Source organism: Rhizorhabdus antheiae, assembly GCF_049889055.1.
Lineage (GTDB): Bacteria > Pseudomonadota > Alphaproteobacteria > Sphingomonadales > Sphingomonadaceae > Rhizorhabdus.
This window is the reverse complement of record NZ_JBLTWO010000011.1, coordinates 54,390-110,404: the sequence shown is the minus strand read 5'-3', so window position 1 is coordinate 110,404 and position 56,015 is coordinate 54,390. Positions and strand designations below refer to the sequence as shown.

The window sequence follows — 56,015 nt, the reverse complement described above, 5'->3', positions numbered from 1 at the left end:
CGTAGGTGTTTAGCTGGCCGACACGCTTCTCATCCAACGGTCGCTGAATGCCGAGGTAACGTTCGAAATCACGCTCGTCGCGTAATACTCTTCGAACATCAAAATAAGTAATCTTCTGCAACTGCTTATGCGGAATCGCTCCAACAAAGATGTCGCCAATCGGCTGGCGGGCTCGGATGCATGGAAAATCGAACGTGATTGCGTCAGGATCTACGGGCAGATCAGCAGTCATTTCTGCGCCTCCCAATCAGCCGCGAACGATCTTTCCTGCTCCGACATGGTCCGCGCAATGCTATCAAAGCCATTGCGATATGACATGGCGCAAAAGAGGATCAGCGTAGAGAGACAGAAAGTGAACCATGATAAACTGATAACACCATCATAGTTGATCAACTTCGATATCTCGCTCGACTGGAAAAATGGGTTTCGTAAAACTAAAAAGGCGAAGCTCGAAACGAGGCAAATCGCGACACAGGCGAAAATAAATCCTGCGCCGTAAGGGAATTTAATCGAGTATCTTAGCAGACGATTTCCAGCGCCTCCCACAGGTGATTTTTCACCGTAGTTCTTAGATATGATGTAGCCGAGAGGCCCAACGAGCGCGGTAGAAAACAAAAACAACTCGCCGGTTCTGATCGCATCGTATCCCGTGACGGGCTTGAGAAAAAATACACCGCTGAGCAATGGCAGAAACCACAGTGGCATCGTTGAGAAGAGGGTCGCGAGAAGCACCTCGACGAAAGCTTCCCGGCGATCCTCGGCCGAGCAGTCTGATAATCGCCCCATAAATGGCAGCGCTCGTAGCAAACGCATCACCCCCGCCTTCACCCCGCATTGTTTCGGTTCCCGCCTGCTCCGTTGACCACGCAGCGCTGGATGGGTCAAGCAGACATAGGTCCACGGCGGTGCGAAAGCCAAAGACATAAGGAGATCGGTGTTCGCGACACCCCCATGGTTAAGCCATCGACAGGCGACAGAAGGTGTTGTGAGTCAGCGTCCCGTTCACTGCAACGCAACTTGACTGTTTTGCTGTCAATAGCTAACCGATTGAAAGATAAGGCGTGGGCTGGACTTGGTTTTGCTCGGATATCCGCAGAAAACTGCGAAAATCCGATGCTTCCCAAGCTTACGACGATGGTTCGATTCCCTTCACCCGCTCCACGGCTTCTACTCCCCTTCGACGACAGAAAAATGCGCGCCGGACATGTGCCCGACGCGCATTGTTCCATTTCTTCACTCCCCGGCAGGCTTCGACCCGCCGGGGAGCGCAGTCTCATTCCGCCGCCTGGGCCAGCGCCTCGACCTCGGGGCCGATGAACTCGCCAGGGAAGTGGCCGGCGAAGGCGCCGCGGTCGAAGGTGGGGATGCCGTTGACCATGGTCAGGCGCATCGGCGCGGGCTGGCGGGTGTAGCGGTAGGTGGTGCCGCCCTCCCCGTCCGGCACGTCCCACGCCTTCTCGTCGGGGCGGCGCTCGATCTCGGCGAGGTCGAACACGACGATGTCGGCCTTCTTGCCCACCTTCAGCGTGCCGCGATCGGGAAGGTTGAAGTGGCGGGCGATGCGGCCGCTCAGATATTCGATGCCCTGCTCGATCGTCAGCTGCTTGCGGTCGCGGACATAGCGGGTGAGGAACAGGACATTGTCGCCCACGCCGCAGAACATCTGCCCATGCGCGCCGGAGTCGCACAGATTGCCCAGCGCCTGCGGGTCGGTCAGCAGCTTGTCGAGCGCTTCCTCATTATTGGGGAAGTCGGCGGTCTTGATGATCGAGTCGGTGCCGTTGTCGAGCAGCCAGTCGGCCAGCGCGTCCGACGGATGGTCGATGCCGTTGGCGTCCATATAGTCGCGCAGCGTGCCGGTGATCGGGCCGACGCCGGTGGCGCTTTCCATGAAGAAGATGTCCTCGGGCCGGCCGATCGGCGAGATCGGGAAGGTCTGCGCCCAGGATTCGCGCGCCCGCGCCCGCCATTCGGGGCTTTCGAGCAGCGCGATCTTCGCCTCTTCGCCCTTGGTCTGGACGACCTCGCTCCACACATAATTGTTCGACTGGGCGAACAGCAGCGAGGAGTTGAAGCTGACGATCGTGGTCGGCGAGATCACGTGGAAGCCCGGCCACACATCATTGCCCTCCGCCTTGTTGCGCGCGTGGAGCGCCTCGGCGCCCTCGATCGCAAAGGACTGGAAGGCGAGCGTCGGCACGCTGCCGGCGATCTGCAGGCGGATGCCGTGCTTCTTGGCGAGCGCGCTCATCCGTTCCGAATTCTGGAGGCCGTCGAGGCGCATGAAGAAGTCGACCACGACCTGGACCAGCGCCCCCGGATGGCGGGCGACGACGGCGAACAGCGCGTCGAACTCGGCATCGTCGGCCTTGCGCGTCGGGATCGGGCGATCATGCTTGTCATGGTCAAGCAGATTGGTCGACATGCCGATCGCGCCGGCGGACAGCGCATCCTCCAGCAGGACGCACATCTGCTCGATCTCGGCCGGGGTCGCCGTGCGATCCCAGGCTTCGAGGCCCATGACGGCCAGGCGGATCGCGATATGCCCGACGAAGGCGCCGAAATTGACCGGGGTCTTCACATGCTTGACGACCGACCTCTTATACTCGCTCCAGGTCTTCCAGTCCCAGGGCAGCATATCGCGGAACGGCTTTTCGGGGATGTCCTCGAAGAAGGAGAAGATGTCGATCATCTCCTGCCGCACCGCCGGATCGTCGTGCACCGGCGCGGCGGCGAAACCGCAATTGCCGTTGATCGAGGTGGTGACGCCATAGCCCGGCATCGGATCGAGCGTGGGCATCCACCACATCGGCGCGTCATAATGGTTATGCGCCTCGATGAAGCCGGGGGTGACATAGCAGCCGGTGGCGTCGATCACGCGCTCGCGCCGCTCGGGTTCGATATTCGGCTCGATCGCGACGATCTGCGACCCGCGCACGCGCACATCGGCCTTGTAGGCGGGCGCGCCGGTGCCGTCGACGACAGTGCCGTTCTTGATCAGATATTTGTCCTGCATGGCTCTCTCTCCCAACCGATAGGGGACGATTTTCGTTCGCCCTTCGCCGTCCAGTGATAGGCCCAAGGGCAGAGGCCGCCATCCGCGCCGCTGGCGAAAGGCTCATCAAATGAGCCTTTCCCGTCGCCCCAATGAGCCCGATGGGGCAGTCAGCCTATGCCTTGCGCGCCGCCATCCACGCCGCCGCGTCGCGCTCCACCTGCCGCAGCGCGGCAAAGACCGACAAAGCGGGCTCGATTCGCCCTTTGCGGCCGAGCTGGTCGATCTGGCCATAATACCAGAACTGCACCGCGAAACCGGCGATGCCGTCGACCAGCTTGATCGCGCGCAGCCAGTTCAGCCAGCGCGGCAGCAGCGACAATCGGTTTTCATAACGGGGGACGGCATCAGCGCCGGCAAGCAACGCGCGACAGGCATCGGGCGCTCCGCACAGCGGACGCGCGAGTCCGATCAGGTCGGCCGCGCCCGTGGCCAGCGCATGGTCCATCGCCGCCCGGCTGCGGAAGCCGCCCGTCACCAGCAGCGGCATCGTCCCGACCTCGGCCTTCATCGCCTTGGCGAAGTCGACGAAATAGGCTTCGCGCGCCGCCGTCGACGGGGGGACGCCGCGCGGCTCCTCGCGTTCGCCGATCCCGTCGAGGTCCATCATCGCCGGCTGTTCATAGGAGCCGCCCGATATCTCGAGCAGGTCGACGCCTTCCCGCTCCAGCCAGCGCGCGACGCTCAGGCTTTCCTCGAAGGCGAAGCCGCCACGCTGGAAATCGGCCGAGTTGAGCTTGACCGAGATCGGAAAGTCGGGGCCGACCGCCGCGCGCACCCGCCGCACGCTGTCGAGCAGAAAGCGCGCGCGGTTTTCGAGACTGCCGCCCCAGCGGTCGGTGCGGAGATTGGCGAGCGGGCTCAGAAATTGCGAGATCAGATAGCCATGGGCGGCGTGGAGCTGGACGCCGGTAAAACCGGCGTCGCGGGCGACCATCGCGGCGGTGGCAAAGCGGCCGATCAGATCCGCAATCTCCTCCTCGCTCAAGGGCACCGGCGTGGCGAAGCGTCCGCCGGGGACGCGCAGCGCGACGGCCGAGGGCGCTTTGGGGGCGGGATTGACGCTCTTCTGGGTCTGTCGGCCGGCGTGGCTGATCTGCATCCACAGGCCGTTTCCGCCCTCGGTCCCCGCCTCCGCCCAGGCTTCGTAACGCCCCATCGTCTCACGGTCGGGCAAGCGATCGAGGATGACGTTGCCCGGCCGTTCGAGATGGTCGCGGTCGATCATCACATTGCCGGTCAGCAGCAGCCCCGCCCCGCCCTGCGACCAGACGCGATAGAGCCGGGCGAGATCGTCGGTCGGCGCGCCCTGCGGAGTCGCCAGCCCTTCGGTCATCGCCGCCTTGACAAGCCGGTTGGGGAGCACCGCACCGCAAGGCAGACGCAGCGACTGCGCGATCGGCATCCTGTCCGGCGTCATGTCGCTCATTCCCATCTCCCCAAGTCCGAACCCCGGCTTACGGCCACTGTCGCGATTTTCATCCGCGGCTCAACCGCAATTTCGGTAAGCTGGTTCCTTTTTTATCGCGCGGCTATGGAAGGGCGATGCTGCTCGACCTCGTCCTGCGGATCGTCCGGTGGTTCGGGCGTCGGCTCCTGCTCTACGCCTTGCTCGTGGCGGCGATCGGCTTTGCCGCGATCGCGCTTCCCTGGCTTCGCGAGCAGGCGGAGGGCGACCGCACCGCGCGCCTCCACCATGCCGCCCTGCTCGACGCCCGCCGAACGCTCCAGCCCCGCCTCGATGGCGCGGCGGCCGAGGTTTCCACGCGGGTCGAACAGGCGCGGCGCGGCGGGCTGGACGCGATCGACCGGCAGATCGCCGAAACCGACGCCCGCAAGCAGGCGCTCGACCAGCGCATCGCGGCAAGCCCCTCGACGCTGATCCTCGCCGCACAGGGTGGCGACGCGCTGCTGCAGGCCAAGCGCGCCGAGTTCGACCGCCTCCTCGCCGAACAGGAACTGGCAGGCCTGCGCACGGCGCGGGCTGCCTTGCTCGCCGATCGCGACAGGATCGCCGCGACGGTCGACCTTCAGGCGCAGACGGCAGCGCTGCGGCAGGCGCAGGCCCGCTGCGATCGGGCGCAGGCGGCACGCCGGGCCTATGAAGCGCGCTGGCGGTGGCGCTGGCGGTCCTGGTTCGACACTGACGAGCATCGCGCACTGGTCCGCGCCGCCGACGGTGCCTGCGCCGATGCGCAACGGCGGCAGGCCCTGATCGAAGCGCGGCAGAAAGCCATCCGTGCGGCCCAGGCGGCCCGTGACGGGCTGTCCCGCGCGGCAGACGATATTGCCGGGGGCACGAACGAAAAGACCCGCATCTGGGCTGCGGACTTCGATACCGAACTGGCCGCTGCCCGCGCGACATGGGCCGCGAGCTGGAGCGAGCGCCTGCATCTCTGGGCCGCTCGGCTCCATCTCGACCGCATCCTGATCGCCGCCGGCTGGGCACTGCTGGCGATCATCCTGACGCCCTATGCGATCCGCCTGGTCTTCTTCTTCCTGTTCGCGCCCTATGCCGAGCGGCGGCGCTCGATCCTGCTCCGCAACCCTTCAGGCGGCCCGGATGGCCAGATCGCCATTCCCATGCCTGCCGCCTCGACGACCTCGGTCACGATCCGCCTCGGCCCCGATGAGGACCTGCTCGTGCGGCAGGACTATCTGCAATCGGCATCGGTCGAAGGGGTCAAGACGACGCACTGGCTGCTCGACTGGCGGCATCCGCTGTCGAGCCTCGTCACGGGCCTGTGCTTCCTCACCCGCATCACCGGCGCCGATGCGCGCACCACCGTCTCGGCCGTGCATGATCCACTGGCCGAGGTGACGATCCTCGATCTGCCCGAGGGGGCGGGCTGCGTGCTGCAGCCCCGCGCGCTGGCGGCGGTGGCGCATCCCGCCGGGCGGCCGCTGCGGATCACCAGCCATTGGCGCCTCTTTTCGCTGGCCGCATGGCTCACCTTGCAGCTGCGTTATCTCCAGTTCCACGGTCCCGGCCGACTGATCCTCAAAGGCCGTCGCGGAATCCGGGCGGAACAGGCTGAAAAGGGACGGATTTTTGGGCAGTCCCAGCTGGTCGGATTTTCCGCCGATCTGCGCTATTCGGTCGCGAGGACCGAGACCTTCTGGCCCTATTTTCTTGGCCGGGAAGCCTTGTTCAAAGACAGGGTCGAAGGCGGCAGCGGCCTCCTGATCGTCGAGGAAGCCCCGCTCGCGGCTCATCCAGGCGGACGCCCGCGCCACGGTCTGGAGGGCGCAGCCGATGCCGCGCTCAAGCTCGTCGGGCTTTAGGATGGGTGGTGACCCCGGCGCGATTCGAACGCGCGACCTTCTGCTTAGGAGGCAGACGCTCTATCCTGCTGAGCTACGGAGTCCCGAAGAGGGCTCATAGCGAGCGGCTCGCGCCGGGTCCAGAGCAGGCGCAGCCGCTCAGTTCTCGCTGCCGGGCGGTCGGACCGGCAGAGGCAGCGGCGCGACCGCTATTCCTTCGTCGAGCAGCGCCCTGGCTTCCTCAATGCTCGTCTGGCCATGGATCGGGCGACTGTCCTCCTCGCCCAGATGCATCGCCCGGGCCCGATCGGCAAAACCCTTGCCCACATATTCGGAGCCTTCGAGGATCTTCGCCTGGATCTCGGCGATCCTGGCGACCATCTCCTTGAACTGCTCCGGCGCCGGCAGATTGGCGCCGGCGGGCACGACAGCGCCGCCGGGAGCCGCCGTCGGAACCATGGCCCGGCTATCGGCGTCGGACCGGCGATTCCCCTTGGGCGCCACGTTGGGCGCCATCACGGCCTTCTCGACCTCGGACGATCCGCAATAGGGGCAGGACACCAGCCCTCTCGCCTTCTGATCTTCGTAATCGGTCGAGGATCCGAACCAGATTTCGAAGACATGCCCGGCGGGACGGCAGGCGAGATCGAACACGATCATGCGCAGGTCTCCACCGCGCCGATCGGGCGGCGATGGCGCAACGCCGGCACCCGAGCACGCACATCGGCAAGACGCGCGAGATCGATATCGGCGAAACCAACCCCCTCCTCGTCGCCCATGTCGAGCAGCACCTCGCCCCAGGGGTCGACGACCAGCGAATGGCCGAAGGTGGCGCGGCCATCCTCATGCCCTCCGCATTGCCCGGCCGCGACGACGAAGGCCCCCGCCTCGACCGCCCGCGCGCGGAGCAGGACGTGCCAATGCGCCTTGCCCGTCGGGACGGTGAAGGCCGCGGGAACCGAGAGCAGTTCGGCGCCCGCATCGCTCAACGCCCGATAGAGATCGGGGAAGCGCATGTCGTAGCAGATCGAGAGACCAATCCGCGCCCAGGGCGTAGTCGCTATCACGCTGCGTTCGCCGGGGGCATAAGCGGCCGATTCCCGCCAGCTTTCGCCAGTCGGCAGGTCGACATCGAACAGGTGAATCTTGTCGTAGCGCGCGCGGATCGCGCCTTCATCGTCGATCACGAAGCCACGATTGACGAGGCGGCCGTCGCTCCCGCCCTTCAGCGCGAGCGAACCCAGGTGAACCCATAGGCCATGTTCGCGCGCGGCATCGCGCACCGCCGCCAGCACCCGGTCGTCCGCCTCTGCGCACAGATGCGGGGCCGCGCGCTTGCGGTCCTGGTCGAGCAGGCCCGACATTTCGGGGGTGAAGAGCATGTCCGCCCCGCCCGCCTTCGCCTCGGCCATCGCGGCCACGAGCCGCGCGGCGTTGGCAGCGGGATCGATCCCGGTGCGGCTCTGGAAGACCGCAGCCCGCATCAGCCGGCGAGCAGCGGGTCGAGCTTGCCCGCCCGGTCGAGCGCGTGAATGTCGTCACAACCGCCGACATGGGCGCCGTCGATAAAGATCTGCGGCACGGTCGAACCGCCCTTGGCGCGCTCGAGCATCTCGGTCCGCTTGGGGCCGCCCATGCTGATGTCATATTCCTCATACGCAACGCCCTTGCTTTCCAGCAGCGACTTGGCGCGCGCGCAATAGGGGCAGAACGCCTTGGTGTAGATCTCGACCTTTGCCATTTGCCTCAATATCCTTGTTTCGCCCGAGATGTTGTCGCCGGGCCGGAATGTCAACGCGCGGGATCGTCGTCGCGCACCACGCGCGCCCAGCAGAGCAGTTCGACGCGCGACGCCCCGGCCTTCTTCAGCACGCGCGCGCAGGCATCGGCGGTCGCGCCGGTGGTGTAGACATCGTCGATCAGCAGGACCTTCTGGCCTTTGACCCGGCCACGGTCACGCACGGCGAAAGCCCCGCGCACCGTCTTGGCCCGCGCCACCGGCCCCTGGCCGCGCAGCGGCGGCGTCGCCCGGACGCGCTCGATCAGATCGAGCGCCAGCGTCTGCCGCCCATCCTCGGCCAGCGCGCGGGCGATCAGCGCCGACTGGTTATAGCCCCGGCTCCAGATGCGCCACCGGTGGAGCGGGACCGGTGCGATCAGCCAGCCCTCCCCCGCCGGCAGAAGGCGCCGCATCTGGATCGCCACCGTCCGGGCGATCCCCGGTCGCCGGCCATATTTCAGCTTCAGCGCCAGTGCCCGTGCGATCGGACCGTAGATCACCGCCGCACGCATCGCGTCATAGGCGGGTGGATCGGCGAGACAGGCGCCGCATTCGGAACCCATGCCGGGATCGATCTCGAAGGGCTCGCCACAGCGTGCGCATTGCGGGGGGCCGAGGAAGCGCATGGCCGTCCAGCAATCGAGGCAGAATTGATGCGGGCCGGCCGCGATCGTGCCACAGCCCGGACAGCGGGGCGGCAGCGCGAAGCGGAGCGCGACGTCGACCAGTCCCGCCATCGCTCGCATCACCACCATTGCCGCCCTTTGCGCATCTGGCTTGCCCCCTTTGCCTGCTTGTCACGCACCCCGCGCGGCGGCACAAGCGCGCACCATGGACCAGCCCGAGATTTTCGACCGCCGCATGCGCCGCATGCGCCGCGACCGCGCCGCGCCGGATTTCGCGGCGCATGATTTTCTGATCGAACATATGGCGGACGAACTGGCGGAACGGCTGGCGATGGTGACGCGCGCCTTCGACCGGGTGCTGCTGCTCGGCAGCCATGACGGCAGGCTGCTCGATCGCTTCGCCGCTCCCGGCCGGCGCGTGTTTGCAGCTGATCCCGGCTTCGCCTTTGCGCGAGCCAGCGGCGGGGTGCAGTGCGATGAAGACCGCCTCCCCTTCGCCGATGGCAGCTTCGACCTGGTGGTGGCGCTCGGCACGCTCGACAGCGTCAACGATCTTCCGGGCGCCCTCGCCCTGATCCGGCGCGTGCTGCGGCCGGACGGGCTCTTTCTGGGCGCCTTCCTCGGAGCGGGCAGCCTGGCCTGGCTGCGCGGTGCGCTGATGGAGGCCGATGAGGCCGCAGCCGGCGGCATCGCGCCGCGCATCCACCCGCAGGTGGATGTGCGCTCGGCAGGCGATCTCCTCTCCCGCGCCGGTTTCGCGCTCCAGGTCGCGGACGGCGAGCGGCTCGACGTCGGCTATGGCGATCCGCTGCGCCTGATGCGCGACCTGCGCGGCATGGCAGGCACCAACATCCTGCTGTCGCGCTCCCGCCATTTGTCGGGCGGCCGGACCTGGCTCGCCAAGCTGTTCGATGCCTTCCAGCAGGCCGCCGGCCCCGAAGGTCGGATCCGGGAAAGCTTCGAGATCGTCTATCTGTCGGGCTGGGCGCCCGACCCCGGCCAGCCCAAGCCCGCCCGCCGGGGCAGCGCCACAGCATCGCTCGCCGATGCGCTGCGCCAGACCAACGCCTGACAAAGCTATGGACTTCCGTCGGGTGCTCCGTGTATGAGGCCCGCCATATGACGCGGTTCAGCGCCCTTCTCCTGCTTCGACTTACGCGCCCTTAGGCGCGCGATTTCGCTTGGGATCAACCGGTCCTGCAAGCCACGGCGTCTAAGGGTCGGACCTTCACCCAAAATGACAACCCTGCACAGGAGCAGGTACCGTGACCAAGACCATCAAGATTTTCGACACCACCTTGCGCGACGGCGAGCAGTCTCCCGGCTGTTCGATGAACCTCGAGGAAAAGCTGCAGGTCGCAGCCCAGCTCGAGACGCTGGGCGTCGACATCATCGAGGCGGGCTTCGCGATCGCCTCGCCCGGTGATTTCGAGGCGGTTTCGGAAGTCGCGAGGCAGTGCAAGAAGGCGACCGTCGCCAGCCTTGCCCGCGCCGCGCAGGCCGATATCGAGCGCGCCTGGGAAGCCGTCCAGCATGCCGTCGCCCCGCGCATCCACACCTTCATCGCGACCTCGCCGCTGCACATGCGGGTCAAGCTGAACAAGTCGCCCGAGGAAGTATTGGAGGCGATCGATCGCACCGTGCGGATGGCGCGCAACCTGTGCCCCGACGTCGAATGGTCGGCCGAGGATGCGACCCGGTCCGAGCCGGACTTCCTGGCGCGCGCGATCGAGGTCGCCATCGCGGCGGGTGCGCGGACGATCAACCTGCCCGACACGGTGGGCTATGGCACGCCCGAGACCTATGGCGCGATGTTCCGCGACATGATCAACCGCGTGCCCAACGCCGACCTCGCGGTCTTCTCGACCCATTGCCACAACGACCTGGGCCTCGCCGTGGCGAACACGCTGGCGGCCGTGATGGCGGGCGCCGGACAGGTCGAATCGACGATCAACGGCATCGGCGAGCGCGCCGGCAATGCCGCCGTCGAGGAAATCGCGATGGCGCTGCGCGTGCGCCAGGACGTGATGCCTTATGCTACGAACATCGTGGCGAACGAGATCACGCGGTCCTCGCGACTGATCTCGGGCATCACCGGCTTCCAGGTGCAGCCGAACAAGGCGATCGTCGGCGCCAACGCCTTCGCGCATGAAAGCGGCATCCACCAGGATGGCATGATCAAGGACAGCTCGACCTACGAGATCATGACGCCGGAAAGCGTCGGCCTGACCCACAGCAATCTGGTGATGGGCAAGCATTCGGGCCGCGCCGCCTTCCGCCAGAAGCTCGAGGAACTGGGCTACACGCTGGGCGACAATGCCTTCCAGGACGCTTTCGGCCGGTTCAAGCAGCTCGCCGACGCCAAGAAGGCGGTCTATGACGAAGACATCGTCGCGCTGGTCGATGACGAGGTTCTGCGCGGCCACGATGCGATCCAGGTCAAGGAGGTCGAGGTCTATTGCGGGTCGAACGGCCCGCAGCGTGCGATCCTGACGCTGGACGTCGATGGCGAGGAAAAGACCGTCACCTCGCGCGGCAACGGCCCGGTCGATGCGCTGTTCAACGCGATCCGCCTGATCGTCCCGCACGACAGCTCGGTGCTCGAACGCTACGAAGTCCATGCCGTGACCGGGGGCACCGATGCACAGGCCGAGGTCTCGGTGCTGCTCTCGGAGAATGGCCGCACGACCCGCGGCCGCGGCGCGCATCAGGATACGATGGTTGCCTCGGTCCGCGCCTATGTGAACGCGCTCAACAAGATGATGGTCAAGCGCGGCCGCGCGCCGGTCGACGCCAAGGTCGGCTGAGCCAGACCTGATCGACGGGGACGGTCGCGCCGATATCGCAGGCCGCCGTCCCCACCCTTCGCTTTCGAAGAAGGCCCGGATCATGAACATTCCCGCCGAACATGGCGTTCGCTGGCGGCTGATCGGCTTCGCGCTGTCGGCGGTCGGATCGCTGCTGTTCGCGCTCAAGGGCATCCTGATCAAGCTGATCTACGTGTACGGCATCGACACCACAGCCTTGCTGGCGATCCGGATGGGCCTGTCACTTCCCGTGTTCATGGGCGTCGGATTGTTCGAGTGGTTCCGCCGGGGCCCGACGGATCGCCCCGACGGAAAGTCGATCGCCTTGGCCGCCGCAATCGGCGTGCTCGGCTATCATTGCTCGTCCTGGCTCGACTTCGAGGGATTACAGACGCTCGAAGCCCAGACCGAGCGGCTGATTCTGTTCACCTACCCCTTTCTCGTCATCATCTTCGGCCGGATGATCTTCGGCCATCGGCTGCGCGCGCACGCCCTCGGTGGCGCGGGACTCGCTTATGCCGGGCTCGCGGTCATGTTCGGTGCGGAGCCCGCGCGATTGAGCCCGTCGATGCTTACCGGCGCAACGTTCGTCTTCGGAGCCGCAGCGACCTTCGCGCTCTATCAGTTGTTCGCGCGCGAACTGATCCTGCGCTGCGGCCCCGCGCTGTTCACCGCGATCGCGATGAGCGCGGCGTCGGTCTCGCTGATCGCGCAATTCCTGCTCACGCGCGATTTCGGCGATCTGGTCGCGCCCGCGCCGGCGTGGCGGCTGATGATCGCGCTTGCCATCTTCTCGACCGTCGTGCCGACCTTCCTGATGTCCGCCGGCACTGCACGGATCGGTGCGCAGGGCACGGCCATCATCTCTACCGTCAGTCCCCTGCTCACAATCATCCTCGCCGTCGCCATCCTTGCCGAGCCTTTCGGCTGGCCCGAAGCCGTCGGCACATTGCTGGTGATCGGCGGCACCGGGCTGTTCACCCTGATAGAGACGCGCAGCCAGCGCCGCGCGCGTTGACGGGATTGCGCATTCCCACCTTCCGCGAGATCCTCGCCGTGCTCGACGGAGCCCGATCATGTCCCTTTCAAGTTCGGCTATATCAGGCCCGGAACGGCTCCGGATGCAGGGGCCGGCGCTCTATATTCCGGCATACCAGGCATAATCATGATGGTCTTCCCAGTAGCCGCCTTTTCCGAGACCATATTCACTCAGGCTCGCAACCGCCTCGATATGCTCGACATATTTTGCATGCTTGTAGCCCAGCTGGCGCTCGACGCGCAGCCTCACCGGGGCGCCATTGCCGACCGGCAGCAGCGCGCCGTTCAGCCCCCAGGCCATGATCGTCTGGGGATGGAAGGCGTCGATCAGGTCGATGCTCTCATAATAGGGCATCGCGCCATAACGGTCGGCGCAGCGGAAGATCAGATAGCGGGCGCTGGTCCTCAGACCGGCCATGTCGAGCAGAAGCTTCAGCGGAACCCCGGTCCACTGCCCGATCGCGCTCCAGCCCTCGACACAGTCATGACGGGTGATCTGGGTCCGGGCCGGCATCGCACGGATCTGCGCCATCGACAGCGACAAGGGACGCTGCACCAGCCCGCCGACGCTGAGCTTCCAGTCGGCGAACCCTGCCAGACGATGCGCTTCATAGGCTGCGCCGGCGGGCTGATAGGTCCCGTTAGACCGGAACAGCGGAGACAGATCGGCAGCCGAGAATTCGGGTGCTAGCGCGTCGCGGCCCGCAAGGATCCGCTGCGAGCGCATGGTCAGACCTTCGGCGGACTTCAACGCCGACCGCACCGACGGCAGCGCGTTGATCTTGTCGCACCCGCTCAGGAGAAGGCCGCCCGTGCCTGCTGCCATGGCGCCCAAAAGGCGGCGTCGGCTGATGCTCATCCCTTGTCCTCCGGCAGACGGTACCAGCCGGTGATCATCGACCGGACCTCGTTGATCGGCCCCGCCAGTATCACCATCGCGATATGGACGAGGAAGAACAGAACCAGCCCCGCCGCGCTGAGAAAATGGATCGACCGGGCCGACTGCCGTCCGCCGAACAGGTCGAGCAACCACGGCCAGGCCGCATTCATCGCGGGGGACATCGTCAGTCCCGTCAGAATAATCAGAGGCAATAATATAGCGATTACCGACAGATAGGCCGCCTTCTGAAGAATCCCATAGCGCTTTGCCGCCTCGCCTGTCGCAAAGCGCAGCCTGGCATGGGCGACGATATCGGACCAGATATGCCGCAGCTCAAGCTCGTCACGCTTGGGCAGCAAGTCCTTCCGGAAATGGCCGTTGACGATGCTCGCGGCGAAGAACAGTAGCGCCGATCCGACGAGGACCCAGGCAAAGAAGAAATGCCATATCCGGGCGTCGGCGAGACTGTAGCTCGTCGGGATGGTCGCCCAGCCGGGAAAGGCGCGCCGGCGCTCTATGCCCTTGGCGTCGGTCCACAGGCCCAGCACGCCGGTCGTCTCGTACCGCTCCTTGCCGAGTACGAGCAATCCCTTGTCACCGCGCGATCCGATCTGCAGCCAGGCCTTGTCGCTGTTCGCGCCATAATCGCCCCAATAAAGACGCGGGTGCGCGTTGAAGATCATCAGGCCGCTCATCAGCATGATCAGCATGGCGACGGCATTGGTCCAGTGCCACAGGCGCGTCGGCCAGCGATGCCGCTTGATCCACTGCGCACTAGGGTCACCTGAAGTCGCAATCGATCGCGTCACGGAGACTGTGTCTTCAGCGCTCGTCATTCGGCGGACTCGCTCCGGAATTCCACGGATAAGGCAGCGTACACCGTTTCGTTTAGCGATTCATTAGGGATGATAGGGCAATGTGCCCATCCGGACATAACGGGACAAGGATATGCGGACGGCGATGGCTTCCGTGAGCGAACAGCAACAGGCGGACGTACGGCGCTTCGGCCGGCACCGGATCATGCTGGCCGCCAATGTCTATTCGGTTCATGGCGAGCTCAACTGCGTCCTGCTCGACGTCTCCCAGGGGGGCGCGATGCTCAGTGCGACCCCACCCCTGCCGGTTGGCTGCCGCCTTCTTCTCGAGCGCCACGCCTTCGAGGTTCCCGGCGTGGTGCGCTGGGTGGAAGGCAATCGCTTCGGAATCCAGTTCGAGGAAATGCTCTCCGAAGATGTCGTTCTGGGACTCGTGTCCAAGGGCACCCAGCAGGACTGAGCCCCGCTTCAGGCCAGCATCCTCGTCAGCGCCTGCGCGGTGAAATCGACCATCGGCACGATACGGGCATAGTTCAGCCGGGTCGGCCCGATCACCCCGACCACGCCCAGCACGCGGCCGTCGCCGCCGCGATAGGGCGCTGCGATCACCGACGATCCCGACAGCGAGAACAGCTTGTTCTCCGATCCGATGAAGATCTTGATCCCCTGCCCGCCGCGCGCGCTGTCGAGCAGGCGGGCAATCTCTTCCTTGCCCTCGATCTCGTCGAGCAACTGCCGCACCCGCTCCAGATCGTCGGCGGTCGACGGATCGATGAGATTGGCCTGCCCGCGCACGATCAGCACCGGCCGGGCGCTGCCATCCTGAGACCACACGGCGAGCCCCTGCGTGACGAGCGAGGCCGCCGCAGCGTCCAGCGCCGCCCTGCCCCGTGCCAGTTCCGCCTCGATCCGCGCCCGCGCTTCGGCCAACGACAATCCCGCGAGGCGATCGCTGATAAAATTGCCGGCTTCGACCAGTGCCGAAGGGGGAACGCCCGGCGGCAGATCGACGACGCGGTTCTCGACACTGCCGTCCTGCCCGACCAGTACGGCCACAGCCTGCTCACGCGACAGCGGCACGAAACTGAATTGCCGCAGGACCATCTCGCGCGGCGGCACCAGCACGATGCCTGCACAGGCAGAAAGGCCGGACAAAATGGCGCTGGTCTGGGCCAGAGCTTCCTCGATCGGGCCACCCCGTGCGGCGCGGGCCTCGATCGCGGCACGCTCGTCGGCGGACGGCTCGGCGGTTTGCATCATGCCGTCGACGAACAACCGCAGCCCGGTTTGCGTCGGCATGCGTCCCGCTGACGTGTGTGGCGCCGCCAGCAACCCAAGTTCTTCCAGATCCTGCATGACGTTGCGGATCGAGGCCGGCGACAGGTTGAGACCGGCCAATTTGGAGATCGTCCGCGAGCCCACCGGCTGCCCGTTGCCGAGATAGCTCTCCACCACCACGCGAAACACCTCGCGCGCACGGATCGACATTTCGGACAGGGGTACGGCGCTCACGATCCGAAGATAGGGAATGGATGCCCGCCGCTCAACAGGCTTCCAACTTTCCCGCACCGCGCCTAAGGGGGCGGCACATAGCAAGAAGGAATTCCCATGCGCCCATCCGGCCGCACGCCCGATCAGATGCGGGCCATCAGCATCGAAACCGGCTTCACCGTTCACGCAGAAGGCGCCTGCCTGATCAGCTTCGGCGACACGCGCGTGCTCGTCACCGCCTCGGTCGAGGAGAAGGTTCCGCCCTTCCTTCGCGGCAAGGGCCAGGGCTGGGTCACCGCCGAATATGGCATGCTGCCCCGCGCAACGCACACGCGCGGCAGCCGTGAGGCCGCCAAGGGCAAGCAGTCCGGTCGCACGCAGGAAATCCAGCGTCTGATCGGCCGCTCGCTGCGCGCGGTGGTCGACATGGAAAAGCTCGGCGAGCGCCAGATCGTGATCGACTGCGACGTCATCCAGGCCGATGGCGGCACCCGCACCGCGTCGATCTCGGGCGGCTGGGTCGCGCTGCGCATCGCGGTCGACAAGCTCCTCGCCTCGGGCGCTCTCACCGAGGATCCGATCACGGCGCAGGTCGCAGCGGTGTCCTGCGGCATCCATCAGGGCACGCCGGTGCTCGATCTCGATTATATCGAGGATTCGAACGCCCATGCCGACGCCAATTTCGTGCTGCTCGACAATGGCAATATCGCCGAGGCGCAGGCAACCGCAGAGGGCGCTACCTATGATGAGGAGGCGCTGCTGCGCCTGCTCCGTCTGGCGCGCATCGGTTGCGGCGAGATTTTCGCCGCGCAGCGCAAGGCGACCGGCCGGTGACCGCTGCGGCCGACATCGTCCACCGCAAGCTGGCGCCGGGCAAGCTGGTGATCGCCAGCCACAACAAGGGCAAGCTGCGCGAGATCGCCGAACTGCTCGCGCCGTTCGGGATCGAGACAGTGTCGGCCGGCGCGCTGGGCGTGCCCGAACCCGAAGAGACGGGCACCACCTTCATCGCCAATGCCGAGCTCAAGGCGCGCTTCTCGGCCGACCTCACCGGGCTCCCGGCGCTGGCCGACGATAGCGGCCTGTGCGTCGAGGCGCTGGGCGGCGAGCCGGGAATCTTCTCGGCGCGCTGGGCCGAGCGCGAGGATGGCAGCCGCGATTTCGGCGAAGCCATGCGGCGCGTCCACGAACGCCTCGAGGAACAGGGCCCCGAAGCGGGCCGCGACGCCCATTTCGTCTGCGCGCTGTCTCTCGCCTGGCCCGACGGCCATGTCGAAAGCTTCGAAGGCCGTGTCGATGGTCTTCTCGTCTGGCCGCCGCGCGGTGACAATGGCTTCGGCTATGACGCGATGTTCCAGCCGCTGGGCCATGAGATCAGCTTCGGCGAGATGGACCCGGCAGACAAGCACGCGATGAGCCACCGCGCCGATGCCTTCGCCAAGCTGGTCGCGGCGGTCTTCCAGCCGTGATGCGAGCGCGGTGACAGACCGGCTCCGGCCGATGGAGACGGGCGAGAGCGATCTCGCCCTCTACATTCACTGGCCCTTCTGCGTTTCCAAATGCCCCTATTGCGATTTCAACAGCCATGTCCGGTCGCATGTCGACCAGGACGAGTGGCGCGAGGCGTTGCTCGCCGACCTCGCACATGAAGCAGCCCTGCTTCCCGGTCGCCGCCTGACATCGATCTTCTTCGGCGGAGGGACACCGTCGCTGATGCCGCCCGCGACGGTCGCCGCGCTGATCGAGGCGGCTGCCGGTCATTGGGCGGTCGCCCCCGGCCTGGAGATCACCCTCGAAGCCAACCCCTCCTCTGTCGAGGCCGCGCGCTTCGGTGATCTATCGGCAGCGGGGGTCAACCGGGTCTCGCTCGGCCTGCAGGCGCTGGACGACCAGACACTCGCCTGGCTGGGACGCGCCCATGGCGTCGCCGAAAGCCTCAAGGCGCTTTCGACCGCCCAGTCGGATTTCGACCGGGTCAGCATCGACCTGATCTATGCCCGTCCGGAGCAGAGCCTCGATGATTGGCTCGCGGAGCTCGAACAGGCGCTCGCCTTCGGAACCGAGCATGTCTCGCTCTACCAGCTCACGATCGAGCCCGGCACGCAATTCGCGACGCGGTTCGCGCGCGGCGAACTGGTACCGCTCGATCCCGATGCCGCCGCGCTTCAGTTCGAAGCGACGCGGGCGCGGATGGCCGTCGCCGGTCTGCCTGCCTATGAAACTTCGAACCATGCCCGGCCCGGTGCCGAGAGCCGGCACAATCTGACCTATTGGCGCTACGGAAATTATGCCGGGATCGGCCCCGGGGCGCATGGGCGCCGCGACGGGATCGCTACGGCCCGGCGCAAAAAGCCGGAGAACTGGCTGCGGCGGGTCGGCGAGATCGGCCATGGCATCGAGGTGGAAGACAGGCTGCGCGGGCGCGAACGCGCGCAGGAGGCGCTGATCATGGGGCTGCGCCTGGTCGAGGGCGTCGATCTCTCCCGCATCGCCCGCCTCTCCGGTCTATCGGTCGAGGCACTTGTCGACGAGCGCGCCGTCGCCCGGCTTGACCGCCAGGGGCTGGTTACCCTGAACGGCGGGCAGTTGCGCGTGACCGACGCGGGCGCGCTCCTGCTCGACGGCATATTGGCCGAAATCGTCATCGCCTGATTGCACAAAACGCAACTGCGGTAACTTGTTACGAAATTGCGTCGAATCGATGACGCGCATAGAGCGCGCTGCATCGCACAATCGCATGTGCGAGATAACAAAACATATTCGCAGGAAAAGAAAAATGCGCTATTTTGAAGGTGCTACCACTGCGCTCCTCGCGATCGCAGCACAGGCGCTCGCGATCGGTGTGGTCGTCGCGCTCTGAATGCAGGACGGCGGCGGACGATGCCCAGCATCTCCGCCGCCTTCAGCATCCAACCGTCCTTACTCTCATTACTCCTTGAAGCTGCCCGGAGCCGGCGAAACGGTCTTCACGCCAGCAGGGCTCGCTTCGCCCACTTCCAGCGCCCGTTCGGCCACGCCGTTCATCCCAAAACGGAACGCTCCGTCGACACCGACGAAACCGTCCTTGTCGCGCAATGCGCCCACGGGGAACTTCGAGCCGACCTTCCAGTCGCCCGCGATCTTCACGACCAGCAGCATCGAATCATAGCCAAGGCTGGCCAGCCGGAACGGCGCCTTGCCGAACTGGCGACGATAGGCCGTCGCGAGCTGGCGATAGCGCGCGTCCGAGACGCTGGCGAACCAGGCCCCCGACAGCGCCGGTGCGGTCAGCGCCGATTGCTCGGCCGCCCACAACTCGGTGCCCAATATCTTCGCCTTGGCAGGCGAGACCTTCCGCAGCATCGGCACCGCGCCCGCCGCCAGACGCGCATTGTCCGCGACGAGAACCGCATCCCATTCCTGCTGGGTCCGCCCGAGATCCGCCACCGCCTTCTGCAGCGAAGCGCCGGTGCGTTCATAGCTTTTCATCGCGACGAGATTGCCATCGGCGCTCTCGACCGAATGGATGATCGCGGTGGAGGCGTTGCGTCCATATTGCCCGGTCGGGATCAGCGCAGCGAAGCGTTGCAAGCCCTTGGACCGGGCAAAGCGGATGACCCGGTCGATCGACTGGGTCGGCGAGAAGCCCATCACAAACACGCCATTGCCGGCAACCGCGACATCGTTCGAATAGGAAATCACCGCGATGCCCGCCTTGCGCGCCGCCGGGGCGACCGCGGCCGCATCCTCGGACAGGAGCGGTCCCAGGAACAGGACATTGCCGTCCGCGATCGCGCGATTGGCCGCGGCCACCGCGCCGCCGGCGGTGTCATAGGTGGTCATCCGCACCGATTTGTTGCCGGTGTCGATCAGCGCCATCGTCGCGGCATTGGCGATCGACTGCCCGACCGCCGCATTGGCGCCGCTTAGCGGCACCAGCAGGGCAACCCGGTGCCGGGCGCTGTCCTGCGGGACGTCGCTACCGTCCTCCTTCTCCACCGGGACCGGCGTGGCCGGGCCCGGCCGGCCCTTCGGGACCATGCCCTGGCAGCCCGCCAGCAGAGCGGCCAGTCCGAGCACCGCTCCCTTGAGCCATGCATGTCCAGCTTGCCTATATGCAACAGCCTCTGCCATCAGTTCCGCCTTATGAGCCAGTTTGTCGAAACGGACGCGACCGATGCCCAGGCATCCGAAGCACCCCTCCCCCCAGGCCTGTATATCGTGGCCACCCCGATCGGCAACTTGGGCGACCTGTCCCCGCGCGCCGCATCGATCCTATCGCGCGTCGAAGCGATTGCGGTGGAGGACAGCCGGGTCACCGCCAAGCTGCTCCACCATCTCGGCATCAAACGACCGATGACCCCCTATCACGACCATAATGCCGACAAGGTTCGCCCCGGACTGGTCGAGCGAATGGCCCATGCGCCGGTTGCGCTGGTCTCCGACGCGGGCACGCCGCTGATCTCGGACCCCGGTTACAAGCTGGTCCGCGACGCGCGCGCTGCGGGCATCGCGGTCACCACTATCCCCGGCCCCTGCGCCGCCGTCGCAGCGCTGACGCTCGCCGGCCTTCCCACCGACCGCTTCTTCTTCCTCGGATTCCTGCCGTCCAAGGAAAAGGCCCGCGCCGAGGCGATCGAAGAGGTGGCCGCCATCCGCGCGACGCTGATTCTCTACGAATCGGGCCCGCGCCTCGGCGCGAGCCTCGCCGCCTTGGCCAAAGGACTGGGCGACCGCGAAGCTGCCGTCGTCCGCGAAATCAGCAAGCGATTCGAGGAGAGCGTTGCCGCCCCTTTGTCGGTGCTGGCCGAACGCTATGCCGAATCCGGCCCCAAGGGCGAGATCGTGATCGTGGTCGGCCCGCCCGGCCCGGCGCCTGCCGCCACCCAGGACGATGCCGAAGCCCTGCTCCGTACCGCCCTCCAGCACCTCCCCGCCGCCAAAGCCGCCGGCGAAGTCGCCCGCGCAACCGGCCTCAACCGCCGCGACCTCTACACAAGGGCGATGGCGATGAAGGACGAGGGGGAGTGAGGAGGCAGGCGGCTATCGATTAAATAGGTATATTGAAGAGAGGAAGGCATGCCGATTCAAATTACTTTTCATGGCCTGCCAATTGCTCCGGGCTTATCACCAGCGGATACGATTCAGGATCTTCTCGCGATCGCTGCGCTCACACTCGCCATTATGTCCTTCCGTGCTCGAAATAATGCTGTTTCGGTGGCTCGACAGATCAAAGGTGAGGATAGTCGCTGGCTTGGCGATAGCCGCTTCAACTTTCCGCGAGTTTCGTTTGTGGACCCTGCCATCAACCTTCTTTGGGGTAAGATCGTGGATTTACCGGAGCCGCTACAGGCGGCGATCCCAAAGTGGCGGAGACTGACGAACAGAACTTTTGTTGTAACGCTCGCGTTGGCCGCCGTCATGATCTGGAGAAACGAGGCTGGCTTTTGATTGAACGGAGGCACCAACAAGCAGAGCGGCAAGGCCGTCGCGGCGAGATACTGGCTGCTTGGTGGCTCAGACTGCACGGCTGGCGTATCGTGGGTCAACGCGTGAAAACAGGTCGCGGCGAGGTCGATCTCATCGCTCGCCGCAGCCGCACCCTCGCCTTCGTCGAGGTCAAGACGCGCGGGACGCAGGAGGCGCTGGACCTTGCGATCGACGAGCAGCGGCTGCGGCGGGTGGTCGATGCCGCCCATGCCCTCCTCCCCCGCTATGGCCGAGGCGCCGAGGAGGTGCGGATCGACGTCATCCTGCTGCGCCCCTGGCGGCTGCCGGTCCATCTGCGCAACGTCTGGCATGGCTGACGCCGGGCGGGGGTAGCGGAACGACCTGCGAAGCCCTAGATGAGCGGCGCAACCTACGGAGCCCGCCATGACCCTCAACGTCGCCGTCCAGATGGACCCGCTGGAGACGATCAACATCGCGGGCGATTCCACCTTCGCGATCATGCTCGGCGCGCTCGAGCGTGGCCACAAGCTCTGGCATTATCAGGCGGGCGACCTCTGCTATCGCGACGGGCGGGTGATGGCGCCGGCGCGGCAGATCCTGAAGCTGCAGCGGGTCGCCGGCGATCATTTCGCTGTCGGCGAAATCGAGGTCATCGACTTGGCCGACGATGTCGACGTCGTCCTGATGCGGCAGGACCCGCCGTTCGACCTCGCTTACATCACCGCGACGCATCTGCTCGAGCGGATCCAGCACAAGACGCTGGTGGTCAACGACCCCGCCTCGGTGCGCAACGCCCCCGAAAAGCTGTTCGTGCTCGATTATGCGCGCTTCATGCCACCGACGATGATCACCCGCCGACTGGAGGATGCGCGCGCCTTTCATGCCGAGCATGGCGAGGTAGTGGTCAAGCCGCTCTACGGCAATGCCGGGTCGGCGGTGTTCCATGTCGGCCGCAACGACGCCAATCTCGCCGCGCTGACCGAATTGTTCGGGCAGGTGTGGCGCGAACCCTTCATGGTGCAGGCCTTCCTTCCCGACGTGTCGAAGGGCGACAAGCGGATCGTGCTGGTCGACGGCAAGGTCTCCGGCGCGATCAACCGCCTGCCGAAGGCGGGGGAGATCCGGTCGAATCTGGCGGCCGGGGGTCGCGCCGATGCGACCGAACTGACCCCGCGTGAGGAGGAAATCTGCGCAGCACTCGGCCCCGACCTTGCCGCACGCGGTCTGATCTTCGTCGGGATCGACGTGATCGCCGGGCACCTGACCGAGATCAACGTGACATCCCCCACCGGGATCGTCGCGATCGACCGCTTCAACGGCACCGACACGCCTGCGCTGATCTGGGACGCGATCGAAGCCCGCCTGCGCGCCCGCTGACCCGCCAGAAAAGGCCCGAATGAGCGACTGGATACAGCGGCTGATAGCCGATGGCGGCTATGTCGGCCTGTTCCTGTTGATGCTGGCGGAGACGGTGTTCCCGCCCCTCCCGTCCGAAGTGATCATGTCGATGGCCGGGCTGCAGGCGGCGAAGGGTGTCCTCTCGCTGCCCGGCGCCATCCTGTCCGGTTCGGCCGGCGCGATGCTCGGCAATCTTCTCTGGTATCTGGCCGCCAGATGGCTCGGCATGGAGCGATTTCGGCCGCTGATCGAGCGCCATGGCCGCTGGCTGACGCTCGACTGGACCGAGGTCGAGCGCGCCGAGCGCTGGTTTTCGCAGCATGGCTATCTCGTCGTGTTCGTCGGGCGGATGACGCCGACCCTCCGGTCGCTGATCTCGGTGCCCGCCGGCCTGCTGCGCATGCCGATATTGCCCTTCGTCGCCTGGTCCGCGCTCGGCACGATCGGCTGGTCGGCAATGCTCGCACTCGGCGGCTGGCTGCTCGGCACCCGCTTTTCCGAGATGGAGGTCTGGCTCGATTCGGCCGCCACCCTCGCCCTGGCGCTGATGGCCGGCCTGTATCTGTGGCGCCTCGCCCGCGGGCGACGCCCGAACTGAGGATCAGTCGGAAGCGCGCAACACCAACATGGGCTCCATGACGACCGAGTCACAGCTTTCGCCACCGATACGGCGGAACAGACGATCGACCATCTCGAACGCGCCGCGCCTGATATCCTGGCGGATGGTGGTCAGCGCCGGACTGAACTGCGCGGCGGTCGGCACGTCATCATAGCCGATGATCGAGACGTCGCCGGGAACCGACAGCCCGCGATCGGCCAGCGCGCGGACCGCTGCCATGGCGATGACGTCCGAAGCCGCGACGATGCCGTCGGGCGCACGGTTGGCCGCCAGATGATCGACAAACAGCTGATAGGCACCTTCGGGGGTCAGCGACGCGGGCAGCACGCCGGCCGGCTCGATACCCGCCTCGCGATGCGCAGCGAGGAAACCCTCAAAGCGCGCGCTGATCTCGGGCACGTCGGCGTGGCCGGCGAACAGGATGTGACGCCGCCCCTTTTCGATCAGGTGGTGCGCCGCAATGCGGCCGCCCGCGACATTGTCGGTACCGACCGAGCAGTATTTCTGTCCTTCGGCGAATTCGCCCCACACCACCAGCGTCGAATAATTCTCGGCGGCCTCGGCGAGGACATCCTCCTGATTGGACTGGCCGATCACGATCACCCCATCGAGCCGCCCCGAATTGGCAAGCGAGTCGAGCCACAGCTTGTCGGTGGGAATTACCCGCGTCAGCAGCAGGTCGTAACCGCGATCGGTCACCGCATCGGCGACATGGCCGAGAATGGTGATGAAGAAGGGATCGGAGACATGCTGCCCGACCTCATGGCCGAGCGGGAAGACGATCCCGATGGCGTTGGTCCGCTTAAGCCGCAGGTTTCGCGCCATCTGGTTCAGGCGGAAGCCATGCTCGCGGGCCAGCGCGTTGATCTTTGTCCGGGTGTCGAGGCTGATCATCTTGCTGCCCGCCAGCGCCCGCGACACGGTGGACGCCGACACACCGGCGAGGCGCGCCAGATCGGATATGCTGCTTACTGCGCCTTTGCCTCTGGCTCCGGGCTTCACGTCATTCGGCATTTACAGGCCCCTTGGCAGCCGAACTGGCCGCGACTTCCCCAGACCTTCCTTAGAAGGCCCGTTCGAGCCGGTCCAGCAAGCTGAGAGCAGGGCTGACCGCGGGGCCCGGCATATCGGGGACGTCGCCTTCGAGGCGCCGCACGCGGGCATAGAGGTCGAGGCTCGACTCGACGAGCGCGCGGGCCTGTGTCGGCAGGCTGTCGAGTATTGCACGCTCCGACCCGGCGGCGTCGCCCAGACGGCGGGCGGAGGCCTGCGCCTCTTCGTCGCTCATCTGGCCGAGTTCGATGGCCCGCTCGGTCAGCAGCCAGGCGAGGACATGCATCAGCCGCGTCGTGACCTTGAGCGACTCGCAGCTCATCGTGACCCGTGAGAGCGGATCGAGCGCGTCGCGATCGTCGCGGCCGCGATGCTCGAAATAGGCGCGCGCCTCGTCAGCCAACAGCATGGCTTCGGTGTAGAGGCTCTCAACAAGCCTGCCGCGCAGCCGAATCTCCCGGGGACCCTGGTTCATTCCGGCAAGATGCCATGGGTCCGACGCGCCCGGAACCGAAAAGAGGGTTAATATCGGTCCCTAGCGCGCGGTTAACCACGAATGTCTGGAATTCAGTTACATTTGCCGTCGAGTTGAACCGCGAAGCTGCGCAATTCCGCCATCTTCGCTTCGATCGCCTCGCGCTGGCGACGCAGTTCGTCTTCCTTGATCTCGCAATAACGCTTGGCAGCCTGCCGCTGGGCCGCACCCTTGTCTTGCGGATCGTACAAGTCGAGCAATTCGCCGATTTCGTCGAGGCTGAAGCCGACCGCCTTGCCACGCAGGATCAGCGAAACGCGAGTCCGGTCGCGGCGCGAATAGATGCGGGTAGCGCCTTCGCGGCGCGGCGCGATCAGCCCCTCTTCTTCGTAGAAACGCAGCGCGCGGGGCGTGATTTCGAAGGCGCGAGCCATTTCGGAAATGGTGAAACTGTCGGGAAGACGCGCGTCCTCATGAAGGACGGCGGGTACGGGGTTGGAAGCCACTTCGATTACCTCACAAGACTATGGCTTGCCCTTACGGCAGGGGTGCCAGGCGTCGCAATCGCGGATGCTCAAACGATTGCAACTTTAGTCTAAACCCCGTCACTTTTCTGGCGAATGAACGCGATGGAGCGTTTCGCCATCACCTTCGATACGGCGGTAGAAGCAGCTGCGCTCGCCTGTGTGGCAGGCAGGACCAGCCGCTTCGCAGCGCAGCCATACCGCATCCTGATCACAATCGATGCGGGCTTCGACGACGCGCATCACATTGCCGCTCGTCTCCCCTTTCTTCCACAGCCGGTTGCGCGAGCGCGAGAAGAAGGTCGCCTGGCCCGAGGCCATCGTCGCCTGCAGCGCCTCTTCGTTCATATGCGCGAGCATCAGCACCTCGCCGGTCCGGTGGTCGGTGACGACTGCGGTGATCAGCCCTGCAGCGTCGAAGCGGGGGAGCAGCCGGCTGCCCTTTTCACGATCCTGGTCCATGCCCGACGCGATGATGCAAAGCGCGCTTGCAGGCAAGGGGCCGCACTGATTTCGACATCGGCTGCAATAAACTTGTGACAGTGGGGCGACAAAGCCTCGGCCGGTGACTATATGCGCGGCTATCGGCCACCGCGATGGGATTCGCGATGCTCACCACGCATCCATTTGACGACGACAAGCTGCGCGAAGAGTGCGGAATATTCGGGATTTGGGGCGCCGATACGGCCTCAGCCATGGTTGCTCTGGGGCTTCATGCCCTGCAGCACCGGGGGCAGGAGGCTGCCGGAATCACAAGCTGGGACGGCCATGCCTTCCACACCCACCGGGCTATGGGCCATGTCGCGGGCAATTTCGACCGCGACGAGGTCATTCGCAGCCTACCGGGCCGGGTCGCCTGCGGCCATGTCCGCTATTCGACGACGGGCGAGACCGCGCTGCGCAACGTGCAGCCGCTGTTTGCCGAGCTGTCGTCGGGCGGCTTCGCCATCGCGCATAACGGCAATATCTCGAACGCGATGAAGCTGCGCCGCGATCTGGTGCGCGGCGGATCGATCTTCCAGTCGACCAGCGACACCGAGACGATCATCCACCTCGTCGCGATGTCCAAATATCGCACATTGCTCGATCGCTTCATCGATGCGCTCAAGCAGGTCGAAGGCGCCTATTCGCTGATCTGCATGACGCCGGAAGGGATGATCGCCTGTCGCGATCCGCTGGGCGTGCGCCCGCTGGTCCTCGGCCGGGTCGGCGATTCCTATATCTTCGCTTCGGAGACGGTTGCGCTCGACGTCGTCGGCGCCACCTTCCTGCGCTCGGTCGAGCCGGGCGAACTGGTGATCGTGTCCGAACAGGGCATCCGCTCGATCCGCCCGTTCGCGGAAATGCGTCCCCGCCCCTGCATCTTCGAGCATGTCTATTTCTCGCGTCCCGACTCGATCGTCGATGGTTCTTCGGTCTATTCGGTTCGCAAGAGCATCGGCGCGCAGCTCGCGATCGAAAGCCCGATCGACGCCGACCTCGTCGTCCCGGTGCCCGACTCGGGCACGCCGGCTGCGATCGGCTATGCGCAGGAATCGGGGATCCCGTTCGAACTCGGGATCATCCGCTCGCACTATGTCGGCCGCACTTTCATCCAGCCCGGCGATCAGGTCCGCCACCTCGGCGTGAAACTGAAGCACAATGCCAACCGTGCGCTGATCGACGGCAAGCGGCTCGTCCTGATCGACGATTCGATCGTGCGCGGCACGACCAGCGTCAAGATCCTGCAGATGCTGCGCGATGCCGGTGCGCGTGAGGTGCATCTGCGCATCGCCAGCCCGCCGACGCGGCACAGCTGCTTCTACGGCGTCGACACGCCGGAACGGGCGAAGCTGCTGGCAGCTCAGATGAACGTCGCCGAGATGGCCTCCTATATCGGCGCGGACAGCCTCGCCTTCCTGTCGATCAACGGCCTGTACAAGGCGCTCGGCGAGCCGTCGCGCGACGACAAGGCACCGACCTATTGCGATGCCTGCTTTACCGGCGACTATCCGACCCATCTCACCGACCACGAGGAAATGACGCCGACCGACCAGCTGGCGCTGAACGGCGAGCGCGTCGTCGCCTGAACCGACGGACATTCGCATGACCAAGCCCCTTTCCGGGAAGACCGCGCTCGTCACGGGCGCTTCGCGCGGCATCGGCGCCGCAACGGCGCAAGCCCTCGGGGCTGCCGGGGCTCATGTGATTCTGGTCGCACGGACGGCCGGTGGCCTCGAAGAGGTCGAGGAGCGGATCCACAAGGCGGGCGGCAGCGCCACCATCGCTCCCGTCGACCTGGCCGAAAATGACAGCATCGCCAGGCTGGCCGAAGCCATCGCCGGACGCTGGCCGGTACTCGACATCCTCGTCCTCAACGCCGCCATGCTGGGCACGCTAGCGCCGGTTGCCGCGATCGACGCTAAGGAGTTTGCCAAGCTGCTGACGCTCAACCTGATGGCACAGCAGCAGATGATCGCAGCCTTCGATCCGCTGCTGCGCGCCAGCGAAGCGGGCCGCCTGATCGGTGTCACGAGCAGCGTCGGCGCTGCACCACGAGCCTATTGGGGTGCCTATGGCGCGTCGAAGGCGGCCCTCGACACGCTGCTGCTCGCTTATGGCCTGGAGGTCGCCAACATCAGCCCGGTTCGCGTCGCAATCGTCGATCCGGGTGCCACCGCGACCGCGATGCGCAGCAAGGCTTTTCCCGGCGAGGACCAGTCGACGCTGAAGAGCCCCGAGACGGTGGCGAAGGCGATCCTGGATCTGGTCAGCGAGGGTTACGAAACCGGCAAGCGTATCCGCGTAGAAGCCTGAGGACGAGGGCGACCGATCGCCCTCTCCCCCCGCGATCCGGTAGGTTCAGGGTTTGACCAGCGTCACCTGCACGACGTCGATCCCGCCTCCGGCAAAGCCGCCCTCGCAATACATCAGGTAGAAGCGCCAGAGCTTCACGAAGGCCTCGTCGAACCCCTTGGGCAGCGTGCCGGCGGCGACCGCACGATCGAAGCTTTCGCGCCAGCGTCGCAGCGTCTCGGAATAGTGCAGTCCGAAGCGGTGCAGGCTCTCCTGTTCCCAGCGCAGCCCCGCCTTCTCGGCCGCAGCACGGAAGCGGCTTTCCGAGATCAGCATGCCGCCGGGGAAAATATAGGTCTGAATGAAGTCGGCGTCGGTCCGGTAGCTCTCGAAGATCGCATCGTCGATATCGATATACTGGATCGCCGCCCGCCCGCCCGGCTTCAGCGCGCGGGCGATGGCGTCCATATAGGCCGGCCAATATTCCTCGCCCACGGCTTCGACCATCTCGACACTGGCGACCGCGTCGAACTGGCCGGGGACATCGCGATAGTCGCAGATCTCGAAACGTGCCCGGTCGGACAGCCCCGCCGCCGCGATGCGCGCATCGGCATAGGCCTTCTGCTCGACCGACAGGGTGATGCCGGTCACGTCGGCGCCATAGCCCGCAGCAGCGATCTCCGCGAGCCCGCCCCAACCGCAGCCGATTTCGAGCAGGCTCGTTCCCGGACGCAGATCGAGGCGGTCGAGCAAAGCCGTCACCTTACGGTGCTGGGCGTCCTCGAGGCTCTCGCTGTCCGAGATCGGATCGGCGAACAGCGCCGATGAATAGCTCATCGTCCGATCAAGCCATTGCTCGTAGAAGTCATTGCCCAGATCATAATGGAAGGCGATGTTCCTGCGAGCGTTGGCGCGGCTGTTGCGGCGGAACGCATGCAGGACGAGATTGAACAGACGCAGCGGTCCCTGTGCCCGGCCAAGTTCGCCGAGCGGATGCCGGTTGCGCATGAACAGGTCGAAGATCGGCACCGGATCGGGGCTGGTCCACTCACCCTCGGCCCAGCTGCGATACCAACCCACCGAGCCGGTCGTGACCAGGCGAACGAGCGGGCGCCAGGTCTTGAGTTCGACCACGGCCACCGGACCCGGCTTGCGACCGCCGAGAACGCGGAAACTGCCATCCGGCAAAGTTGCCTCTATGGAGCCTTCTTCGAGCCCCCGGTCGATCGTGTCGAGCAATCGCTGAAAGCCCGGCGACAGCAGGCGGGCGAGCCAGCTGGCGCCCGTGGCGAAACGGCGATCGGCGAGAAGCAGGTGCTGGCCACGCAGCGGCGGTTGGGCATTCATTCGAAACTGTCCGTCCTATCCCCAAATCGGCGCGGTCCCATTCCGCTTATATGCAGGCTTACGGTCCCGCGAGAGGCTTTGTTGCAGGTGAGCAGAAATATCGTCAGCGTTTCTCCGCTGCGGCAAGAGCACGGGCCCTGCCCTCCTTGTGCCCGATGATCGGGCGCGGATAGCCGGGCGGCGACAGTCCGGCCTCGAACGGATCGTGGATCGCATCCCCCTTGATCATCGCCAGTTCGGGGACCCAGCGCCTGATATAGGCGCCGGCATCGAACTTGGGCGACTGGACGAGCGGCGCCATGATCCGGCCAAAGGGGTTGGAGTCGAATCCCGAACCCGCAACCCACTGCCAGTTGACGGCGTTGCTGCCATAATCGGCGTCGAGCAGCGTATCCCAGAACCAGCGCTCGCCCTTCTGCCAGTCGATCAGCAGATGCTTGATCAGGAAGGACGCCGCGATCATCCGCACCCGATTGTGCATGACCCCCGTCGCCCACAGCTCTCGCATGCCGGCGTCGACGATCGGATAGCCGGTCTTCCCCTTGGTCCAGGCTGCGAAATCCTTGTCGGCGGCAGCGCCGGACCGCCATGGAAAGCTCGCGAAGCCCTCGCGCCCAGGTGCGTCGCCATAATCGGGCTGGATATCGATGATGTTCGCGCAGAAGTCGCGCCAGGCGATCTGCCTGAGCCAGGGCTCGGCGGCTGCCCGCGACTGACCTGCCGCCTTGAACCACAGGGTCGCCGGCGAGATCTCCCCGAAATGCAGGTGCGGAGACAGGCGGGAGACGCCCTCGACCGATGGCATGTCGCGATCATGATCGTAGCGTTCGAGCGCAGGCAGGAATTGGTCGAGCGCCTTGCGCGCGCCCTTCTCGCCCGGCGTCCAGACCGAGAAACCGCCCGACCAGTCGGGAGCGGTCGGCAGCAGCTTCCACTGCTTCAACGGCTCGCTCGATACCGATGCACAGGGGGCGTCGAACGCCGTGGGGGGCGGCGACGGCTTGGGCGGCGGCATCTGCTCCTTCAGCGCCCGCCAGAAGGGCGTGAAGATGCGATAGCGGCCACGCGTTCCGGTCAGTACGCCCTCAGGGGGCGCGAGGCGGCTGCCGTCATGGAGCACAAGATCGAACTCGCTGCCGACGCGCGCCTCCAGACTCTTCCACCAGGGCTCATAATGGCGAAGGCCATGGATCCGCCGCGCACCCGTCGCCTCGGCGATGTCCCGCAGATGTTCGAGCGTGTCGCCCGATCGCAGGATGAGCTGGCCGCCGCGCGCAGCGATATCCTCCTGCAGCGCAGTCAGGCTGTGGTGGAGCCACCAGCGCTGCGCACCGCCCAGGCACCAATGCCCTGCCACCGCATCATCGAGGACATAAACACCCAGCCACGATCCCTCGCGCGTCGCCTCGGCCACGGCCGCCTGATCGGCAAGCCGCAGGTCCTGACGGAACCAGACGAGCGACGGGGCCGTCAATTGGCAGGCTTGGCCGGCGCGGTACCGACCGAATTTTGCGGCTTTGCGGGGTTGATGAGTGCCTGCACGAGCGCGGCGCGGTCGCCTTCGGGCAAAGCGCGCAACAGGGACAGCAAGCGGTCATTCTGGCGGGTGCGCAATTCGCTCTGCAGCGCCTCTTCCTTGCGAACGATCCCTTCTAGCTTGTCGACGTCGATCGATGCCGCGCCGACGACCTCCAGCTTCTGCTGCTTGAGCTGCGCCAGCTCGGCCTGGATCTGGCCGGTGCGTGGATCGGCCTCGCCGAACACGCGCGCGGCGATCGCGCGCCCCTCGGGAGACAGGCTGATCTTCCGCGCGCCGGGCACGAGGGGCAGCGGCGTCGCTGCCGGAGGCTTAGCGGCCGCCTCGACCGCCTTCGGTTTGGCGGGCACAGCCGCCTGCGCAACGGCAGGCGTAAGGAGGGTCAGCAGCAGCAGGGCAGGCTTCATCACAACCTCATATGCAGACTATCAGCCGAGCCCCATCAGGCTCAGCACTTCCTTACGGCTGCGATCGTCGTCGCGGAAGACGCCCATCATGCGGCTCGTCGTCATGCCGACACCGGGCGTCCGCACGCCCCGCGCGGTCATGCAGGCATGGCTGGCCTGGATGACCACCGCGACCCCGGCCGGTTCGAGATGGTGCCAGATGCAATCGGCCACCTCGGCCGTCAGCCGTTCCTGGATCTGCAGCCTGCGCGCAAAGCCCTGGAGCACGCGCGCCAGCTTGGAGATGCCGACCACGCGGTTGCGTGGCAGATAGGCGATATGCGCATGGCCGATGATCGGCGCCATGTGATGTTCGCAATGCGACTGGAAGGGGATGTCCTTCAGCAGCACGATCTCGTCATAGCCCCCGACCTCCTCGAAGGTGCGGCTGAGGTGCAGCGAGGGATCCTCTTCATAGCCCTTGCAATATTCCCGCCATGCCCGGCCGACCCGCGCCGGCGTGTCGAGCAGGCCCTCGCGATCGGGATCGTCCCCGGCCCAGCGGATCAGTGTGCGAATCGCGTCCTGAACATCCTGCGGCACTTCGAGCTTCTGCGGCAATGCGTTGCGATCTTCCGGCTCGCGGTCACGAATAGCAGACATCCTTCATCCCATCTTGTTCGTTTGCGGACCAATTACCCCATGGTCCGTACGAATGTAAGCATATTAGCGGGGCCACATCCGTCGAAATTCGGGATGACCGTCAACGAATTGATGCTTCAACGCCCCCGCAATGTGCAGGATCAACAGGATAATCAACGCATATCCGCCGATTTCGTGCATCTCTCCCAAAAGGCCATGCAGGCGCTCCTTCGGCTCGTCGGGCATGGCCATGATGAAGGACAGGCGCGGCCATTCGAACAGACCGAACAACTTCATCGGGACTTCGGGTGCGGCCTTCCAGGCGCTGTCGTGCATCCATCCGGTCAGCGGCATGAACAGCATGATCGCATAGAGCCCGAAATGCGCGACATGGGCGAGGCCGCGCTCCCACGTCGCCATGCCTGCCGAGAAGGGGGGCGGCTTGTGCCCCAGACGCCACAATATCCGCAGCAGAACCAGCCCGAGAACGGTGACGCCGATCGACTTATGCGTGTCGATGGCAAAGCGGATGTCCTCCTCGGGCAGTTTCTCAGCGAGCAGGCCAAGCGCAAGATTGCCGATCATCAGCAGGGCGACGAGCCAGTGGGCGACAATCGCGGGCGTCGTGTAGCGGCCCGCAAGCCCCGGTTCATCCGCCATCGATCATGCTCCCAAGTTCGTATTGCACCGCAGAAAGGCGACGCCCATAGCGCCTACAACCTGTCTGTCGGTGCATATCGACCCAATGTCGTTTCGGAAACAACCCAGCGCATGAAAACAGCCGACACGCTCAGCCGCCGCTTCGCCGCCTATTCGCCGCGGCTGAACCGCCGCCCGATCACCCCGGCCAGCATCGCGCTGCACGGCGGGGCACTGTTGCTCCTGATCCTGCTGACGAGTCAGGCCTGGCATCAATCGGGCGTGCTGGCCTGGTCGGTCGGGCTCGCCTATCTCGGCTATGATACGCTGCTGCTGATATTCGTCGGATCGCGCATTGCGCCGTTGCGCCATAGTCGCCCGGCTCGGCAACCTGAAGGCCTTGCCCCGACACTCGCCGTGCTGGTCGCCGCGCACAACGAGTCCGCGGTGATCGAAACGACGGTCCATGCGCTGCTGCGCCAGTCCTCACCCCCCGACCAGATCTGGATCGTCGACGACGGTTCGACCGATGCGACGCCCGATGTCATGCGGCACAGCTTCGGCTATGCCGATGTCGCTGTGGGGCAAGACGCGCAGTCCCCGATTGTGCCGCAACTCCGCTGGATCCGCTTGCCGCATGGCGGCAAGGCGCGCGCCCTCAACGCCGCGCTGGAGCGGGTCGATTGCGAGATCGTGCTGACGGTGGATGCCGATACCCTGCTCGCCCCGGATGCGATCGAGGCGATGCGCAACGCCTTCCACCGCGAACCGGCACTGGTCGCGGCGACCGGCCTGCTGCGCCCTATCTGCGACCACAGCCTGTCGGGCCGCATGTTCGAGTGGTTCCAGACCTATGAATATGTCCGCAACTTCATCTCACGCTTCGCCTGGATGCGCGTCGACGGGCTTCTGCTGATCTCGGGTGCCTTCGCCGGCTTCCGGCGGGACGCGGTCGTCGCCGTCGGTGGCTTCGACCCCGACTGTCTGGTGGAGGACTATGAGTTGATCCACCGGCTGCACCGCTGGTCCGTCGACCACCGGCGTAACTGGAAGGTCCGCGTGCTCGGCGAAGCCCGTGCCAGCACCGACGCGCCCGGCACCGTTGGTGCCTTTCTCCGCCAGCGGCGGCGATGGTTCGGCGGCTTCCTCCAGACGCAATATTGGAACCGGGACATGGTGGGCAACGCCCGCTTCGGGCGGCTCGGGACGATGATGCTGCCGGTCAAGGCGCTCGATACGGTGCAGCCGCTCTATGGGCTGGTCGCCTTCGCTCTGCTGGCCAAATTCCTCGCAGCGGGTAGACTCCCCGTGGTCGGTCCGATCCTTGTCGCGATGCTGGCGAAGGTCGCGATCGACCTCGGCTTCCACCTCTGGTCGATCATGCTCTATCGGCGCTGGTCAGGAGGCATGCTCCCCGAGGGCTGGGGCCGCGTGCTGCTCGCATCCTTCGTCGAACCGTTCAGCTTCCAATTGCTCCGCCACCTCGGTGCAGCCTGGGGCTGGCTCGCCTTTCTCGGCCGCAGTTCGACCTGGGGGCACGCGCAGCGCGGGGGCATATTGTCGCGAACCGCTCCGGCCGAATGACCGGCCGCCTGGTCAGGCGGCAGCGGCGCCCGGCTCGGCAACCTCATGCTCTTCGGCGAGCGCCTGGACGAGCGGTTGAAGACGCCGGTCGAACCGCGCCAGCACATCGGGGGCTCCGACCTGTGCATGGTGGGTGACGAAGCCCTCGCCGCTCCACAGATGCAGCGCAACGCCGGGATGCTCGGCCACGATCATCGGACGCTCGTCGGGACAGGCGGGGTCGATCGGGGCCATCTCCAGCGCGACCTGCGGCGCCGTCGACGGCGCGACCGCAAGCATCCGGCCATGCCACTGCGTCGTGATCGAGCGATGGATATGCCCCGTGATCATCGTGACGTTCGGGTGATCGCCAATGGCCTTGTCGAGCGTCACCACCCAGGGCTCGGTCGGGTGTGCCGTCATCCAGGGAATGCCCGTCTCGATCGGCGGATGGTGGAGGACGATCAGAACGGGCAGGCCTGGGACTTCCGCGAGACGCGCCTTCAACCAGGCCGCACGGCGGTGGCAAAAGGCCCCGCCATGGTGGCCGGGGTCGAGCGTGTCGAGAACGATGATGCGAACGCCGGGTTCGTCGATCACATATTGCACGAAGCCGTCCTGCATCGGCAGGTCGGGAAAGACCTCGCGCATCGCGGTTCGATCGTCATGATTGCCGGTGCAAAGATGAACCGGAAAGGTACAGTCTGCGATCAGATCGCGCAGCCGTTCATAGCTTTCCCGGTCTCCATTGTCGGTCAGGTCGCCGGTCAGGAACAGGCGGTCGGGCGGCAGCGCAAGGCCCTTCACATAATCGATGGCTGCCGCGACCCGCCGGAAGTTGAGCTCGTCGGGATTGTTCTTCTCGAACCCGATATGCAGATCGGTCAATTGGGCGAACAGCATGCGATTACCCTCTACTCCGCCGAAAAACTCTCGGCCCAACTCCAACGCTGCTGAAAGTCACCACGACCAGCGATCGAACGCTGTGATCTCCTACACAGCCGCCCCAAAAAGAGGGTAAAGCGCGATTCAGACTCCCGTTCCCGCCTGCTTGAGCGCCTTTTCTTCGATATGCTCCGCCGCCTTGCCCCGCTCGCGGCTCTTGCGGACCGCCGAGGGAGCGAACTCGGTGCGATGATAATCGTGGCAGAGCGCACAGGAGGACGGCACCTCCTTATGCGCGTCCTGGCTGCCGTGGCATTCCTGGCACGTCGCCAGCTTGGGCAGGTTCACATCGTTGGCCGAGCGCGACAGATTGACCGCGTGGCAGCTCGTGCAGCTCTCGGTTTCGTGTGCCGAATGGTCGAACCAGCCCTTCTTGAGATAGCGGCTCGCCAGTTGCACCGGCGCGACGGCGAAGGGCGTCGTCCGGTTCCCCGTCTCGCGGATGACATGGCAGTCGAAACAGGCGCCGCCCTTCGAGAAGACCGACCGGATCGCCTGATCGGCATTGCCGACATATAGAGCGCTGGTCGGCGCGACATTGGCGCGCTGCGTGGCCGCCATGACATCGCCAGGCCGACGCCGCTCCATGCCGCCGAGCATCGGCGCACGCGGCGCACCGGCGCGATAGAAGGCGCGGATGTCGGCGATGACCTGTGCCGGATCGCCATGGCGCAGCGTGCGGACCGTATCGCCGACCTTGTCGAACGCCAGCGAATGGCAGGCGCCGCACGCCGGTTCCATGTTCACCGTGGCGAAGCTCGCCCCGGTCGCGTCGCGGACGTGGCAGTTGGCGCAGTCGAGCGGTGCTCCATAGCCTTCGCCTTTACCGAGCGTCTTGGCCATCTGCGCCACGCCGTTGGTCTTCGACAAATGGATGTCGTGCGGAAATTTCAGCCCGTTATATTCCTTGGGGTTCTGGTCGAGCGACACGCGGCTGAACATCGGCACGCCGTTGAGCCCCACCGACCGGATCGTCGGCGCGAATTGCGGGTGATGCTTGTCGAAATCGGCAGCATCCTTGAGCACCGTCTTGATCCGGCTGCTCATGCCGTCATGGCACGTCGTGCAGAAACGCTCGTCGGTCACCGGCATGGCGGTTTCGCCCTGATGCTCTGTATGGCATTCGACGCAGCGGCCGGGCTTGATCCCGAAGAAACCGCCGACGAACTGTTTCGTCCCCGTCACGATACCCAGCGGGCCCTTGGCGGCGTTCAGCTTGGCCGGGTCGCCATGGTCGTGAACCGTCGTGTGGCAGGCGATGCAGGCGTTGTCCCTGACCGATTCGCCGGGCTTTACGTGACAGGCCTGGCAGTTGTTCTCGAGCGGCTTGTGTGCCCGCGACAGCTTGCCCGAGGTCCAGAATTCGTCTGCGTGAAACGCGACCTTGCGGGTCGCATCGGTCGGCTGGGTGTTGATCGACGTCAGCGGCCAGATCAGGAAAATGGCAAGAACAAGCAAGGCGCCTGCCCAGGCCATTGCGCGCTTGCCCGGCAGCACCGCCGCCAGCGAGAAAACGCGCGCTTCCTCTTTGTCTTCCGAAGCGTTGGAAATCGCGCCGACCCGCTCGACCGTCACGATGACCAGGCCCTGCTCGTCACCCTCGCCCGGTTCGATCGTCAGAGAATGACTGCCGATGCGGACATTGGCGCCGGGCGAAACCGAGAAGCGCTGATGCTCGGTCGACTTGCCGTCGACGACGAAAGGCATGCCGGCCGTCGCCGCGACCTCGACCATGCCGCCCGGGACGGCACGGATGACCGCATGGTTCAGAACCACGGCCAGATCGGGCAGGTGGATGTCGCTCGACGGACTGCGGCCGATGCTCAGTTCGGCCTGGTCGAATCTCTTGGGGCGGACGATGTCCCGCCCATCGGCGGTGCGCGCTACCGTGCGAACGATGAAGCTCATCTGCGCGATCTCACCAGTAATAGAAGACGGAAACGATGTGGACGAGCAACGCCGCGATCAGGGCGAAGGTCACCGGCACATGGATGTAGAGCCAGATCTCCAGCAGCGCCTTGTAACGTAGATGCTTCCGAATGCGCGACAGAGAGGACTTCTTGCGCTCCAGCAGAACCTCGACATGATCGAGCGGATCGGCGCCAGCCTCCTGCCGGCTCTTATGCTCACGCACCGCCGCAAGGGCCGCGCGGGTACCGCAACGATTATAACGCCCGGTCAGGCGTGCGATCAGGCCCCCACCGAAGGGATCATCCTCCAGCGCCATGCGCACGATCGCCGCGCCCTCGGCATCGAGCGGCTGGGCGGCTTCGTTGAGCTGGCGGTCGATCATCCGGAGATTGTCGAGCATCTGGATCTGGGTCGTCTCGCCGCGATTGGCGGACAAAGCCTGGGGCAGCATCGCATAAGCCGCGATCCCGAACACGCCCGAGACGATCACCAGCAGCATCAGCACATAAGCGAGCGTGTGGACGTTCCACCCGAAGTCGAAGCCGGTGTGGAGCGTTCCGATGACGATCAGCGCCAGCCCCAGATAGACATGCGCCGACGTCCAGGACTTGAGCGACCAGCGACCGGGCGTGATCGCCCGCTTGCGGACGCCGAGCATCGACAGCCACAGGATCAGGGCGACGCCGGCCGTGCCGGTGACATAGCCATAGATGCTGCCGCCATTGGGCCTGGGCTGAACGTCGTTGACCGCATAGACGAACAGGCACAGCAGGCTGACCACCACCGCGATCTTCAGCCATTTATAGCGCTGAAACCGGAGGAAGCCCTCATGATCCGAGGCGCGTTCGCGACCCGATGTCGCCTGACGAAGAGGCTTGCTCGCCATCAGGCGTCATCCCTTTGCAAACGGGCAACCGTCAGAAATTCCTCAGGCGCGACGCGGATCGCGGCGCCGGTGGGGCAGGCGCGCACGCAGCTCGGTCCGCCCTCGATACCCGAACACATGTCGCATTTCACGGCCCGCTTCGCCTTCTCGACGCCAGGCGTCGCATTGGCATAGGCCCATTCGTGGCTCGGCTCGCCGGGCCCCGGCCCCTGACCGAACAGGAACCATTTCCACAGGCTCGGCTTCTTCGGCGGCTCCTTCTCCATGCGGATCACGCCATAGGGGCAGTTGCGCTGACAATTGCCGCAGCCGATGCAAGTGTCGTCGATATAGACCTCGCCGTCCTGGCCGCGATGGATAGCGGTCGGGGGGCAGTCGGCCATGCAATGCGGATGCTCGCAGTGGCGGCAGCTGGTCGGCACATGGAGATGCGCAAAGGTGCGCCCGGCCTCGCGGTCGAGCCGCGAAATGCCTTCATGGCTGTCGGCGCAGGCTTTCTCGCAGTTGTCGCAGCCGACGCAGAGATTTTCGTCGATCAGCAGCACGTCGGTTGCCTCGCCCACGCCATTGTCGACGAGGAAATTGGCGATCGAACTGTACATGTCGACGACCGTCGCGAAGCTGTCCTTCTTCGCCTCGATGAAGGAAGCGAGGTCCTCGCGCTCCCCGATCGCGGTCTTGGCACGGGCGAAGAATTGAGGCTTGGCCTCGAGCAGGCGGTGGAAGGCCGGGCCGTTGAGTTTGATGACCTCGGACTTCACCGCCGCGCGGACCGTCTGCTTGCGGATGCCGTTGTCGAACAGCTCAAGCTCGCCGACATAATTGCCGGCAGGGACGTAGGACAGGAACACCGGCTTGCCGCCGATCGACTTCTCCACCACGACCGAGCCGGAGCGGATGACGTAGACGTCGGTCCCCTCCTCGCCCTCGCGGAAAATCGTCTCGCCGGCGCGCACGCCCTTGATCTCGGCGGTTTCGAGCAATTCGGCCAGATCGGCGGACTGGAGGCCCGACTGCCACATCTGGAGCAGCTGGCGCTCGGTCGAGATGCGGGTGACCGCGCGCTTCACGCCGGGCACGGAAGCCATCAGCTTGAGAATCGCATTGCGCGGAATCTCGACCACGATGGTCTCGGCGATCGAGCGGATGGTGGAACCGCGGCGACGGCCCGACACGAGGCCGACCTCGCCGAAGATCGAGCCTTCCGGGATGACGATGCCGGTCGACCGGCCATCGGGCAGCGGGATGTCGACTGAGCCCTGCGCAATGCAGAAGAGCGACGATCCCGGCGCGTTCTTCTCGAAGATGATCTCGTTCTTGCCGTAATAGCGGACGTCCGAGTCGAGCATGAACTCGCGCATCTGCAGCGGCGACAGATCGTTGAGAATCTGCACCTGCGTGCGGATGAACTCCAGCCACTCGTCGACCGACTTGCGGACCGGCAGGTTGACGAACTTGCCTTCCAGGATCGGCTCGTCGGCCGGCTTCAGCGAGGTGTTGCCATTGATGAACTCGACGACGTCATAGCCCTGGTTCATGCAGTGCTTGATCAGCGGATAGCCCGCGAGCGCGCCGATGACGTAGATACCAGGGTTGGTCGTCTCGAACTGCGGCGACAGGGTCGGAAAGGCCTCGCGATCGGGGCTGGTGAACTGGATGCCGCATTCCTCGATGAACTTGCGCGGCGCGGCCGACCCCATACGGGCGATGATGCGGTCGCAGCGGATGCGCGCCTCGCCATCGCGCGTATCGAGCACCAGATGACCGGCCTCGATGCGATTCGGCGCCGTGTCGGTCATCACGTTGATGCGCCCCTCGTCGCGCGCCTGCATCAGCAGCTTGACGTTGGCGCCCTTGGCGCGGCTGAAGTCTGCGGAGCGGTTGAGGATCGTGACGACGTTACCCTGCGCAAGATCCTGCGCGAGGCCGAGGGCATTTTCGATACCGGCGTCGCCCGAACCGACGACGGTGATATGCTCGTCGACATATTCGCCGGGATCGTCGAGCTGATACTGGACGGTGACGCCGCTGCCTTCGGCGCCCGGACAGCGCAGCAGGTTCGGATTGCCCTGCGTCCCGATCGCCAGGATGATCGCCTCGGCCTTGATCTCGGCCTTGTCGGCGAGGAGGATGGTGAAGTCCCCCTTCTGGCCGGTGATTGCCTTCACTTCGCTGTTCAGCCGGACATTGATGCCGGCGCCGGCGGCCTGCTCGTCCCAGATGCCGAGAATTTTCTCGCGCTTACCTGCGTCGAAGTCCACGTCCGAGCGCAGCACGAGCTGACTCGGCGTCGCCATGACGTGCTTGCCCTTCTGATATTTGAAGATCGTATCGGAAAGATGATCGGTCTTTTCGAGCAGGACGTGCGAAAGACCGAGCTTGGCCGCATGCGCCGCCGCGCTGAGCCCCGCCGGCCCAGAGCCAACGATGGCTATCCGGTAGGTATCCGCCACTGATTCCCCCTGCCCCGTTTTCCCTCGCCGCCGAGCCAGCGGCCAAGTCTCGACATAGGCTTTCCCCGGCTGCCCTCCGGAAAACGCTACGTCTGCCCCAGAGCCACTCTATCAGCTTCGACGCGTTCCGCTAGACTTTCCTTAGCATAGGCTGTCAAAGCCCATAGTCTTCTATTGTGGAGAGAAATGTGACGAAGGACAGTGGCTCGACCAAGGGCTTTTCCCTCCCGTTCGCGCGCGTCGCGCTCATCCTCGCTGCGCTGGTCGCACTCGCTGCGGTCGCCGTGGCGGTGCTCCGCTCGGGTGCCGGATCGCCGGAATCCGGCGCCGAGAAAGCCGAGGCAACGGCCGTTCCCGAGGTCGAGACGATGATCGCCGGGCTCGAAAAGAAGCTGCAGGACAATCCCCAGGACGCGCGGGGCTGGCACCTCCTCGGCCAGGCTTATTATCATGTCGGCCGTTATCCCGACGCGGTGAAAGCCTATTCCCGCGCGGTCGAACTCGATCCGAAGGATGCCGAAGCCTGGTCGGCGCTGGGCGAGGTTCAGGTTCTGACCGGGCCCGGCAAGATCACCCCCGAGATGCACAAATCCTTCGAGACCGCGCTGACGCTCGACCCGAAGGACTTCCGCGCCCGCTATTTTCTGGCGATCGAGAAGAACGAGAGCGGTAGCCACAAGCAGGCGCTCGACGATCTGGTCGCGATCGTGAACGAAAGCCCCGCCGACGCGCCATGGCTTCAGCCCGTGCGCGAACTGGCCGAACGAATTTCCAAGCAGAACGGATTGCCGATCGAGGGACGGATGAAGGCCGCCGAAGCGGCGCCGCCCCCAATTGCAGAAACAGCCGCAGCGCCCGCAATGGGGGCCGGCGGCCAGATCGCGGCGGCCGGCATTCCCGGCCCGAGTTCCGCCGATCTCCAGGCGGCAAGCCGGATGACGCCGACCCAGCAGGACGAGATGGCGCGCGGCATGGTCGCCCGACTCGCCGCCCGGCTGGAGGAAAACCCCCGCGATGCCGATGGCTGGATTCGCCTGATGCGCGCGCGACTGGTGCTCAAGGACCCGGCCGGTGCCCGCCAGGCGCTCACCAAGGCGAAGGCCGCCTTTGCCGGCGACACGGCCCAGATTGCCCGTTTCGACGAGGCTGCCCGGACGCTGGGCCTCTAAGTCCCCGCTCTCTCACAATGAAAAGGCTCCGGATGTTTCCACCCGGAGCCTTTTCATTCGTGAATGCCGGCAACCGATCAGGCGGCGTCGCCGGCTTTCTCCTTGGCCTTCTTCGAGAAGACTCGGACCGGGTCCTTGCGGCCCTCGACCACATCCTTGTCGACCATGATCTCGTCGACACCGTCCATCGAGGGCAGGTCGAACATCGTGTCGAGCAGCAGGCCTTCGAGGATAGAGCGCAGGCCGCGCGCGCCGGTCTTGCGGGTGATCGCCTTGCGGGCAACTGCCACCAGCGCATCATCGGTAAAGCCGAGCTTGACACCCTCCATCTCGAACAGCTTCTGATACTGCTTTACCAGCGCGTTCTTCGGCTGGGTCAGGATCGCGACCAGCGCCTCCTCGTCGAGGTCCATCAATGTCGCGATGACCGGCAGACGTCCGACGAATTCGGGGATCAGACCGAACTTCAGCAGATCCTCTGGCTCGCACTGCTGCAGCGTCTCACCGGTGCGGCGCTCCTCGGGAGCTGCGACATAGGCACCGAAGCCGATCGACTTGCCCTGAAGGCGGTCGCCGATGATCTTTTCGAGCCCGGCGAAAGCACCGCCGCAGATGAACAGGATGTTGGTCGTATCGACCTGGAGGAACTCCTGCTGCGGATGCTTGCGGCCACCCTGTGGCGGCACGCTCGCGGTGGTGCCTTCCATCAGCTTGAGCAGCGCCTGCTGCACGCCCTCACCCGACACGTCGCGGGTGATCGAGGGATTGTCGGCCTTGCGGCTGATCTTGTCGATCTCGTCGATATAGACGATGCCACGCTGCGCGCGCTCGACATTGTAATCGGACGCCTGCAGCAGCTTCAGAATGATGTTTTCGACGTCCTCGCCGACATAACCGGCCTCGGTCAGCGTCGTCGCATCGGCCATCGTAAACGGCACGTCGAGCAGACGCGCCATCGTCTGGGCTAGCAGCGTCTTGCCCGAGCCGGTTGGGCCCACGAGCAGGATGTTCGACTTGGCGAGCTCGACCTCGGCACCCTTGGCGCCATGGTTGAGCCGCTTGTAATGGTTGTGAACCGCAACCGAGAGCACCCGCTTGGCTTTGGCCTGACCGATCACATATTGATCGAGATGTTCGCAGATTTCATGCGGGGTCGGAACGCCGCCATCCTTCTTGCTGACCAGGGCGCCCTTGGTCTCTTCGCGAATGATGTCGTTGCAGAGTTCGACGCACTCGTCGCAGATGAACACCGTGGGGCCAGCAATCAGTTTGCGAACCTCGTGCTGCGACTTGCCGCAGAATGAGCAGTACAAAGTGCTCTTCGAGTCGCCGCCGGTCAACTTCGTCATAAACTAGATCCTGACTCCACTGGGGATCGGTCGCATCCTAAACACGTCCATCCCCTTCTCACAACCACCTTAAGAAGCGATGATCAATCCGGTGGTTCCCTTTGGATATGGGTACCTTGGGCCAGCACGCAAGCGCCGATACGGCAAGCCGTCCTCCGGCTTCACGTCGATCCGACCGGAAAATCCGCGCAAAAAACAAGGCGCGCCCCTCCTTCGATCGAGGGGCGCGCCTCGCCATCACCGTGCGAGACGGCGCAGCGCTCAGGCTGCGGCTGCCTCATCGGCAGGGCTCGGACGCTTGTCGAACACCTCGTCGATAAGACCGAAGGCCTTGGCCTCGTCGGCTTCCATGAACTTGTCACGATCCATCGCCGCCTCGATCGCCTCGATCGACTGTTTGGTATATTTTGCGTAGAGCGAGTTCAGGCGATGCCGCATGCGCAAGATCTCGCGCGCCTGAATCTCGATATCGGCGGCCATGCCCTGCGCACCGCCCGACGGCTGATGCACCATGATCCGCGAATTGGTCAGCGCCACGCGCATTCCGGGCTCGCCGGCGGCGAGCAGGAAGCTGCCCATCGACGCGGCCTGACCGATGCACAGCGTGCCGACGCGCGGGCGGATATACTGCATCGTGTCGTGGATCGAGAGACCCGCCGTCACCACGCCGCCCGGCGAGTTGATATACATATAGATGTCCTTCTTCGGATTTTCCGATTCGAGGAACAGCAACTGGGCGACGATCAGCGAAGCCATATGGTCTTCGACCTGCCCGGTGACGAAGATGATTCGTTCACGCAGCAGGCGCGAATAGATGTCGAAGCTCCGTTCGCCGCGGTTCGACTGCTCGATCACCACAGGAACCAGCGCGCCAGACTCCGGATTCAGGAATTGGCCGGTTTCGAACGGATTCTGCATGGATGAATTGGTCCTTCGTTTTTGTATCCTGCCCAACATCGGCCTTTGCTGCCGGGGATTCAAGAGGGTCCTGAAATCACTGGCGCTCCCGTAACCGATCGGCAAGATGGTGGCATGTTGGGGGCTGATAGATGCTGAAGACGATGCGGGCGGAAAGCATCCTGCGCCGGGGGGCTCTGGGCATCGGGGTCGGCTTCGTCGCCGGTCTCCTGCTGTTCGCGCTGTTCGCGCTCGGCAACCGCGCGAGCCTTGGCCGCGAGCTGCCTCTGGCCGAAGCCCATGTCCGGCAGGCCTTCGCCACGGCCGCGCTGCAGAATGAGGACTGGCTCGTCGGCAACACCGATATCGGCCGCCACCAATATAATGACTGCCTGATCCTCTATATGGCGATCGACCAGCAAGCCCCTGCGGACCAGCTGGCAGTCAGCCCGGTCAAACCCGTCCAGCGCACTGACGAGACGATGTGCGGCGCGCTGCGCGCCTATGCCTCAGGCGACCATGAGGCCGGACGGACCGGGCTCTTCTATCATCAATATATCCACGGCCACACGATGCTCGCTCGCTATCTGTTGCCGCTCGCGTCCGTGGAGCAGATTCGCACCGCCTATCATTTCCTCCAGACCCTGCTCGTCCTTTCGGGCATGATGGTCGCGATGCTGGCGCTGGCCAGCGGCCGACGGCCGACCGAAAGTCTGGTCTGGCTGATCGTCTTTCTCGCGCTGTCGCGCTGGTTCGGCCTCGAATCCTACGGGCAGTCGCTGAGCCATGCGCCATCGGACGCGATCATTCTGCTCTATCTGTTGTTCCTCGCCATGGCATCCGCGCGCGGCGGGCTGGGTCGCCGGACCTCGCTTATTGCCGCCGCTCTGTTCGGCGCTGCGACGGCCATTTTCGAGTTCCTGACCGGCGGCATTCCCTTCGGCCTCGCCATCATCATCGGCGGGTTGCCCTTCGCACTGCGCGACGCCCCACCGCGCGAGATCGCCGAACAGGTGGTCGAAGCGCTGTTCGCCTTCTGCGCGGCGGTCGCGACCTGCATGGTCCTGAAACTTCTATTGGCGCTTTCGGTCTTCGGCCTCGAATCCTTCCGCGAAAGCGCCGCGCAGCTGGGCGTTCGCCTCGGCATGGGCGAGCAGCAGCCCGACCTCGGTCCGGTCAAGCTAGCCAAGTCCTTGGTCAAGGGTCTCAATTCGCTCGCGGCGGGCATGCATGTTCTGGCCGGCGCGATGCTGGCGACCGCGATAGGCTTTGGGGCGTGGAGTGCCCGCCTGCTGCTCGCCAGCGGTGATCCGACCCTGCGCGCCCGCACCCTGCATCTGCTGCTGTCCAACCTCGCGATCGTCGCCATGCTCGGCCTGCTGTGGCAGCACACCGCGATCCACGCCTGGTTCATGGACCGGCTGTTCGTCTGGACCATCGCGAGCGGCTTCGCTTTGTTCGCGATGGCGATCCTCCACCGCAGGCACCTCGCCCGGTAGCGACCCAAACAAAAAGGCCGGACATCGCTGCCCGGCCTCTTCGCTGACTGTCGTCCGGCGGATTACTCGGCCGGAGCGGCCTTCTTCTTGGCCGGCGCCTTCTTGGCGGGAGCGGCTTCGCCGTCCTCGGCCTTGGCAGCGGCGGCCTTCTTGGCCGGGGCCTTCTTCGGCGCAGGTGCGGCTTCCTCTACCGCTGCCTCGTCGGCCTTCTCCTTCTTGGGAGCGGCCTTCTTGGCGGCAGGCTTCTTGGCCGGTTCGGCATGGCCATGGTCATGGTCGTGATCATGGTTGCAATCCGGACCGTGGACGTGGCCCTTGCCGATCGTGTCGTCGTCGGCCTCGATCGCGGCTTCCAGCTCCTCGCGCGTCACTTCGCGGTCGGTGATCTCGGCCTTGCCGAACAGGAAGTCGATGACCTTGTCCTCATACAGCGGCGCGCGCAGCTGGGCGGCGGCCATCGGATCCTGCTGCAGATACTGGACGAAGCGCTCGCGGTCCTTCGGCTGATACTGGAAGGCAGCCTGCTGGATCAGGCGCTGCATTTCCTGCGCGCTGACCTCGACGCCGTTCTGCTGGCCGATCTCCGACAGGAGCAGGCCGAGGCGAACGCGGCGCTCGGCGATCGCGCGATAATCGTCACGATCCTTCTCCATGTCGGCGCGGGCGGCCTCGGGGTCTTCCTCGTGCGTCGCTTCATGCTCCAGCTGCTGCCAGATCTGAGCGAACTCGGCCTCGACCATCGACGGCGGAACCGGGAAGTCGTGGCCGGCGGCGAGCTGGTCGAGCAGCTTGCGCTTCATGTGGGTGCGGGTCAGGCCGTTGAGCTCCTGCTCGATCTGGCCCTTCACCAGCTCGCGCAGCTGGTCGATGCCCTGCAGGCCCAGTGTCTTGGCGAACTCGTCGTCGATCTTGGTCTCGCCCGGAACGCGGACGTCGGTGACGGTGACTTCGAACACCGCAGCCTTACCGGCCAGCGACTTCTCGCCATAATCTTCCGGAAAGGTCACGTTCAGCGAGCGCGATTCGCCCTTCTTGACGCCTTCCAGCTGCGCTTCGAAACCGGGGATCAGGCGGCCCGAGCCGAGCTCGACCGACATGCCGGTGCCGGTGCCGCCCTCGAAGGCAACGCCGTCGACGCTGCCGGCGAAGTCCATGACCACAAGGTCACCCTCGACGGCCGGATGACCTTCCATGGCGTCCTGATACTGCTTCTGCTGCGACGCGATGCGCTCGATCTGGCTGTCGATCTCGTCGGGGGCGGCCGGAACGGTCAGGCGCTCGAGCTTCAGGCCTTCGATCGCCGGTGCGGGCACCTCGGGGAGCACTTCGAGCTCGACCTTCAGCGCCACATCCTTGCCGGTTTCATAGTCGCCGTCGACGAGTTCGACCGAAGGCTGCATCGCGGGGCGGAGCTTCTGCTCGGTCAGAAGCTGCTGGACGCCGTCCTGCACCGCCTTGTTGAGCACGTCCTGCTCGATCGCCGGACCGTGCATCTTCTTGATCAGGTTGGCGGGAACCTTGCCGGGGCGGAAGCCGGGCATGCGGATCTGCGGCGCGATCGTCTTGATCTCCGCTTCGATGCGCTTGGCGACATCATTGGCGGGGATCGTCAGCGTATAGGCGCGCTTCAGGCCCTCATTGAGCGTTTCGACAGTCTGCATGGGTCGCATCCAACCTCTATCTCGAGAAAATCTTGGTCGATCCCGCTTCGCGCGCCAAGGGCGGAAGCTGGTGCGGGCGAAGGGACTCGAACCCCCACATCTTGCGATACTGGAACCTAAATCCAGCGCGTCTACCAGTTCCGCCACGCCCGCAAAAAAGGACCGCCGGTCGGCGCGCTCTATAGCAACATGCGAGGCGAGTACAACCCGGCGCATGACAAGGCGGTTTCGACGCCCGCCTGATAGGCGGGAGACGCCCTGAACGGCGAGCGTGACAGCGTTATGACGACCGCGCCCGAGGTCAGCGCTGCACCGCCAGCGCCGGGTTGTTGGTCGCCTGCAGGAAGTGGAACCACCCCTCCCCGGCCATCTCGCCGCGCTTCAGCTCTTCGGCCTTCTTCTGTTCGCGCCAGCCATTGGCCGTCTTCTGCGCGGCGACGATGTCCTCGCCCTCCTGCCCCAGCAGATAACGCAGCCAGGAGGGGGCCGCGATCAGCTGGTCCATCGACTGCCCGTCGCGCCGGATCGGCCCCTGATCACCGATGAAGACGTCCCAGCTGGGCGCCTGCCCCCACAGCCGGGCCAGATCGCGGTAGCTGCGCGGCAGGCGGGACACGTCGCCGCCCACCGCGCGGACATGGTCGGCCGACCAGATGCCGAGCATATAGTCGGTGCCCCCGAGCGGCGGGTGCAACGCGCCCTCGTTGATCCGCCCGACCACGCGAATCCGGTGCATGCGGATCAGCCAGTCGACGATCGTCCGTACCTTGGGCGAAGCTTCGCGCAGCGCCGCATTGAACCCCATCTTCTCGCCTGCAGCCAGCGCGGTCAGCCAATAGCCGATGCCGAACTCATGCTGGTGGAGCAGCCGATCCTCCTCCTGATTGACGATGCCGAAATGGGGCGCGGCCGCGAACACGGCGAGCCGCATGTCGACCCGCCCCTCGGGCATCAGATTGTCGGGCGGATTCAGGAAGCCCGGCGTGCTCGCATAATAGCGATCGTGAAAGGCCTCGAAGTCGAAGGTCGCGAAGTCGAGCACCTCCTTGCGGCTGTAGAGCCGGGTGGAGCCGGCGCTGGCGGTCTTCCAGGCCAGGGCGGCGTGCATATAGGCCCAGGCTCCCTCGCGCGAAGACCACAGCGCCAGCCACTGATCGCCGATGATGTCGTTCGAATAGAGGCGGTTCTGGTCCCAGAAACGATGGCCGAGAAAGGCGAATTCGGGTGTCCGGAACAGCAGGCTGCCCCATCCGGGAAACTGATGGCCGTGGAGCTTGTCGACCTGGAAGGTGCCGAAATAGGGCCGGTCGGGGGCATCGCCCGCATAGGGCACCGATACCCTGAGCGGGTTGACGCCCTGCAGCCATCCCGCAACGCGCCCGCCCTGCTGGTACCAGGCCTGCGACGCCGGCAGCCCCTGATCGCCGGGGCCGTAATAATGGTTGCGCAGCTTGATCGGGCGTCGGGCATTGCCCTTGAACAACGGCACGTTGCGGCCCTTCTCGAACGAGTGAACCGCGTCCGAGACATAGCCGGTCAGATAGTCGAGCGCGATCGACCGCCAGGGCGTCCCGTCATGCGGCCGCAGGCCATTGGGCAGGTTCATGTGCCAGACGATGGGCTCCGAGATGATCTGGCGATCGTCCCGGATGCCACCCGAACCGGTCACCGGCGAACGGCCCTGGATGTTGAACGGCGTATATTCGAGCCAGAGCGCCGCGTTCGCCGCCATCGAATTGGCCGTGTAGAGCAAGCTCGGATAGGGATCGCGCGTCCGTCCCGTCCGGCCGACCATCGTCCGGTAATCGCTCTGCTTCCAAGGGATGACGCGGATATTGCCGAAGCCGTTGGCCTGCCCTTCATTGCCCGCGCCGCCGCTGAAGATGCGCAGGTCATAGCCGTTGACCGAATAGTCGAGATGACTGCCGAAAGGGATGCTGAGGTCGAGCAGCGGCACCGAGGCGCGGATCAGGCCCTGATCATGGCTGCCGGGGTCGCGGCTGCGCCAGATGATCCCCGAGCGCACGGTGCCGTGCGGGTACCAGCGATGCTCCTTGCTGGTCATCGCGCAGCCGCGCCCGTCGCTGGGGCCGCCAAAATGGCGGGGGATGTCGAGCCCGTTGAGGGGGCCGCCATCGGGCCGCGCGACTGTTGCGATTACCCGGTCGTCGCGGTCGACTATGCGCCATTTGTGCGGGACCATATAGGCGTTGCGGCCCGAAGGATCGCCGAAGGGATTGTCCGGCATCACGCTGTCGTCCCAGTCATAGCCAAACTGGAACTGGACATAGTCGCCGCTGCGGATCGCCTCGCAGCGATAGGCGATGCCGCCGATTACGGGCACCGGCCCCTGCGGCAGGCATTCGATCCAGGCCGGCATGGCGGCACCCAGCGTCGCATCCTCGAACCGGCAATTCTGGGCGGCGGGCCGGGTCATGACCAGCGCGTTCGGGTGATCGACCGCTCTTCCCGACGACCAGTCCTCGAGCACCGCTTTATAAGCCGCACCCGCCGGCACCTCGAGCGAACCGATGGTGATGTCGATCGTCCCGACCGATCCATCCGGTGCGCGCCAAGCCAGCGTGCGCGGCGGCTGGGGCTGCGCCACAGCTCGGGCGTCAACGACGAGCTTCGGCAAATCCAGACCCCTGAAAGGTCCGGTAGAAACAGGTGGATAGGACAGGTTGGTGACCGGACGATCAAAGCTCAGCGCGATCTGTTTGACGACCATGCCGTCGGCCGCCTGCCGCGCATTGCCGAGCACGGCATTGACCCACAGGTCCATCGCCGGGGTCAGGCGCGGCTTGATCTTCGTCGGGAAAGGGCCACCCGCGGGCTTGCCGTCGATGAAGAAGGACAGAAAGCCGCCCGGCTTGCCCGGTGCATTGCGCCATTCGAGTTCGAGCAACTGCTCGGTCCCCGGCTTGCGCATCACCGTGCTGAAGAAGCCACCTTCGGCTGCATCGTCGCGGGTAATCAGCGCTTCTAGCTGGTCGGAGCCATAGCGCGTCGTGAGCAGCACCGCTCCCACACCCCAGTCCATCAGATAACAGAGCAGCGCCCCGTCCGCCCGGGGGACCACGCCGCGAAAGGAGCAGCGCAAACGGCTCGGCGCCTGCGAACTCAGCCGGTCACCGCTCGACGGAAAGTCCAGTCCCAGCGGCTTGGAATGAAGCGAGCTGTCCTTGTTGAGCCTGATGCCCGCCGGCCCCGACACCGCAGGACCGCTGGCGACGAGCGGGATCCGGCCTGACAGCGCGTCGCCCTGACCGATCGCCATGGTCGACGGTCCGGCGAAACTCCAGTCGACCCGCACCGCGCGGGTGGAGACGGTCGCGACTTCACGCGCGAGCGGAAGACCGTCAGGAACCGAAAGCTGATAATCGCCGCTACCCGAAGAAAGGTTCAGCGGAATGACGGAGCCGGGATCGCCATAGATCATGGCCGATCATAACGCAGAGCGGAGACTGCGCCACTCTGCAGTTGGGAGGCGGACGGAGCGTCGCCCGTCCGCCCTCAAAAGGTCAGCCAAGGGCCTTCTTGAGCAGGTCGTTGACGACGCCCGGATTGGCTTTGCCGCCCATCGCTTTCATCGTCTGGCCGACGAAGAAGCCGAACAGCTTGTCCTTGCCGCTACGATATTCCGCGACCTTGTCGGCATTCGCCGCCATGACGTCGGCGATCACCTTCTCGATCGCGCCGGTGTCGCTGGTCTGCTTGAGCCCGCGCTCCTCGACGATCTTCGCCGGATCGTCGCCGGTTTCGAGCATGATCTCGAACACCTGCTTCGACAGCGTGCCCGACAGCGTGCCGTCGGCGACGAGGCCGAGCAGTTCGGCGCCCTGCTGCGGCGTCACCGGGCTTTCGCCGATCGACTTGCCGAGCCGGTTGAGCGCGCCGAAAAGGTCGGAAATCAACCAGTTGGATGCCTGTTTTCCAACTTCGGGGCCAGTCTTGCCGGTCGCGTCGAGCAGTGCCTCGAACCAGCGCGCGGTCTCGACGTCCGACGTGATCACCGCCGCATTATAGGCGGACAGCCCCAGTTCACCCTCATAGCGTGCACGCTTCGCGTCCGGCAGTTCCGGAAGCTCGGAACGGCAGCGCTCGATGAACTCGTCGCTCAATTCGAGCGGGAGGAGATCGGGATCGGGGAAGTAGCGATAATCATGCGCATCTTCCTTCGACCGCATCGAGCGCGTCTCGTTGCGGTCGGGATCGTAGAGGCGGGTTTCCTGTACGATCTTGCCACCGCTTTCGAGCACGTCGACCTGGCGATTCGCCTCGGTCTCGATCGCCGCCATCACGAAGCGGACCGAGTTGACGTTCTTCGTTTCGGTACGGGTGCCGAAGGGCTCGCCGACCTTGCGCACCGACACGTTGACGTCGGCGCGCATGGAGCCTTCTTCCATATTGCCGTCGCACGAGCCGACATAGCGAAGGATCGATCGCAGCTTCCGGAGATAAGCTCCTGCTTCTGCAGGAGAACGCATGTCGGGACGCGACACGATTTCCATCAGCGCGACGCCCGAACGGTTGAGGTCGACATAGGAACGCGTCGGATGCTGGTCGTGCATCAGCTTGCCGGCGTCCTGCTCGACATGGATGCGCTCGACACCGATCGTCTTGGCGTCCTTGATGCCCGCCTTCTCATCGGCGTCGATCGTGATCGTGCCCTCGCCCACAAGCGGATGATAGAGTTGCGAGATCTGGTAACCCTGGGGAAGATCGGCGTAGAAATAATTCTTCCGGTCGAAGCGCGACCAGCGATTGATCTGCGCGCCGATCGCCATGCCGGTCTTGACGGCCTGGCGGATGCACTCCTCGTTCGGCACCGGGAGCATGCCCGGCATCGCCGCATCGATCAGCGAGACATTCTGGTTGGGCTCCGCGCCGAAGACGGCCGAGGCACCCGAGAAGAGCTTGGCGTTGGAGACGACCTGTGCGTGCACTTCGAGGCCGATGACGACCTCCCACTCACCCGTCGCGCCCTGGATACGATAGCTGCTCATTTCGCCCACCAATTCTGCGGCCGCGCCACGAAGCCGGCCCGCTGCTCGATCGCAAGACCGGCATTGAGGACGCCCTGCTCGTCAAGCGGGCGGCCGATGATCTGGAGACCGAGCGGAAGCCCCTGCCCGTCGAGCCCTGCGGGCACCGACATGGCCGGCACACCGGCGAGGCTCGCCGGCACGGTGAAGACGTCGTTGAGATACATCTCCAGCGGATCCGCATTTTTTTCGCCGAGCGCGAAGGCCGCCGACGGCGCGGTCGGCGTCAGCAGCACGTCGACCTGCTTGAACGCCTCCTCGAAGTCGCGCGCGATCAGCGCCCGCACCTTCTGCGCTTTTGTATAATAGGCGTCGTAGAATCCCGCCGAGAGCACATAGGTGCCGATCAGGATGCGCCGCTTGACCTCGGGGCCGAAGCCAGCCGCGCGGGTCGCCGCGTACATGTCCTGCAGATTGGCGCCATCGGGCAGGTCGCGCAGGCCGTAACGCACGCCGTCATAGCGCGCGAGGTTGGACGAGGCCTCCGCCGGCGCGATGATATAATAGGTCGGCAGCGCATAGCGGGTATGCGGCAGCGACACGTCGACGATCTCGGCGCCGGCATCGCGCAGCCAGGCGATACCCTGCTGCCACAACGCGTCGATCTCCGCCGGCATGTTGTCGACCCGATATTCCTTCGGAATACCGACCTTCTTGCCTCTGAGATCGCTCGACAAATTGGCTTCCCAGCGCGGAACCGAGACGTCCAGCGAGGTCGAGTCCTTCGGGTCGAAACCCGACATCGCCTCGAGCAGGATCGCGCTGTCGCGAACGTCCTGCGCCATCGCGCCGGCCTGGTCGAGCGACGAGGCGAAAGCGACGATACCGAAGCGCGAGCAGCGACCATAGGTCGGCTTGATGCCCGCGATACCGGTGAAAGCCGCCGGCTGACGGATCGACCCGCCGGTGTCGGTGCCCGTCGCCGCAGGCACGATCCGCGCCGCGATCGCGGACGAGGAACCGCCCGAGGAACCGCCGGGCGCGAGCGGCGCATTGCCGCCGTCATTGCGCCGCCACGGCGAGACGACATTGCCGAAGGCGCTCGTCTCGTTCGACGAGCCCATGGCGAACTGGTCGAGGTTGAGCTTGCCGAGCATGCCCGCGCCCGCCGCGAACAGCTTGGCGGTCACCGTCGACTCATAAGGCGGCACGAAGCCTTCGAGCATCCCGCTCGCCGCCGTCGTCTGATAGCCGGCGGTGCAGAACAGATCCTTGATGCCCAGCGGAATGCCCGACAGCGGGAGCAATTCCCCAGCCGCGCGGGCGCGATCAGCCGCTTCGGCCGCCGCGATGGCGTGGTCAGGCGTCTCGATGATGAAGGCGTTGAGCGGCTTGGCGCTCGCAACCGCGCCATTGAACGCCTCGGCGACCTCGCGGGCGGAAAACTCCCCCGCGCGGAAGCCGTCGCGCAGGCCGGCGATGCCCAGATCGGTGATGGCGCTCATTATTCGATCACCTTCGGAACGGCGAAGAAGCCATGTTCGGCCTGGGGCGCGTTCGCCAGCACCTTGTCGCGAATGTCGCCATCGGTGACGACGTCGGCGCGCAGGCGCTGGTGGTTGGGGATGACGGCAGCCAGCGGGTCGACACCATCGGTGTCGACTTCGCCAAGCTGCTCGATCCAGCCCAGGATGTTGTTGAGTTCGGGAACCATGGCTTCCACATCGCCGTCGGTAACGGCGATCCGCGCCAGGCTCGCGATCTTGCGGACGGTTGCGGCATCGACTGACATGGCCGCGCGGCTAGCATCCGGGCCGCGCGGCGGCAAGGGCGGCATGACGTATCGCGACCGAAACGGGCGCACCAACTCCCTCATCTGCCCGCACGATCCCCATTGGACGCATGCGCGATTGCCCGCTACGCACTTGCCCCGATCGTCGTTGATGTCGCACTCGCAGACGGAGCCGTCCTTGCTCGCTCGCCGTTTCCTCTACCTGATCGCGGGGTTGATCGTGCTCACCTTGGCCGCCGGACTGACCTGGTCGCTGTTCCAGGACCAGCTGTTGCGCATGACCTTCGTGCCCGGCGGGCGCTTCGATGCGGCGGCGGCCGGCCCGGCCCCTGATTATCGCAGCGCCGCTGCCTGGCTTTCGCGCCCCGACCTGCCCGACGATCCCGCGCGCTGGTTGCCGGAAGGCGTCGCGCCCGCCGCGAGCAGGCCCGAGGTCGCGGTGTTCTACGTCCCGCCGACGACCTATTACAGCAAGGCCAGCTGGAACGCGCCGATCGCCAATGCCGAATCGCGCCAGTGGCTGCGCGTCTTTGCGTGGAGCGAGGCGAGCGCTTTCAACGGCATGGGCGCGATCTGGGCGCCGCGATACCGCTCGGCGACGCTCGGTACCTTCATGACCGACGCGCCCGATGCGGCGAAGGCGCTCGACCTGGCCTATGGCGATGTCGAGCGGGCCTTTGAAGCCTTTCTAGCGCAGTTGCCGGCCAACCGCCCGATCCTGCTCGCGGGGCACAGCCAGGGTACGGTGCACCTGATGCGGCTGCTGAAAGACAAGGTCGCGGGCAAGCCGATCGCCAAGCGCATCGTCGCCGCCTATCTTGTCGGTTGGCCGATCTCGGTAGAGGCGGACGTTCCCGCGCTTGGCCTTCCGGCCTGCACCCGCGCCGACGAGGCCGGCTGCATCCTGTCGTGGCAGAGCTTCGCCGAACCGGCCGAACCCCGCCAGATACGGCAGATCTTCGAGTCCTCGATCGGTCTGACCGGCGCGCCGCGCAAGGGTACGGCCATGATCTGCATCAATCCGCTGACCGGCTTGCCCGACAGCGCAGCCGCTCCCGCCGCCAATATCGGCGCTCTCGTCCCGAGAAGCGATTATATGGGCGCAGATGTGAAGCCGGGCGTCGTCGGCGCGCGCTGCGATCCGTCGGGGGTGCTGCTGATCGGTGCGCCACCCAAGGGGTTCGACCGCTTCGTCATGCCGGGCAACAATTATCATGTGTTCGACTATGCGCTGTTCTGGGCCAACATCCGCGCGGATGCGGCGCGGCGCAGCGCGGCCTATCTCGGCCGATGATCACCAGCTCCACCCTCGACTTCCGTGACGCTTTGCCCGCTCGTGGCCGCCTCGCCGGGCTCGATGTCGGCACCAAGACGATCGGTATCGCGCTGTGCGACGCAAGCTGGACGATCGCCAGCCCCGCCGAGACGATCCAGCGGACCAAGTTCACCGTCGACGCGGCCAAGCTCCGGCAACTGGTGACGGCGCAGTTGGTCACCGGACTCGTGATCGGCCTGCCGCTCAACCTCGACGGCAGCGATTCGCCGCGTACCCAGTCGGTCCGCGCTTTCGCCCGCAATATCGAGGCGATGGACCTGCCGATATTGCTGTGGGACGAGCGCTGGTCGACCCAGGCGGTCACGCGCACCCTGCTAGACGCGGACGCCAGCCGGGCGCGCCGGGCCGAACTGGTCGACAAGCTGGCGGCCTCCTACATCCTGCAGGGCGCGATCGACGCAATGATCTGAGGCACGAGCAGCCCCCAAAGCCCGCTTGAGATCGTCCCCGCCCTGCCCTATGGCGCGGCTTTAATGTCTGTATCCTTCCCGCACCGCCATCTCACCGGCATTTACGGGCTTTTGCCGCACGAGATCCTGTTCCTGCTCGACGAAGCCGAGCAGTGGATCGCGCTCAACCGCGCGACCAGCAAACATGACGATCGCCTGTCCGGCCTGACGCTGATCAATGCCTTTTTCGAAAATTCGACACGGACGCTGCTGTCCTTCGAGATCGCCGGCAAGCGCCTCGGCGCCGACGTGGTCAACATGCAGGTCGGCGCGTCGAGCGTGAAGAAGGGTGAGACGCTGATCGATACCGCGATGACGCTCAACGCGATGCGCGCCGACATGATCGTCATCCGGCACCAGTCGTCGGGCGCGGTCCAGCTGATCGCCGACAAGGTCGACTGCCCCGTATTGAATGCCGGCGACGGGCGCCACGAACACCCGACCCAGGCCCTGCTCGACGCGCTGACGATCCGCCGCCGCAAGGGCCGGATCGCGGGGCTCATCGTCGCGATCTGCGGCGATATCCTGCACAGCCG

General features: G+C 65.4%; 53 protein-coding genes and 2 tRNA genes (2 of these 55 cut by a window edge). 21 read left to right on the top strand and 34 right to left on the bottom strand.

Annotated features, from left to right (window positions below; all coding sequences use genetic code 11):
- The 4 genes from ACNI3R_RS18100 to ACNI3R_RS18085 form a co-directional block, all read right to left on the bottom strand.
- Window positions 1-232: the beginning of a DGQHR domain-containing protein gene (locus ACNI3R_RS18100; RefSeq protein ID WP_426185917.1), read on the bottom strand. The gene continues 935 nt to the left of window position 1, outside the view; the window shows 232 of its 1,167 coding nt (coding positions 1-232); it begins with the start codon at window positions 230-232; the stop codon falls past the left edge of the window.
- On the bottom strand, window positions 229-813 hold the full coding sequence (locus ACNI3R_RS18095) for a hypothetical protein (protein ID WP_426185916.1): 585 nt from the start codon (window positions 811-813) through the stop codon (window positions 229-231). The genes ACNI3R_RS18100 and ACNI3R_RS18095 overlap by 4 nt, the downstream gene beginning before the upstream one ends.
- A gap of 460 nt (window positions 814-1,273) precedes the next feature.
- Window positions 1,274-3,016: an N-acyl-D-amino-acid deacylase family protein gene (locus tag ACNI3R_RS18090; protein WP_426185914.1), complete on the bottom strand. Its 1,743-nt coding sequence runs from the start codon at window positions 3,014-3,016 to the stop codon at window positions 1,274-1,276.
- A gap of 154 nt (window positions 3,017-3,170) precedes the next feature.
- On the bottom strand, window positions 3,171-4,484 hold the full coding sequence (locus ACNI3R_RS18085; protein ID WP_426185912.1) for an NADH:flavin oxidoreductase/NADH oxidase family protein: 1,314 nt from the start codon (window positions 4,482-4,484) through the stop codon (window positions 3,171-3,173).
- A 116-nt stretch (window positions 4,485-4,600) separates the two neighbouring features.
- On the opposite strand from ACNI3R_RS18085, the gene ACNI3R_RS18080 reads away from it, so the two are divergent.
- Window positions 4,601-6,340, top strand: a complete 1,740-nt coding sequence (locus tag ACNI3R_RS18080) for a hypothetical protein (protein WP_426185910.1) — start codon at window positions 4,601-4,603, stop codon at window positions 6,338-6,340.
- Between the two features lie 6 nt (window positions 6,341-6,346).
- On the opposite strand, the gene ACNI3R_RS18075 is transcribed toward ACNI3R_RS18080, so the two are convergent.
- From ACNI3R_RS18075 to ACNI3R_RS18055, 5 genes are all read right to left on the bottom strand, one after another.
- Window positions 6,347-6,423: transfer RNA gene (locus ACNI3R_RS18075), tRNA-Arg, on the bottom strand.
- A gap of 55 nt (window positions 6,424-6,478) precedes the next feature.
- Window positions 6,479-6,979: a DUF1178 family protein gene (locus ACNI3R_RS18070; RefSeq protein ID WP_426185908.1), complete on the bottom strand. Its 501-nt coding sequence runs from the start codon at window positions 6,977-6,979 to the stop codon at window positions 6,479-6,481.
- Window positions 6,976-7,803 (bottom strand): carbon-nitrogen hydrolase family protein, encoded by an 828-nt coding sequence (locus ACNI3R_RS18065; protein WP_426185906.1) that lies wholly within the window; start codon window positions 7,801-7,803, stop codon window positions 6,976-6,978. The genes ACNI3R_RS18070 and ACNI3R_RS18065 overlap by 4 nt, the downstream gene beginning before the upstream one ends.
- Window positions 7,803-8,060 carry a glutaredoxin 3 gene (grxC, locus tag ACNI3R_RS18060; protein WP_426185904.1) on the bottom strand — a complete coding sequence of 86 codons (258 nt, stop codon included), beginning with the start codon at window positions 8,058-8,060 and terminating at the stop codon, window positions 7,803-7,805. The genes ACNI3R_RS18065 and grxC overlap by 1 nt, the downstream gene beginning before the upstream one ends.
- Window positions 8,061-8,110: 50 nt before the next feature.
- Window positions 8,111-8,845 carry a double zinc ribbon domain-containing protein gene (locus tag ACNI3R_RS18055; protein WP_426185929.1) on the bottom strand — a complete coding sequence of 245 codons (735 nt, stop codon included), beginning with the start codon at window positions 8,843-8,845 and terminating at the stop codon, window positions 8,111-8,113.
- 85 nt (window positions 8,846-8,930) lie between these two features.
- On the opposite strand from ACNI3R_RS18055, the gene ACNI3R_RS18050 reads away from it, so the two are divergent.
- From ACNI3R_RS18050 to ACNI3R_RS18040, 3 genes are all read left to right on the top strand, one after another.
- Window positions 8,931-9,797 (top strand): class I SAM-dependent methyltransferase, encoded by an 867-nt coding sequence (locus ACNI3R_RS18050; protein WP_426185902.1) that lies wholly within the window; start codon window positions 8,931-8,933, stop codon window positions 9,795-9,797.
- 193 nt (window positions 9,798-9,990) lie between these two features.
- Window positions 9,991-11,532 carry a 2-isopropylmalate synthase gene (locus ACNI3R_RS18045; protein WP_426185900.1) on the top strand — a complete coding sequence of 514 codons (1,542 nt, stop codon included), beginning with the start codon at window positions 9,991-9,993 and terminating at the stop codon, window positions 11,530-11,532.
- A gap of 82 nt (window positions 11,533-11,614) precedes the next feature.
- Window positions 11,615-12,550, top strand: a complete 936-nt coding sequence (locus ACNI3R_RS18040) for a DMT family transporter (RefSeq protein WP_426185898.1) — start codon at window positions 11,615-11,617, stop codon at window positions 12,548-12,550.
- 120 nt (window positions 12,551-12,670) lie between these two features.
- On the opposite strand, the gene ACNI3R_RS18035 is transcribed toward ACNI3R_RS18040, so the two are convergent.
- Both ACNI3R_RS18035 and ACNI3R_RS18030 read right to left on the bottom strand, forming a co-directional pair.
- Window positions 12,671-13,429, bottom strand: coding sequence for a molybdopterin-dependent oxidoreductase (locus ACNI3R_RS18035; RefSeq protein ID WP_426185896.1), 759 nt, complete (start codon window positions 13,427-13,429; stop codon window positions 12,671-12,673).
- On the bottom strand, window positions 13,426-14,259 hold the full coding sequence (locus ACNI3R_RS18030) for a cytochrome b/b6 domain-containing protein (RefSeq protein ID WP_426185894.1): 834 nt from the start codon (window positions 14,257-14,259) through the stop codon (window positions 13,426-13,428). The genes ACNI3R_RS18035 and ACNI3R_RS18030 overlap by 4 nt, the downstream gene beginning before the upstream one ends.
- A 151-nt stretch (window positions 14,260-14,410) precedes the next feature.
- On the opposite strand from ACNI3R_RS18030, the gene ACNI3R_RS18025 reads away from it, so the two are divergent.
- On the top strand, window positions 14,411-14,725 hold the full coding sequence (locus ACNI3R_RS18025) for a PilZ domain-containing protein (RefSeq protein ID WP_426185892.1): 315 nt from the start codon (window positions 14,411-14,413) through the stop codon (window positions 14,723-14,725).
- A gap of 8 nt (window positions 14,726-14,733) precedes the next feature.
- Here ACNI3R_RS18025 and hrcA read toward each other — a convergent pair whose 3' ends face one another.
- The gene (gene hrcA, locus ACNI3R_RS18020; RefSeq protein WP_426185927.1) at window positions 14,734-15,753 is read right to left on the bottom strand and encodes a heat-inducible transcriptional repressor HrcA; all 1,020 of its coding nucleotides are present in this window, start codon (window positions 15,751-15,753) and stop codon (window positions 14,734-14,736) included.
- A 120-nt stretch (window positions 15,754-15,873) separates the two neighbouring features.
- On the opposite strand from hrcA, the gene rph reads away from it, so the two are divergent.
- From rph to hemW, 3 genes are read left to right on the top strand one after another with little or no spacing between them, the layout of a single operon-like run.
- Window positions 15,874-16,590 (top strand): ribonuclease PH, encoded by a 717-nt coding sequence (rph, locus tag ACNI3R_RS18015; protein WP_426185890.1) that lies wholly within the window; start codon window positions 15,874-15,876, stop codon window positions 16,588-16,590.
- Window positions 16,587-17,225 carry an RdgB/HAM1 family non-canonical purine NTP pyrophosphatase gene (gene rdgB, locus ACNI3R_RS18010; protein ID WP_426185888.1) on the top strand — a complete coding sequence of 213 codons (639 nt, stop codon included), beginning with the start codon at window positions 16,587-16,589 and terminating at the stop codon, window positions 17,223-17,225. Before rph ends, rdgB begins: the two co-directional genes overlap by 4 nt.
- A 31-nt stretch (window positions 17,226-17,256) precedes the next feature.
- Complete coding sequence (gene hemW, locus ACNI3R_RS18005) at window positions 17,257-18,408, top strand: radical SAM family heme chaperone HemW (protein ID WP_426185926.1); 1,152 nt, start codon at window positions 17,257-17,259, stop codon at window positions 18,406-18,408.
- A gap of 276 nt (window positions 18,409-18,684) precedes the next feature.
- Here the strand turns inward: hemW and ACNI3R_RS18000 are convergent, their stop codons facing one another.
- Window positions 18,685-19,869: a penicillin-binding protein activator gene (locus ACNI3R_RS18000; RefSeq protein ID WP_426185886.1), complete on the bottom strand. Its 1,185-nt coding sequence runs from the start codon at window positions 19,867-19,869 to the stop codon at window positions 18,685-18,687.
- A gap of 12 nt (window positions 19,870-19,881) precedes the next feature.
- On the opposite strand from ACNI3R_RS18000, the gene rsmI reads away from it, so the two are divergent.
- From rsmI to ACNI3R_RS17975, 5 genes are all read left to right on the top strand, one after another.
- Window positions 19,882-20,766 (top strand): 16S rRNA (cytidine(1402)-2'-O)-methyltransferase, encoded by an 885-nt coding sequence (gene rsmI / locus ACNI3R_RS17995; RefSeq protein WP_426185884.1) that lies wholly within the window; start codon window positions 19,882-19,884, stop codon window positions 20,764-20,766.
- A gap of 48 nt (window positions 20,767-20,814) precedes the next feature.
- Window positions 20,815-21,186 carry a hypothetical protein gene (locus ACNI3R_RS17990; protein WP_426185882.1) on the top strand — a complete coding sequence of 124 codons (372 nt, stop codon included), beginning with the start codon at window positions 20,815-20,817 and terminating at the stop codon, window positions 21,184-21,186.
- Window positions 21,186-21,542: a YraN family protein gene (locus ACNI3R_RS17985; protein WP_426185925.1), complete on the top strand. Its 357-nt coding sequence runs from the start codon at window positions 21,186-21,188 to the stop codon at window positions 21,540-21,542. The genes ACNI3R_RS17990 and ACNI3R_RS17985 overlap by 1 nt, the downstream gene beginning before the upstream one ends.
- 67 nt (window positions 21,543-21,609) lie before the next feature.
- Window positions 21,610-22,563 (top strand): glutathione synthase, encoded by a 954-nt coding sequence (gene gshB / locus ACNI3R_RS17980; protein ID WP_426185880.1) that lies wholly within the window; start codon window positions 21,610-21,612, stop codon window positions 22,561-22,563.
- Window positions 22,564-22,582: 19 nt separating this feature from the next.
- On the top strand, window positions 22,583-23,182 hold the full coding sequence (locus ACNI3R_RS17975; RefSeq protein ID WP_426185878.1) for a DedA family protein: 600 nt from the start codon (window positions 22,583-22,585) through the stop codon (window positions 23,180-23,182).
- 3 nt (window positions 23,183-23,185) lie between these two features.
- On the opposite strand, the gene ACNI3R_RS17970 is transcribed toward ACNI3R_RS17975, so the two are convergent.
- The 4 genes from ACNI3R_RS17970 to hisI form a co-directional block, all read right to left on the bottom strand.
- Window positions 23,186-24,217 carry a LacI family DNA-binding transcriptional regulator gene (locus ACNI3R_RS17970; protein WP_426185876.1) on the bottom strand — a complete coding sequence of 344 codons (1,032 nt, stop codon included), beginning with the start codon at window positions 24,215-24,217 and terminating at the stop codon, window positions 23,186-23,188.
- A gap of 49 nt (window positions 24,218-24,266) precedes the next feature.
- Complete coding sequence (locus tag ACNI3R_RS17965; RefSeq protein WP_426185874.1) at window positions 24,267-24,731, bottom strand: DUF1465 family protein; 465 nt, start codon at window positions 24,729-24,731, stop codon at window positions 24,267-24,269.
- Window positions 24,732-24,823: 92 nt separating this feature from the next.
- Window positions 24,824-25,237, bottom strand: coding sequence for a MerR family transcriptional regulator (locus tag ACNI3R_RS17960; protein WP_426185872.1), 414 nt, complete (start codon window positions 25,235-25,237; stop codon window positions 24,824-24,826).
- Window positions 25,238-25,336: 99 nt separating this feature from the next.
- Window positions 25,337-25,717, bottom strand: coding sequence for a phosphoribosyl-AMP cyclohydrolase (hisI, locus tag ACNI3R_RS17955; protein WP_426185870.1), 381 nt, complete (start codon window positions 25,715-25,717; stop codon window positions 25,337-25,339).
- A 146-nt stretch (window positions 25,718-25,863) separates the two neighbouring features.
- Here hisI and purF point away from each other — a divergent pair, with 146 nt between their 5' ends.
- Entirely contained in the window at window positions 25,864-27,324 is a 1,461-nt protein-coding gene (gene purF, locus ACNI3R_RS17950; RefSeq protein ID WP_426185868.1) for an amidophosphoribosyltransferase, read from the top strand.
- A gap of 16 nt (window positions 27,325-27,340) precedes the next feature.
- On the top strand, window positions 27,341-28,051 hold the full coding sequence (locus tag ACNI3R_RS17945; RefSeq protein WP_426185866.1) for an SDR family NAD(P)-dependent oxidoreductase: 711 nt from the start codon (window positions 27,341-27,343) through the stop codon (window positions 28,049-28,051).
- 45 nt (window positions 28,052-28,096) lie between these two features.
- Here the strand turns inward: ACNI3R_RS17945 and ACNI3R_RS17940 are convergent, their stop codons facing one another.
- From ACNI3R_RS17940 to ACNI3R_RS17920, 5 genes are all read right to left on the bottom strand, one after another.
- Window positions 28,097-29,377 (bottom strand): class I SAM-dependent methyltransferase, encoded by a 1,281-nt coding sequence (locus ACNI3R_RS17940; protein WP_426185864.1) that lies wholly within the window; start codon window positions 29,375-29,377, stop codon window positions 28,097-28,099.
- A 103-nt stretch (window positions 29,378-29,480) separates the two neighbouring features.
- Complete coding sequence (locus ACNI3R_RS17935) at window positions 29,481-30,851, bottom strand: cryptochrome/photolyase family protein (protein WP_426185862.1); 1,371 nt, start codon at window positions 30,849-30,851, stop codon at window positions 29,481-29,483.
- Window positions 30,848-31,321, bottom strand: coding sequence for a hypothetical protein (locus ACNI3R_RS17930; protein WP_426185860.1), 474 nt, complete (start codon window positions 31,319-31,321; stop codon window positions 30,848-30,850). The genes ACNI3R_RS17935 and ACNI3R_RS17930 overlap by 4 nt, the downstream gene beginning before the upstream one ends.
- A 21-nt stretch (window positions 31,322-31,342) precedes the next feature.
- Entirely contained in the window at window positions 31,343-31,963 is a 621-nt protein-coding gene (gene folE, locus ACNI3R_RS17925; protein ID WP_426185858.1) for a GTP cyclohydrolase I FolE, read from the bottom strand.
- Between the two features lie 63 nt (window positions 31,964-32,026).
- A complete protein-coding gene (locus tag ACNI3R_RS17920; RefSeq protein ID WP_426185856.1) occupies window positions 32,027-32,602 on the bottom strand; it encodes a cytochrome b in 576 nt (191 codons plus the stop codon).
- A gap of 111 nt (window positions 32,603-32,713) precedes the next feature.
- Between ACNI3R_RS17920 and ACNI3R_RS17915 the strand changes: the two genes are divergently transcribed.
- The gene (locus ACNI3R_RS17915) at window positions 32,714-34,165 is read left to right on the top strand and encodes a glycosyltransferase family 2 protein (protein WP_426185855.1); all 1,452 of its coding nucleotides are present in this window, start codon (window positions 32,714-32,716) and stop codon (window positions 34,163-34,165) included.
- A 12-nt stretch (window positions 34,166-34,177) separates the two neighbouring features.
- On the opposite strand, the gene ACNI3R_RS17910 is transcribed toward ACNI3R_RS17915, so the two are convergent.
- The 4 genes from ACNI3R_RS17910 to ACNI3R_RS17895 form a co-directional block, all read right to left on the bottom strand.
- Window positions 34,178-35,047, bottom strand: coding sequence for a phosphodiesterase (locus ACNI3R_RS17910; RefSeq protein WP_426185853.1), 870 nt, complete (start codon window positions 35,045-35,047; stop codon window positions 34,178-34,180).
- A gap of 126 nt (window positions 35,048-35,173) precedes the next feature.
- Window positions 35,174-36,997 carry a cytochrome c3 family protein gene (locus tag ACNI3R_RS17905; RefSeq protein ID WP_426185851.1) on the bottom strand — a complete coding sequence of 608 codons (1,824 nt, stop codon included), beginning with the start codon at window positions 36,995-36,997 and terminating at the stop codon, window positions 35,174-35,176.
- Between the two features lie 10 nt (window positions 36,998-37,007).
- A complete protein-coding gene (locus tag ACNI3R_RS17900; RefSeq protein WP_426185849.1) occupies window positions 37,008-37,886 on the bottom strand; it encodes a hypothetical protein in 879 nt (292 codons plus the stop codon).
- Window positions 37,886-40,339, bottom strand: a complete 2,454-nt coding sequence (locus ACNI3R_RS17895) for a cyclic nucleotide-binding domain-containing protein (RefSeq protein WP_426185847.1) — start codon at window positions 40,337-40,339, stop codon at window positions 37,886-37,888. The genes ACNI3R_RS17900 and ACNI3R_RS17895 overlap by 1 nt, the downstream gene beginning before the upstream one ends.
- A 188-nt stretch (window positions 40,340-40,527) precedes the next feature.
- Between ACNI3R_RS17895 and ACNI3R_RS17890 the strand changes: the two genes are divergently transcribed.
- Window positions 40,528-41,508, top strand: a complete 981-nt coding sequence (locus ACNI3R_RS17890; protein WP_426185845.1) for a tetratricopeptide repeat protein — start codon at window positions 40,528-40,530, stop codon at window positions 41,506-41,508.
- A gap of 77 nt (window positions 41,509-41,585) precedes the next feature.
- Here the strand turns inward: ACNI3R_RS17890 and clpX are convergent, their stop codons facing one another.
- Complete coding sequence (gene clpX, locus ACNI3R_RS17885; protein WP_426185843.1) at window positions 41,586-42,857, bottom strand: ATP-dependent Clp protease ATP-binding subunit ClpX; 1,272 nt, start codon at window positions 42,855-42,857, stop codon at window positions 41,586-41,588.
- A gap of 261 nt (window positions 42,858-43,118) precedes the next feature.
- Window positions 43,119-43,775 carry an ATP-dependent Clp endopeptidase proteolytic subunit ClpP gene (clpP, locus tag ACNI3R_RS17880; protein WP_426185841.1) on the bottom strand — a complete coding sequence of 219 codons (657 nt, stop codon included), beginning with the start codon at window positions 43,773-43,775 and terminating at the stop codon, window positions 43,119-43,121.
- 131 nt (window positions 43,776-43,906) lie between these two features.
- Between clpP and ACNI3R_RS17875 the strand changes: the two genes are divergently transcribed.
- The gene (locus ACNI3R_RS17875) at window positions 43,907-45,253 is read left to right on the top strand and encodes a hypothetical protein (RefSeq protein ID WP_426185839.1); all 1,347 of its coding nucleotides are present in this window, start codon (window positions 43,907-43,909) and stop codon (window positions 45,251-45,253) included.
- Window positions 45,254-45,315: 62 nt separating this feature from the next.
- On the opposite strand, the gene tig is transcribed toward ACNI3R_RS17875, so the two are convergent.
- From tig to gatC, 6 genes are all read right to left on the bottom strand, one after another.
- Window positions 45,316-46,914: a trigger factor gene (gene tig / locus ACNI3R_RS17870; protein WP_426185837.1), complete on the bottom strand. Its 1,599-nt coding sequence runs from the start codon at window positions 46,912-46,914 to the stop codon at window positions 45,316-45,318.
- A 68-nt stretch (window positions 46,915-46,982) separates the two neighbouring features.
- Window positions 46,983-47,067 (bottom strand) — tRNA-Leu (locus ACNI3R_RS17865).
- Window positions 47,068-47,215: 148 nt separating this feature from the next.
- Window positions 47,216-50,356, bottom strand: coding sequence for a hypothetical protein (locus ACNI3R_RS17860; protein WP_426185835.1), 3,141 nt, complete (start codon window positions 50,354-50,356; stop codon window positions 47,216-47,218).
- Window positions 50,357-50,438: 82 nt separating this feature from the next.
- Entirely contained in the window at window positions 50,439-51,923 is a 1,485-nt protein-coding gene (gene gatB / locus ACNI3R_RS17855) for an Asp-tRNA(Asn)/Glu-tRNA(Gln) amidotransferase subunit GatB (RefSeq protein ID WP_426185833.1), read from the bottom strand.
- Window positions 51,920-53,407: an Asp-tRNA(Asn)/Glu-tRNA(Gln) amidotransferase subunit GatA gene (gene gatA, locus ACNI3R_RS17850; RefSeq protein WP_426185831.1), complete on the bottom strand. Its 1,488-nt coding sequence runs from the start codon at window positions 53,405-53,407 to the stop codon at window positions 51,920-51,922. The genes gatB and gatA overlap by 4 nt, the downstream gene beginning before the upstream one ends.
- A complete protein-coding gene (gatC, locus tag ACNI3R_RS17845) occupies window positions 53,407-53,694 on the bottom strand; it encodes an Asp-tRNA(Asn)/Glu-tRNA(Gln) amidotransferase subunit GatC (RefSeq protein WP_296625144.1) in 288 nt (95 codons plus the stop codon). The genes gatA and gatC overlap by 1 nt, the downstream gene beginning before the upstream one ends.
- A 178-nt stretch (window positions 53,695-53,872) precedes the next feature.
- Here gatC and ACNI3R_RS17840 point away from each other — a divergent pair, with 178 nt between their 5' ends.
- From ACNI3R_RS17840 to ACNI3R_RS17830, 3 genes are all read left to right on the top strand, one after another.
- Window positions 53,873-54,988 (top strand): DUF3089 domain-containing protein, encoded by a 1,116-nt coding sequence (locus ACNI3R_RS17840; RefSeq protein ID WP_426185828.1) that lies wholly within the window; start codon window positions 53,873-53,875, stop codon window positions 54,986-54,988.
- A complete protein-coding gene (gene ruvX, locus ACNI3R_RS17835) occupies window positions 54,985-55,440 on the top strand; it encodes a Holliday junction resolvase RuvX (RefSeq protein WP_426185826.1) in 456 nt (151 codons plus the stop codon). The genes ACNI3R_RS17840 and ruvX overlap by 4 nt, the downstream gene beginning before the upstream one ends.
- Before the next feature lie 63 nt (window positions 55,441-55,503).
- Window positions 55,504-56,015: the 5' portion of an aspartate carbamoyltransferase catalytic subunit gene (locus tag ACNI3R_RS17830; RefSeq protein WP_426185824.1), read on the top strand. 439 nt of this gene lie beyond the right edge of the window; only the first 512 of its 951 coding nucleotides appear in the window; it begins with the start codon at window positions 55,504-55,506; the stop codon falls past the right edge of the window.

Excerpts from the sequence above, each read along its gene's own strand:
- rph (WP_426185890.1), top strand. The coding sequence starts at position 15,874 with ATGCGCCCATCCGGCCGCACGCCCGATCAGATGCGGGCCATCAGCATC.
- ACNI3R_RS18025 (WP_426185892.1), top strand. The coding sequence starts at position 14,411 with ATGGCTTCCGTGAGCGAACAGCAACAGGCGGACGTACGGCGCTTCGGC.
- ACNI3R_RS18000 (WP_426185886.1), bottom strand. The coding sequence starts at position 19,869 with ATGGCAGAGGCTGTTGCATATAGGCAAGCTGGACATGCATGGCTCAAG.
- gatB (WP_426185833.1), bottom strand. The coding sequence starts at position 51,923 with ATGAGCAGCTATCGTATCCAGGGCGCGACGGGTGAGTGGGAGGTCGTC.
- gatA (WP_426185831.1), bottom strand. The coding sequence starts at position 53,407 with ATGAGCGCCATCACCGATCTGGGCATCGCCGGCCTGCGCGACGGCTTC.
- purF (WP_426185868.1), top strand. The coding sequence starts at position 25,864 with ATGCTCACCACGCATCCATTTGACGACGACAAGCTGCGCGAAGAGTGC.
- ACNI3R_RS18090 (WP_426185914.1), bottom strand. The coding sequence starts at position 3,016 with ATGCAGGACAAATATCTGATCAAGAACGGCACTGTCGTCGACGGCACC.
- ACNI3R_RS17860 (WP_426185835.1), bottom strand. The coding sequence starts at position 50,356 with ATGATCTATGGCGATCCCGGCTCCGTCATTCCGCTGAACCTTTCTTCG.
- hemW (WP_426185926.1), top strand. The coding sequence starts at position 17,257 with ATGGAGACGGGCGAGAGCGATCTCGCCCTCTACATTCACTGGCCCTTC.
- ACNI3R_RS17965 (WP_426185874.1), bottom strand. The coding sequence starts at position 24,731 with ATGAACCAGGGTCCCCGGGAGATTCGGCTGCGCGGCAGGCTTGTTGAG.
- gatC (WP_296625144.1), bottom strand. The coding sequence starts at position 53,694 with ATGTCAGTCGATGCCGCAACCGTCCGCAAGATCGCGAGCCTGGCGCGG.
- grxC (WP_426185904.1), bottom strand. The coding sequence starts at position 8,060 with ATGGCAAAGGTCGAGATCTACACCAAGGCGTTCTGCCCCTATTGCGCG.
- ACNI3R_RS17910 (WP_426185853.1), bottom strand. The coding sequence starts at position 35,047 with ATGCTGTTCGCCCAATTGACCGATCTGCATATCGGGTTCGAGAAGAAC.
- ACNI3R_RS17915 (WP_426185855.1), top strand. The coding sequence starts at position 32,714 with ATGAAAACAGCCGACACGCTCAGCCGCCGCTTCGCCGCCTATTCGCCG.
- ACNI3R_RS17905 (WP_426185851.1), bottom strand. The coding sequence starts at position 36,997 with ATGAGCTTCATCGTTCGCACGGTAGCGCGCACCGCCGATGGGCGGGAC.
- tig (WP_426185837.1), bottom strand. The coding sequence starts at position 46,914 with ATGCAGACTGTCGAAACGCTCAATGAGGGCCTGAAGCGCGCCTATACG.
- ACNI3R_RS17945 (WP_426185866.1), top strand. The coding sequence starts at position 27,341 with ATGACCAAGCCCCTTTCCGGGAAGACCGCGCTCGTCACGGGCGCTTCG.
- ACNI3R_RS17875 (WP_426185839.1), top strand. The coding sequence starts at position 43,907 with ATGCTGAAGACGATGCGGGCGGAAAGCATCCTGCGCCGGGGGGCTCTG.
- ACNI3R_RS18050 (WP_426185902.1), top strand. The coding sequence starts at position 8,931 with ATGGACCAGCCCGAGATTTTCGACCGCCGCATGCGCCGCATGCGCCGC.
- hisI (WP_426185870.1), bottom strand. The coding sequence starts at position 25,717 with ATGGACCAGGATCGTGAAAAGGGCAGCCGGCTGCTCCCCCGCTTCGAC.
- ACNI3R_RS17990 (WP_426185882.1), top strand. The coding sequence starts at position 20,815 with ATGCCGATTCAAATTACTTTTCATGGCCTGCCAATTGCTCCGGGCTTA.
- ACNI3R_RS18080 (WP_426185910.1), top strand. The coding sequence starts at position 4,601 with ATGCTGCTCGACCTCGTCCTGCGGATCGTCCGGTGGTTCGGGCGTCGG.
- clpP (WP_426185841.1), bottom strand. The coding sequence starts at position 43,775 with ATGCAGAATCCGTTCGAAACCGGCCAATTCCTGAATCCGGAGTCTGGC.
- rsmI (WP_426185884.1), top strand. The coding sequence starts at position 19,882 with ATGAGCCAGTTTGTCGAAACGGACGCGACCGATGCCCAGGCATCCGAA.
- ACNI3R_RS17975 (WP_426185878.1), top strand. The coding sequence starts at position 22,583 with ATGAGCGACTGGATACAGCGGCTGATAGCCGATGGCGGCTATGTCGGC.
- ACNI3R_RS17940 (WP_426185864.1), bottom strand. The coding sequence starts at position 29,377 with ATGAATGCCCAACCGCCGCTGCGTGGCCAGCACCTGCTTCTCGCCGAT.
- ACNI3R_RS18055 (WP_426185929.1), bottom strand. The coding sequence starts at position 8,845 with ATGCGAGCGATGGCGGGACTGGTCGACGTCGCGCTCCGCTTCGCGCTG.
- ACNI3R_RS18095 (WP_426185916.1), bottom strand. The coding sequence starts at position 813 with ATGCGTTTGCTACGAGCGCTGCCATTTATGGGGCGATTATCAGACTGC.
- ACNI3R_RS18070 (WP_426185908.1), bottom strand. The coding sequence starts at position 6,979 with ATGATCGTGTTCGATCTCGCCTGCCGTCCCGCCGGGCATGTCTTCGAA.
- ACNI3R_RS18040 (WP_426185898.1), top strand. The coding sequence starts at position 11,615 with ATGAACATTCCCGCCGAACATGGCGTTCGCTGGCGGCTGATCGGCTTC.
- ACNI3R_RS17930 (WP_426185860.1), bottom strand. The coding sequence starts at position 31,321 with ATGAAGCCTGCCCTGCTGCTGCTGACCCTCCTTACGCCTGCCGTTGCG.
- ACNI3R_RS18065 (WP_426185906.1), bottom strand. The coding sequence starts at position 7,803 with ATGCGGGCTGCGGTCTTCCAGAGCCGCACCGGGATCGATCCCGCTGCC.
- ruvX (WP_426185826.1), top strand. The coding sequence starts at position 54,985 with ATGATCACCAGCTCCACCCTCGACTTCCGTGACGCTTTGCCCGCTCGT.
- ACNI3R_RS17900 (WP_426185849.1), bottom strand. The coding sequence starts at position 37,886 with ATGGCGAGCAAGCCTCTTCGTCAGGCGACATCGGGTCGCGAACGCGCC.
- ACNI3R_RS18035 (WP_426185896.1), bottom strand. The coding sequence starts at position 13,429 with ATGAGCATCAGCCGACGCCGCCTTTTGGGCGCCATGGCAGCAGGCACG.
- ACNI3R_RS17970 (WP_426185876.1), bottom strand. The coding sequence starts at position 24,217 with ATGCCGAATGACGTGAAGCCCGGAGCCAGAGGCAAAGGCGCAGTAAGC.
- folE (WP_426185858.1), bottom strand. The coding sequence starts at position 31,963 with ATGTCTGCTATTCGTGACCGCGAGCCGGAAGATCGCAACGCATTGCCG.
- gshB (WP_426185880.1), top strand. The coding sequence starts at position 21,610 with ATGACCCTCAACGTCGCCGTCCAGATGGACCCGCTGGAGACGATCAAC.
- hrcA (WP_426185927.1), bottom strand. The coding sequence starts at position 15,753 with ATGTCGATCCGTGCGCGCGAGGTGTTTCGCGTGGTGGTGGAGAGCTAT.
- ACNI3R_RS17920 (WP_426185856.1), bottom strand. The coding sequence starts at position 32,602 with ATGGCGGATGAACCGGGGCTTGCGGGCCGCTACACGACGCCCGCGATT.
- clpX (WP_426185843.1), bottom strand. The coding sequence starts at position 42,857 with ATGACGAAGTTGACCGGCGGCGACTCGAAGAGCACTTTGTACTGCTCA.
- ACNI3R_RS18085 (WP_426185912.1), bottom strand. The coding sequence starts at position 4,484 with ATGAGCGACATGACGCCGGACAGGATGCCGATCGCGCAGTCGCTGCGT.